Consider the following 57,671-nt stretch of genomic DNA (forward strand, 5'->3'; position numbering starts at 1 on the left):
ATGCACCGAGCCCCGGCGCCCGTGGGGTCGCCGGGGCTCTGTGTCAGCTCGAGTCAGAAGTCTCCGCCGCCGAAGTCGCCGCCGCCGAAGTCCCAGCCGCCGGAGTCTCCGCCTCCGCTGTCGCCCATGTTGAAATCGCCGCCGCCGCCGTCTCCGCCGCCGCCGCCGCCGTCTCCGCCGCCGTCGCCACCGTCACCGCCGTCGTTCTGACCGGCCTCGTAGCCCGCGGCGTAGTCGCCGTACCCACCGCCGTTGAACATGCCGCCCAGCGCCGTACCGAGGAACAGGCCGGTCGCGATCCCGCCGATGCCACCGAACATGCCCTGCGCGTACGGCGAATAGGCCGGCCCGGCCTCCCAGTACGGAACTCGCTGCGGGCCGACCATGACCTTGCGGATGTCCGGGTCGGCGCCGGCCTTGACCCGCTCGGCGTCGGCCGCGCACGCCGGCACCTCCCGCGGCGCGCCACCGGGCGGCGACCACATCACGTCCTCGACCGAAGGGCCGTGCTGCGGGTTGAAGAAGCAGGCCGGGCGACGCTGCGGCAGCGGTTCGCCGTTGACCCGGGCCTTCACGCAGGCCGCGGCATACCGACCGTCTTCGAGGATCTCGATGACGTGCTTGATCTGGTCGGCCTGGGTGACCTGGCCGACAGCCTGCTTGGCCGACTCGTAGGAGTCCAGCGCACGCTGGTAGTCCTGCCGCGCGCCGTCGCCGAGATCCTTGCCGACCATCTCCAGGTCGAGGTCCTGCAGCTCCTCGCCGAACCGGGTGATGTCCTCGTCGGCGGTGCGCTTCACCGATTCGAGCTCGGCGGCGGTGATCTCGTGCCGCTTCCGCGTCTGCAGCTGGGTCCGGCGGTACGAGCGGTACGCCAGAACCGCGATCACCACGACTGCGATGATCAGGATGTAAGTCATGTCGGCCTCTTCATTTCGGGGCTTTCTAGGCAGCCTATCCAACCCCGCAAGATGAGACGCCACGCAGGGTGACGCAATACCCCGAATGCCGTCACCGAGCGCGCATAATCGATGAGCGCCGCCCAGCGAACCGACGTACCCCCGCCGGAAGGCTGGCTCATGAGCAGGACCTCCCGTCTACTTCCCCTAGTCCTGACCGCCGTTGCGCTCGTCCCGTCCCACCCGGCTGAGGTCAGTACGGACAGCTCGGTGACCTACCAGGAGATTGCGCTCGACGGGCCCTCGGTGCAGGCCGAGACCAAACCCTTTGCGATGGTCGGTATCACGTGGCCCGAAGGCATTGGCGCCGTCACGGCCAAGGTGCGCGTCGAGCGTTCCGGCCAATGGACCGATTGGCAGCCGCTGCAGATCGAGGACGGCCACGGGCCCGATCCATCAGTCCCTGAAGGCAGTGCCCTGGAAGGAAGAGAGCGCGCCGGGACCGAGCCGTTGTGGGTCGGCGATGCGACCGGTGTGCAGGCCAGTGCCGTGACCAACGCCGGTACGACGATCAGCGGCGCGAAGGTGGTCCTGATCCAGCCCGGCGTCCTGGCGACCGATGCCGACGACCTGCCCGACGTGATCCGGCCCGCGGCCACGAGAGCGCCGTACCCGATGCCGGTGATGTACAGCCGCAAGCGGTGGGGTGCGGACGAGCGACTGCGCGGGGTCAACGGCCGCGCGTGCCTGCGGCCGAAGTACACGACCACCGTGCGGGCCGCGTTCGTCCACCACACCGCGGATCGCAACGACTACACGCCCAGGCAGGTTCCGGCGATGGTGCGGGCGATGTACACGTACCACGTGAAGAGCCGCGGCTGGTGCGACCTCGGCTACAACTTCCTGGTCGACCGTTTCGGCCGCGCCTTCGAGGGCAGGTACGGCGGAGCCCAACTGCCGGTGCTCGGCGCGCACACCGCGTCCTACAACGCGAATTCGTTCGGTGTCGCGCTGATCGGCAACTTCGAGAAGGTCGCGCCGCCGCCGGCGATGCTGGAGACAACGGCCCGGGTGATCGCCTGGAAGCTGGACGCGAACTATCGGTCGCCGTTGGCAACTATTGTGCTGGACGGCGCCAAGTTGCACGCCGTCTCCGGGCATCGCGACACCAAAGCGACCGCGTGCCCAGGGCAACAGCTCTACAACAAGCTCGGTTGGCTGAAGCAACGGGTCTACACCTTGATCGGTCGCAGCGTCTCGACGCCGATCTACCGGTACGCGCACGATCTCGGCTTCCAGGTGGTCGGACAACCCTTCTGGGGCGAGCATCCGACGAGGACCGGGTGGGCGACGTACTTCACCAACCGGGACGTCTTCTACTCCGTTGCCAGCGGCACCCATTCGACGGTCGGAGCGTTCCGGAGCCGGTTCCGGAAGCTCGGCGCGGGCAGTGCGCGCCTCGGGCTGCCGGTCAGCGAGGCGTACCGGGTCAAGGGCGGCTCGAAGCAGAAGTTCCAGCGGGGCTGGTTGATCTCCAGCCAGGGCAAGGTCTACGTCAAGTACGGGAGAGCGTCGTGAAGAAGCGTCTGATTGCTGCGATTATCCTGTCATCCGCTCTGATCAGCGCGACCGCGTCGGCTCAGGAGAGCAAGCCGTCCGCGTCGGCGGCGGCGCCCGACATCTCCATCAGTGGCAGGGGATTCGGCCACGGTCGCGGGATGTCGCAGTACGGCGCACAGGGCGCGGCCATCGCCGGGAAGTCGGCCCAGCAGATCCTCACCTTCTACTACCCGGGCACGACGGTCGGGAAGCTGACGGGCAATGTCCGGGTCCGGATCAGTTCGGACACCACCGACGGCGTTCGGGTCGGCACCGTGAACCATCTGGCGGTGCGGGATCTCGTCACCGACAAGGTCTATCCGTTACCCAAGGCATCGACCCGGAACCAGTGGTCGATCGATCCGTACGGCGACCACGGCAGCAAGGTGAGTTCGTTCGACGCGAAGACCCGCAAGTGGACGCTGTGGAAGACGTTCACCGGCATGACCCAGTTCGAGGGCGCGGCCGTGATCGGGCTGATCCTGCCGAGCGGAGCGGTCCGCCGGTATCGCGGTCTGCTCCGGGCGATCGATGTCGCCGGCAAGCATCTGGACACGGTCAATGTGGTGTCGCTGGATCTGTATCTGCGTGGTGTCGTACCCGAGGAAGCCTTGTATACCTGGCGTCCGGCGGCCCTGCAGGCGCAGGCCGTTGCCGCCCGCACCTATGCCACCTACCACCGGAGCAGGGCGGGGCGGAAGGCGTACGACCTCTGCGACACGACCTCGTGCCAGGTGTACGGCGGGTATGACTCGGAGCAGGCGTCGACCACCACGGCGATCGCGGCCACGGCTGGGCAGGTACAGCTGTACAAGGGGAAGCCGATCATTGCCGAGTTCTCCTCGTCGAACGGCGGGGCGACCGAGGCCGGCCCCGTGCCGTACCAGGTGCTGAAGGCGGATGGCTGGGACGCCTATCCGGGGAACGGGAATCCCAACGTGACCTGGACGGTCACGCGGACCGCGGCCGAGGTGGCGGCGCTCGTCGACGTCGGATCGATCCGCAGCCTGCGGGTGGTGAAGCGGACCGGTGTCGGACCGTCCGGTGGCCGGGCGTTGACGATCCAGGCGGTCGGGTCGAAGGGAACGCGGTCGGTCTCGGCCGATCAGCTCCGCGGCAAGCTGCATCTGCGCTCCGGCTGGATCCTCACCCTAGGGGTTGGTATGTCAACTGCAGCGGCCGAGACGGCTGGTCGCTGAGCCATTGACGGGGTGTCGGTACGGCGGTTAGAACCGTGACATCGATGTCATTGGCTCGTCGAGCCAGGTCATCTGAGGTCGTGCCCAACTGCCACCGTCCAGGAGGATCAGGTCGATGCCCAGCAGATTTGGTATATCAACACGGATCGCGATCGGGGTGCTCGCGGTCGCCGTCCTCGGGACGGTGCACCTGACCGCCGCCGACGCCGGTACGAACCAGGCCGCGCGTGCGCAAGCGTCGTACGACGCCATCAACAAGTACTTCGACGCCGGCAGCAACGGGCTGCTGCGCGAGGAGTACCCGAACACGCAGACCAACCCGTACTCGTACGTCTGGCCGTATTCGCAGGCGGCGATCGCGGCCGAGGACCTGGCAGGTGTACCGGGTGCGGGCCGGAAGGCGTCGGCCGAGGCCGACCGGCGGATCGCGGCGTACGAGCCGTACTGGAACGCCGGTACGACGCCGACCGGCTACGACTCGTATGTCCGGCCGCCGTTGGGCCAGGGCGGGGACAAGTTCTACGACGACAACGAGTGGATCGGGCTGAACCTGATCCAGCGCTACCAGCGGACTGGTGACCGCGCCGCGTTGGCTCGCGCGAAGGACATCTTCGCGTTGGTGGTGCATGGGTGGGACACGGACGCCACGCACCCGTGCGCCGGCGGGGTCTACTGGACTCAGGCGCCGTGGAGCCAGGACCGCAATACGGTGTCGAACGGGCCGGGCGCTGAGCTCGGTGCGCATCTCTATCTGCTGACTCGGGATCGGTCGTATCTGACGTGGGCGCAGCGGATGTACACGTGGGCGCAGGACTGCATGCTGGCCCCGAACGGGCTGTACTGGGACCACATCGACCTGGCCGGCAACGTCGAGAAGACGCAGTGGAGTTACAACCAGGGCGTCATGCTCGGCGCTGGGGTGTTGTTGTTCAAGGCAACGGGTAATCCGCGCTACCTGCGGGACGCGAAGTCGGTGGCCAATGCCTCTCTGGCGTTCTACAGCGATCCTGCGGTGCTGGCCAAGCAGGGTGCGGCGTTCAACTCGATCTGGTTCAAGAACCTGCTGATCCTGGACTCGGTGCTCCCGGATCCGCGCTATCGCAAGGCGATGCAGGCGTACGCCGATCTGAACTGGAACACCACGCGTGATCCGGCGACGAACCTCTACCACTTCCGTGAAGGCACGGTAGAGCTGCTGCAACAGTCGGGCATGACCCAGATCCAGGCGCTGCTGGCCTGGCCTCGGTCGAAGTACCGCTTGCTCGCTTGAGATTCAGTCGGCCCTCCTGCTCAGGAGGGCCGACTGATATTTCAGGCTGCTGCGGTTGCTGTCTTGATTTCGACCGGAGTGACCGGCGTACCGTCGGTGGGACCTTGGACCGGGCTGACGCCCGCCTCGGCGACCTTGTCGATGAGTTTGACGCCGGCCTCGTCGATCGTGCCGAACGCGGTGTACTGCGGGCCGAGCGCCGAGGCGTCGCCGTACACGATGAAGAACTGGCTGCCGTTGGTGTTGGCGCCGCCGTTCGCCATCGCGAGGATCCCGCGGCCGTACTTCAGCGTCGGGTAGACCTCGTCGGCGAACTGATAGCCGGGTCCGCCGCTTCCGCTGCCGCTCGGGTCGCCGCACTGCAGGACCTGCAGGACCTGCAGGCCTTCGCCGACGGTGAGCCGGTGGCACGTGGTGTTGTCGTAGTACTTCTGCCCGACCAGGCTGAGGAAGCTCTTCACCGTGCACGGGGCCAGTGCGCTGTCCAGCGTCAGCTGCAGGTCGCCGATCGACGTGTCCAGGCTGACCTTCGACGTACCCGACGCTTTGGTCTTGCCGTCGGCCGGAGCCTTGACCGGCTTGGCCGCCGGGTCGGTGGTCTTCTTGTACGAGCAGCTCACCTCGGCCGGAAGCGGGGTCGCCCGCTTCGGGGCGGCCGCCATCGCGGTCGGGATGCTGGCCGGCTTGTTCTCCGGGCCGGCCGTCGCGGTCGGAGTGCTACTGGCCGCCGGCGTGTCGTCGCCGCCGATCCCCGCCCACACGAAGACACCGACCAGCACCACGACGACAACCCCGACCGCCGTGATCGTGATCGCCAGATTCCTCCGCTGCCGCCGCCGCTCAGCCTCCCGCTCCTGCGCCCGCTTGGCCTTACGCTGCGCAAGCTGCTGCTGATGGGTCTTCTTGGACATGCAGTAACCCTCCTCACCGGAATGTCTGCACGGAACCTACAGCCCCAACCTGAGAACTGTCTGTTAATCGCCCCTATTCGTGCTCCTCGCGTCCCGCTAGTCTCGATTCGGGTCTGCGACCGTGGGGGACGCAGCGTTTGGGGAGAAGATCATGCGATACCGCGCAGTGCTCGCCGCCGGGCTGGTCGCTTCCAGCCTGCTGGTTGCCCAACCCGCACAGGCTGCCGACGGCGCCGTACAGTCGAGGCCGAAGTGCTCCTTCGACGTCCCGTACAAGCTCGTCCTGAGCTCGAGGTACTCCCCGGTGACCTTCGAACTCGGCGGCAACTGCCCGAAAACCTTCGACCACGGCACCTGGAACGGTGTGGCCGACGGTGGCTCCGGGTGGTATCTCGTGGGTTGCGCTCAACCCTGCTTCTTCTTCGCGTCCGAGTTCAATCTCGGCCTGACGGTCAAGTGGATTCCGCAGGGCCACGGCTATGACATCAAAGGGCACATAGTTGCGGACCTGCTACCCGGCGTGTCCATGACCAAGGCCGCGTCCTTCCCATCGGTGACCGGTACCCGAAAAGGCGTCACGACGAATCTGACCGTCGCGACGACCTACTTCAACGCCAGGCGCATGCGCAAGCTCCCGTGGCCGAACCGCGTTCTCCTCCAGTACCGCAACCCCGGTCGGACGACGACCTGGTCCACCCTCGCCTACGTAACCCCCAACGCCTCCGGCGTAGCCAAATACACCCTCACCACCAACCGCTCCCGCGCCTACCGCGCCTTCGTCCCCTCCACCCCCACCGTCTGGTATTCCTACTCCCCAGCAGTCACCGTCTGATCGTGCAGGGGGACGTGGGACCAGTGGAGTTCGTCGTACTCGTCGTCGTCGGCAGCCTCGATGACGTACGGCCAGCAGACCGAGGCTTTCGCATACGGCGATGCCGCCTTTCGTCGGCGTGCATAGTCCACGAGGGCAGGTCGGTCGTGGGTCAGCGCCTGAGCGACATCAGCAAGCATCTCCGCGATGCTCAGCCAGTACGGCGCATTGAACCCACCGGCCTCGGCGTCGAACTCGCCGACGCAGCCGCTCAGGTCGCCGTCGCGGAGGTCGACTACCAGGTCGAGGTCCGTGCCGGTGTCGGAGATCGGCAGGAAGCCGTCCAACCACTCGAATGACGGGGTGCCGGCCGGCTGCTGCTCACCGGGACGCTCCTGGTTCGCGTAGGTCCCCCGGCGCATCTCCCGCCGAGGCAGCATCTTCTCGAGCGGCAGGGGCGTGTGGAGAGTCGGCAGCACATTGCCGAACGGCCCTCGCTCGTCGAAGCCGTTGTTCACGCTGACCCACGCCAGCAGGTCGTTGGGCAGGCGGCGGCCTATCCCCGCCCGCAAGCTGGAGATCGCACCGAACGACGCAGGCGGCTGAAGATGTTCGACCGCCGACGGCACATGCTCTTCCAGCCACTCGGTGATTGAGCTCCAGGACTCTGTTACCGGGCTAGTCGGCATTGGGTGGGTCCAGGGGGATTGAGGTCCAGGTGAGTTGGCCTTCGTCGAGGGAGGGCTTCCAGGCGGCGGGGGTGGAGTAGGGGTCTGTTGTTCTGCGGCGGTTGGCCAGGTCGACGAGGGCGGGTTGGTCGAGGGTGAGGGCGGCGGCTACGTCGGCGAGCATTTCGGTGGTGCTCGTCCATTGGGGGAGGTCGGTGCCTGATTCGGAGTCGAATTTGCCGACTGAGCCGAAGAGGTCGCCGGCGCGGAGGTCGACGTACAGGCTGACGTCGGTGCCGGACTCGGCGATCGGCAGGAAGGAGTTCAGCCAACTCATCGAGTAGGTGCCGGCCGGCTCGGCGTCGCCCCGGCGCTCGCGCGTGCCGAAGACCGACTGCCAGACCTCTCGCTCCCGCAGCATCTCGGCGCACGGCAGCGGATTGAAGAAGAACGGCAGCAGGTTGCCGAACGACCCGTGGTGGGTGAAGCCGTCGGCGATGCTGAGCCACGCCACCAGGTCGGCGGGGAGTCCGCGATTCATGGCAGCGCGTACGGCGGAGATTGCCTCGGCGGATGCCGGCGGCTGGAGATGGTCGAAGGCGGCCGGGATGTGTTCCCGCAGCCACGCGGCGATCAACGCCCAGGATTCTTCTACTGAAGGGTGCACGGAGACATCTTCGGATGGCTCGGGGTCTGGGGTGGGGGTCTGAGGCGCGGGTAATGCGGGGGACAGGAGATGGGGCCGGGGGTAGCGTACCGGGTTGTGGAGAGGGATGCGGTTGGACGGGCTGTGGGGGCGGCGCAGGCGGTTGCTGCGGTGGCGGGGCTGGACGTTGATGAGGCGGTTGTGCTTCACAACTCGAACAAGTTGGCGTTGCGGTTGAGGCCGGCTGAGGTGTTTGCTCGGGTGGCGCCGGTGGGGGAAGAGGTTGCTGAGTTCGAGATTGAGTTGGCTCGGCGGCTGGCTGAGATCGGCTCGCCGGTGGCAGCTTTGGAGCGTCGGGTGGAGCCGGTGGTGTATCGGCGGGATGGGTTCGCGGTCACGCTGTGGACTTACTACGAGCCTGTGACGCCTGAAGTTTCACCAGCTGAGTACGCCGGGGCGCTGGCGCAGCTGCACGCGGGGATGCGGAAGGTCGACCTGGCCGGCCCGCGGTTCACGGATCGGGTGACGGAGGCGGAGGCGATCGTCGCCAACCGGGAGCTCTCACCCGAGCTTGGCGACGCGGACCGTGCGTTCCTCGGCGGCAGGTTGGGACAGCTGCGAACGGCGATCGACGATCGCGGCGCCGAGGAGCAACTGCTCCACGGTGAGCCGCATCCGGGCAATCTGCTGAGCACGAAGAACGGCCCGTTGTTCATCGACTTCGAGACTTGTTGCCGCGGACCCGTCGAGTTCGATCTCGCTCACGTTCCCGTGGCGGTCTGCGACCACTACCCGGGCGTCGACCAAGAACTGCTGGACGACTGCCGGCAGCTCGTCCTGGCGATGGTCTCAGCCTGGCGCTGGGACGTCGGCGACCAGTTCCCGAACGGACGACACTTCGGCAACGAGCTCCTGCGCGCACTCCGCGAAGGACCCCCGTGGCCGACCTTGGACGCCTTGATCTAGTCCTTGATCTCGCAGAGGACCGCGCCGGCGGAGACGGTGGCGCCGACCTCGGCGGTCAGCCCGGTGATGGTGCCGGACTTGTGGGCGTTGAGGGGCTGCTCCATCTTCATGGCCTCGAGGACCACGATCAGGTCGCCCTCGGCAACCGTCGCGCCTTCCTCGACGGCGATCTTGACGATGGTGCCCTGCATGGGCGAGGTGAGTGAGTCGCCAGACGCAGCGGCACCCTTCGAGCCGCCGGCCTTCCGCGCCGGCCGCTTCTTCGCGACCGCACCAGCGCCACCACCGGCCACAGCACCCAGCCCAGCAGGCAGAACGACCTCGAGCCGCTTGCCACCCACCTCGACCGTGACCTTCTCGCGCTCGCCGGCCTCGGGTGCCTCGGCGGTCGGACCGTCGTACGGCGTCAACTGGTTGTCGTACTCGGTCTCGATCCAGCGAGTGTGGACCTTGAACCCATCGGTCCCCACGAACGCCGGATCCGACACCACCGCAGCGTGGAACGGGATCACGGTCGGCATGCCCGCGACCACGAACTCCCGCAGCGCCCGGCGCGACCGCTCCAGCGCCTGGGTCCGATCACGCCCGGTCACGATCAGCTTGGCGATCAACGAATCAAAAGCACCCGGCACGGTCTCGCCCTGGTCGTAACCGCCATCAAGCCGTACGCCGGGACCCGACGGCGGATGCCAGCGGGTCAACGTCCCCGGCGCCGGCAGGAACCCGCGACCCCCGTCCTCGGCGTTGATCCGGAACTCGATCGAGTGCCCCGACACCTCGGGATCGTCGTACCCGAGCTCCTCGCCCTGAGCGATCCGGAACATCTCCCGGACCAGGTCCAGGCCGGTGACCTCCTCGGAGACCGGGTGCTCGACCTGCAGCCGCGTGTTCACCTCGAGGAACGAGATCAGCCCGTCCTGCCCGACCAGGAACTCACAAGTCCCGGCTCCGACGTACCCGGCCTCGCGCAGAATCGCCTTCGACGACTTGTACAGCGTCTCGAGCTGAGAGGCAGACAGGAACGGCGCGGGCGCCTCCTCGACCAGCTTCTGATACCGCCGCTGCAGCGAGCAGTCCCGGGTCGACACGACCACAACGTTGCCGTGGGCATCGGCCAGGCACTGGGTCTCGACGTGCCGCGGCTTGTCCAGGTACCGCTCGACGAAGCATTCGCCGCGCCCGAACGCCGACACGGCCTCCCGCGTCGCGGACTCGAACAGCTCCGGGATCTCCTCCATGGTCCGCGCGACCTTCATCCCGCGCCCACCACCGCCGTACGCCGCCTTGATCGCGATCGGCAGCCCGTATTCCGCCGCGAACGCGACCACCTCATCAGCGTTGGCGACCGGGTCCGGCGTACCAGGCACTTGCGGCGCGCCGACCTTGTCCGCGATGTGCCGCGCCTTGACCTTGTCGCCGAGCGAGTCGATCGCCGACGGCGGCGGCCCGATCCAGATCAGCCCGGCGTCGATCACGGCCTGGGCGAAGTCGGCGTTCTCGGCCAGGAAGCCGTAGCCAGGGTGTACGGCGTCCGCACCCGACCGGGTCGCGGCGTCGATGATCTTCGCGATGTTCAGATAGGAGTCGGCCGGCGTCGACCCGTCCAGCGCGTACGCCTCGTCGGCGAGCCGGACGAACAGCGCGTCGCGGTCCTGATCGGCGTACACGGCAACGCTGCCCAGCCCCGCGTCGGCGGCGGCCCGGACGACCCGGACGGCGATCTCGCCCCGGTTGGCGACCAGGACCTTGGTGATCTGCTTGCTGTCGGACACAGCTGACTCCCTTCGGCCAGCCCGAGTCTAGGGTCAACCGCCCCTTCCGCGAGTACGGCGTTCCTCACACCCGCCTCCGCCGCCCGCTCCGAGCAGGCGCCAGAGCCGGGTGCCGAGCGGCTCACGGGCCGACCGCATAGGCTCATCGGTGACGTGCAGGCGAGCTCGCGAGGAGTGGTGATGACGGGGATTCTCGAACCGTTGGCAGGGAGCGTTCCGGCGGAGTGGGAGAAGCTGGACGATCGCTTCGAGGGGATTCGCGGGGACTCGCGGCTCGAGCGGCTGTGGACCGGCGGGCGCTGGGTCGAAGGTCCCGTCTACTCACCGGCCGGGCGGTACCTGCTCTGGAGCGACATCCCGAACGACCGCATCTTGCGCTGGGACGAGACGTCGTACCAGGTCTCGGTCTTCCGGCAGCCGGCCGGGAACACCAACGGCCACACCCTCGACACCGAGGGACGGCTGGTCAGCTGCGAGCATGGCAACCGCCGCGTCACCCGGACCGAGCACCACGGCGCGGTCACCGTGCTGGCGTCGGAGTACGACGGGAAGCGGTTGAACAGCCCGAATGATGTCGTCGTGAAGCGCGACGGCTCGGTCTGGTTCACGGATCCGGCGTACGGCATCGACAGCGACTACGAGGGCTACAAGGGCGCGATCGAGACGGGTGGTTGCCATGTCTACCGGGTTGCGCCGGACGGCGCGCTGACCCGAGTCGCGGACGACTTCAACCGGCCGAACGGCCTGGCCTTCTCGCCGGACGAGTCGTTGCTCTACATCACCGACACGGAAGAGGCGACGATGCGCGTCTTCCGGGTCGACGGCGACACGATCTCCGGTGGTGAGCTGTTCGCCGAGGCCGGGGTCGGCGCCTTCGACGGGATCCGGATCGACACCGAGGGCAGGGTCTGGGCGTCGGCGGGCGACGGCGTACACATCTATCACCCGGACGGCACCCTGCTCGGCAAGCTGCTCGTCCCGGAGACCGTCTCCAACCTGGTGTGGGGCGGCCCGAAGCGGAACCGTCTCTTCCTGACCGCCACCACGTCCGTCTATTCCCTCTTCACCACCGCGAACGGCGCTTCACTGCCTTTCGGCCCTAGAGCTTCTTGACCTGGTCGATCAGGGTGAAGACGGCGAGGAAGCCGAAGGCCAGGAACGAAAAGGCCAGGACGGCGGATCGCCAGGTGGTGATGCGGATGGCCCGCGGGAGTGCCCGTGAGTTCAGCCACCAGAGCAGACCGGAGTACACGAACATCATCGTGCCGGCGGTGCAGGCGGAGATGACCAGCAGGACCAGGGGCTGGGTCACCCCGACCAGTAGCACGAGGATGCCGAAGGCAACCAATCCCCAGACCAGCCAGAAGTACAGCTTGGACTCGGTCACCTTCGACGTGCGGAGGTAGCGCGCCTTGATCATGTCCGAGGCCAGTCGCGAGGTGTAGTCGACGATGCCGGCCGCGGCCGCGAAGAGCGCGAACGCACCGATCGCCCAGAACAGGTAGCCGAACCAGCCGCCGACGACCGACTGCAGCGTCGTTCCCTCGATCTTCAGGAAGCCGATGCTGTTCTTGACGTTGCTGTCGCCGAACAGCGTCGCGTGCGCGAGCATCGACGTGAAGACGATCGTCAGCACGGTGATCGCCACGAACGTCGCGAGCTGCTCGATGTTCGCGAATCGCCACCAGCGCTTCCACCGCGACAGGTTCGCGTCGTCGGGCGTGAAGACGTAGCCGTTGGCGGTCGGGTCGGCCTCGGTCTCGCCGGTCACCGGTGAGGTCAGCCGCGGCACGTGCACACCCATGCCGAAACCCTTGTCGCGGATCCAGTTGCTCTGCACGAGATTCTGGCCGCCGCCGGCACCGGCGTACGCGATCGCACCCATGATCAGGGCGAATCCGAGCTGCTCGGACGGGAACTGCGGATGCGTGACCGCGTCGCCGAGAGCGCCGTACGTCTTCCCGCGGATGGCGAAGATCAGTGCGAGGACGACGAGCAGCGCGACCGCGGCGATCTTGACCGCGATCAACCGCTCGAGCATCACGTAGACCACCGGCGCGAAGGTGAGGATCACCCCGATCAGCAGCAGGATGCCGATCGCGATCCAGCGCGGATCGCCGGCCCCGAACAGGTACGTGAGCATGCTCGCCGAGCTGGTGGCCCAACCAGGCCAGAGATTCGCGAAGTAGGTCATGATCGCGAAGAACAAACCCCAGTGCTTGCCGTAGCGGTTGAAGCCGGTCAACGCTGTCTCACCAGTTGCCAGCGTGTACCGCTCGATCTCCATGTTCAGGAACCACTGGACCACGACGCCGACGACGGCGCCCCAGAGGAACACCAGGCCGACCTGGCTGGAGATGTACGGCCAGAGAATGAACTCACCCGAGGCCAGTCCGACTCCGGCGCCGACCATGCCCGGTCCGATGATCTTCCAGGTCGTCGTCGGTGGTTCGGGCAGGTCGCGGACCTGTGGTGCGGGCAGGTTCTTGGTGGGTAGAGCGAATGTTCCGTGGTCAGTCCGTGCGGTGTCTGTCATCAGGCTCCTCACTTCGTCGACCCCCTGCTCGGGAGGGTAACGGATGTGATCAGAGCTCGGACAGGTTCTGTTCGATCCGTTCGATGTCTTCCTGGCGGCGCTGGGGCTTCAGCAACTCCACGGCTTCCTGCCACTCCGCGCGGGCCGCGTCCGGATCGCCCAGGGCCAATTCGGTGTGGCCGAGGCGCTCCAACGAGTTCGCCAGGTAGTACGGGCTGCCGGTCTCACGGAAGAGCCTGATCGCATGCTTGTAGCGTTCGGCCGCCTCTTCGTATCTGCCGTCGTGGTGTGCGATGTAGGCGAGGCTGTCCGTGGCGACAGCCTCGCCGCTGGGGTCTCCGGCGGCGAGGAAGATGTCGACGGCCTCCTGGCAGTACGGTTCGCCCTCGGCGTAGCGGCCGGCCAGGGCGTAGAGCCAACCGGTGAAGTTGAGTGCGTCGGCGTACCAGACCGGGTTCAGCTCGCGGTAGTAGACGAGGTGTTCCAGCGCGTGCCGCAACGCCTTGTCGTACTCGCCATGCCGCTCGTACGCCGCGGCGAGCGCCTGATGGGAATGTCCGAGCACGAGCGGAGAGCCGTCGCGCTCGGCGTACTGGAGTGCTTCGTGGAGAACCCGCAGCGACTCTTCGTACCGACCGACCCGCCCGTAGATCCGGCCGAGGAAGCGCAACACGAGCGCTTGCACCGCCGGGTCGCTCAGATAGGGGACGGAGGCCAGAGCACGCTCCCAGCTCACCAGTTGCGCCGTCTGATGGCCACGCCGGTTCTGGTAGGTGTTGAGGACCCACGCCAGTTGCCACACGCGGTTGTGCAGTCCCTCGGTCGCGGCCAAGCGTTGCCCAGCGAGGATGCAGGCGTGTTCGGCGTCCAGCCAGAGCTGGGCGGCATCCCGGTCCGGGAACTCGAGCGGGCGGCTCCCGGGACTGGGCGGATCGAGCTGCTGCATCGGACGGTTCGGTGCGAGCAGTTGGCTCGCGTTGAGGGCGCTGAAGAGGTAATGGTCGATCAGTCGTTGGATGGCGTCTCGATGCAGCACCGGGTCGTGTTGCTCCAGCGCGTAGTGCCTGGCCAGGTCGTGGATGCTGTAGCGGTTCGGTGCGGGCTGGTTGATCAGATGTGCGCTCTCCAGCCGATGCAGGATCGAGCGGACCTGCGGCACCGGACGGTCGGTCAACCCGGCGATCACGGTGATGCCGATCTCCGGTCCGGGCGCGAGCGCCATCAGCACGAACACCTCCGCCTCATCAGGACTCAAGCCGCGGTACGACGTGGCGAAGACACTGCGCAGGCTCGCCGTCAGTTCGCCGGTGCTCAACGCGTCGAGACGGGATTCGCGCAGTTCCTCGGCCAGGGTGCTCAGCGGGAAGTCCGGACGCGAGCCCGCCCGCGCAGCGATGATCGCCAACGCCAGTGGGAGTCCACCGCAGTGCGCCAGCAACTCGGCGAAGGCCTCCGGCTCTCCGGTACGACGATCTGGGTCGATCCGGCGTGTCAGCACCTGCTCGGCCTCGGTCGGCGTCAGAACGTCGAGATCGACCAGTACGGCGGATTGCTGGACCAAGAGCCCGTCAAGTCGGCTCCTGCTGGTCACGATGACCGCACAGCTCGGACTGCCGGGCAGAAGCGGTACGACCTGCGCACTGTCGATCGCGTTGTCCAACACGATCAGCATCCGCTTGCCGGCGACCAGAGTGCGGTAGGCCCCGGCTCTGGTCTGGTTGTCGGCGGCAATCGTCGTACTGGGCGCTCCGAGTGCGTGCAGGAAGGCGGTCAGCGCGGTCTCGGCCGGGAGCGGGTCGTCGGTCGGGTCGAAGCCGCGAAGGTCGATGAAGAGCTGGCCGTCCGGGAACTCGTCGGTCTTGCTGTGTGCCCAGTGCAGCACCAACGAGGTCTTGCCGACGCCGCCGGTCCCGCTGACCGCGGCCACGCTCTCGGTGGAGAGGACCGCGGTGAGCTGGTCGAGTGCTTCGGTCCGGCCGCTGAACATGGCGGGCGCGGCCGGGAGCTGGCGGGGGATCGGTCCGGCGGCTGGTGTCTCCAGAAGTCGTTGGCGCAGTTGCCTGAGCGTGGCGGACGGAGCGATGCCGAGCTCGGTGGCGAGGATCTTGCGGACGCGGTCGTACTGGTCGAGTGCCTCCGCCGTACGGCCGGACCGGTGGAGTGCGTCGATCAACTGGCCGGCGACGCGTTCGTCCAGCGGATGTGCCTGCGCGCGACTGCGAAGATCGGGAAGGAGTTGGTCGTGTTCGCCGAGCTCGAGTCGGCGGTCGACGAGGTCGAGTTCGGCGCTGAAGCGTTCGCCGAGCAACCGTTCGCGCTGGTCGGCGAACCACGGAGTGTCCACACCCGCGAACGGTTCGCCCTGCCAGAGGTCCAGTGCCGCCCTCAGCGAGCTGACGGTGCCCTCGTCCCGGAGGGTGCGGAAGCGATGCATGTCGATGGAGTCGGGTGATACGTCGGCCTGGTAGCCACCCGACGTACGGACGAGGACGTCGCCGAGCACTCGGCGGAGGCGGGACAGGTACGCATACAAGGTCTCACGATCCCGGCGCGGTGCGTCCGCACTCCAGACCCGATCCACCAGCACCTCGGTCGGTACGGGACGCCCCGGCTCGACCAGCAACGCTGCCAGCACGGACCGCTGCCGCAGATGCCCCAGATCGGCCTCGTGATCCGCGACCCCGATCTCCCCAAGCACGACAAACCGCATGCGCACTCCTAGTCGAGTTTGCTCGGCCACCAGACCTTTCGGCCGATGTCGTAGGCGAGGGAGGGGACCAGGAGGGATCTGACGATCGTGGTGTCCAGGAGGACGCCGAAGGCGACCATGAACGCTATTTGGACCAGGAAGAGGATGGGGAGTACGGCGAGGGCCGAGAACGTGGCTGCCAGGACGACGCCGGCGGAGGTGATCACGCCTCCGGTGACGGCCAGGCCGACCAGGATGCCGGGTCTGGTGCCGTGTTCCTGGGATTCCTCCCGCACCCGCGTCATCAGGAAGATCGAGTAGTCGATGCCTAGGGCAACCAGGAAGACGAACCCGTACAGCGGGATGCTCGGGTCCGCCCCGGGGAACTTGAAGAGGTGGTTGAAGGCGAGCGCGCTCACCCCGACCGTGGCGGTGAACGACAGCACGTTCGCGATCACCAGCAGGACCGCCGCGACCAGCGAGCGCAGCAACAGCATCAGCACGATGAAGATCACCGCCAGGATGGACGGGATGATCACCCGCAGGTCGCGTTTGCTGGCGTCGAGGACGTCCAGGTTGATCGCGGTGTTGCCGCCGACGAGGATGTCCGGGCTGATCTTGTCGAGCTCGGTGCGCAGATGCTGGACCACCTTGGTCGCGTCCGGGGAGTCGGCCGGCACCTTCAGCGTGGCTTGGACCAAGACCTTGCCATCGACAACTTTCGGCGGTACGCCGGGTGCCGGCGAGGCAGACGCCGTACCGACGCCGTCGACCTTGGCGGTGGTCTGCACCACCTGGTCGGCCTGGGCGACCGGAGTCAGGATCTGCACCGGCGTACCGGCGCCCGCGTCGAAGTGTTTCGCGAGCTCCTGCTGGCCGGTGACGGACTCGACCTTGTCCAGGAACAGGTCCTCCTGCGAGATACCGCTGGCTTTGAAGGTCGGCAGGAACGACGCACACGCCAGCAGCGCGAGCGCCGTGATCACCCAGACCCGGCGCGGCCGGCGGCCGACCAGACCGGAGACGCGGCCCCAGAGTTTCCGGCCGCCGACCTGGTCGCGCGCGTGGACGTGGTCGAGGCGCGGGATCGACGGCCAGAAGATCCGGCGGCCGAACGCGAGCAGGATCGCGGGCAGGAAGGTCATCGACGCGACCAGCGCACCGGCGATCCCGATCGCGCCGACCGGCCCGAGGCCCTTCGTGCTGCCGAGCTGGGACAGCAGGAGGCAGAGCAGACCCAGGATGACCGTTGCCGCGCTGGCCGCGATCGGCTCGACCGCCGCACGCCACGCGACCCGCATCGCGTCGTACTTGCTCTCGAAGTCGTGCAGTTCTTCCTTGTACCGCGAGACCAGCAGCAGCGCGTAGTCCGTCGATGCGCCGACGACGAGGATGAACAGGATGCCCTGACTCTGGCCGTTCAGTTCGAGGGTGCCGTTCTTCGCCAGCGGGTAGACGACGAGCGCGGCGAGGGCGAGACCGAACACCGCGGTGAGCAGAACGGCGATCGGCAGGATCGGGCTGCGGTAGACGATCAGCAGGATGACGAACACGACGGCGAGCGCGACCCCGAGCAGGATTCCGTCGATCCCGCTGAACGCCACCACGAAGTCCGCGAAGACGCCGCCCGGTCCGGTCACGTAGACGGTCAGACCAGTAGGTGTGAGGTCTTGTTTGATGTCGGTGCGCATGGTGTCGGCGACCGCGAAGAGGACCGTCTCACCGGACTTGACCACCTCGTCGGCGCGGTCGCCGTCGAGTTCGACCGTGAGCAGCAGGGCCTTCTTGTCCTCCGACGGGATCACCGTCTTGGCCGGCGCGGCCAGGTAGTCGCCGATCGTCCTCCCGTTGCCGAGGTCGAGCGTCGGGACCTTGGTCAGGAAGGCGTTCGCCGCGGCCAGGTCGGCGGGGGTGATCCCGGAATCGCGCTCGATCAGGACGAAGTACGGCAGGGCCTTGGAGTCGACGAACTTCGCCGACTCGTTGGCGACGAGGGTGGACTCGGCCTGCTTCGGGAGGAAGTTGGCGTTGTCGTTCTCCTGGACCTCACTCAGTTTGCCGACGTTCGGGCCGCCGATCGCCCCGAGCACCAGCCACCCGATCAGCACCGCGGCGATCGCGGCCCGCCAGCCCCACCGCCCCCGGCTGCGCTGCTTCTCCATCGCTGTCCCCTCCACCTGTCGGTACGGGCACAGTACCGACTTCCTCTCACCACCCCGCGGTGGGTGTGCGGGAGCCGTTTCGGCGGCGTAACAACAAGATGACTACGTGGAAACACCCCGGTCATAGCGTCCTGGCCTAATCGAACAGGTCAGATGATCGGAGACACGCGATGACGCTCGAGGCAGGCCCGGAGGTCGTCACTCCCCGCGACCGGACCGGTGCGGTCGGCACCGTTGAGGCACCGCGCCGCGGGCGCTGGATCGACGTCTGGGACCCCGAAGACTCCGCTTTCTGGGCCGCGAAGGGGCGCGCGGTGGCGCGGCGCAACCTCTGGCCGTCGATCTTCGCCGAGTTCCTCGGCTTCTCGGTCTGGCAGCTGTGGAGCATCGTCGTGGTGTCGATGCCCAAGGCCGGCTTCACCTACACCACCGACCAACTGTTCTGGCTGGTCGCGCTCCCCAGCCTGGTCGGTGCGACGCTGCGGCTGCCGTACACGTTCGCCGTACCGAGGTTCGGCGGCCGGAACTGGACCGTCGTCTCCGCACTGCTCCTGCTGATCCCCACCATCGGGCTCTCCTACTTCATCACCCAGCCGGGGACGCCGTTCTGGCTGATGGCCCTGGTCGCGGCGACCGCGGGCGTCGGCGGCGGCAACTTCGCCAGCTCGATGACGAACATCTCGTTCTTCTACCCGGAGAAGGAGAAGGGTTTCGCGCTCGGCATCAACGCCGCCGGCGGGAACCTGGGCGTCGCGGTCGTCCAGCTGGTCGTCCCGATCGTGATCGTCGCCGGCGCCGGGCTGACCTTGAACCGGTCCGGCCTGATCTGGATCCCGCTGGTCCTGCTGGCCGCCGTACTCGCCTGGCGATTGATGGCCAACCTCTCCGTTGCCACGTCGTCGTTCCGTACGTCGATCGCCGCGGCGAAACGCCCGCACACCTGGGTCATCTCTTTCCTCTACATCGGCACCTTCGGCTCGTTCATCGGCTTCGGGGCGGCGTTCCCGCTGCTGATCAAGACGACCTTCCCCGAGATCGTGGTGGCACACATCGCCTTCCTGGGTGCGCTGGTCGGGTCGGTCGCGCGGCCGTTCGGCGGCAAGCTGGCCGACCGCGTCGGCGGCGCGTGGGTGACGGTCTGCTCGTTCGTGGTGATGGGCCTGGGCATCTTGGCCTCGATCGTCGCGCTGAAGGCGGGCAGCTTCGCCGGATTCCTGATCAGCTTCCTGGTCCTGTTCGTGGCCAGCGGCGCCGCGAACGGATCGACGTACCGGATGATCCCCGCGGTCTTCCGGCTGACCACGCCGGGCGATCTGGGCCGGGCGCGACGGGAAGCGGCGGCCTGTATCGGCATCGCGTCCGCAGTCGGCGCGTACGGCGGGTTCCTGGTGCCGCGAGGGTTCGCGATGTCGACAAGTCACTTCGGCTCGCTGATCCCGGCGCTGTATGTGTTCTGTGGCTTCTACGTGCTGTGCCTGGCCGTGACGTACTTCTGCTACCTCCGCAAGGGCGGACCGCTCAGCCAGGAGCGCGTGTGACGGCAGTCCCCACGCACTGTCCGTACTGCGCGCTGCAGTGCGCAACCACACTGCACCCGGTCGACCGACCGGGTGCAGTGGAGGTGCGACCGCGTGGGCAGGGCGGGCTGTGTCGCAAGGGCTGGACGGCTGCGGACGTACTCACGGTGCCCGATCGCCTCACCGTGCCATTGATCCGTGACGCGGCGGGTGAGCTGGTCGAGACGAGCTGGGACACCGCCCTGGACTTCGTTGCTGAGCGCATCAAGTCGTTGCAGGGTGCTCATGGCAACGACTCGATCGCCGTGTTTGGCGGCGGTGGTCTGACCAACGAGAAGGCTTATGCACTGGGCAAATTCGCCCGGGTGGCCCTGAAGACCGCGAACGTCGATTACAACGGTCGCTTCTGCATGTCGTCCGCGGCGGCTGCGACGAACCGGTCGTTCGGGATCGACCGTGGATTGCCGTTTCCGTTGGCGGACCTGGGTGGTGCCGGTGCGGTCTTGCTGGTCGGCAGCAACATTGCCGAGACGATGCCGCCGGCTGTCGCACATCTGCGGAGCGCACGGGATGCAGGTGGGCTTCTGGTCGTCGACCCGCGTCGCTCGGCGACTGTTGACCTGACCGCGGATGGTGGCGGGATCCACCTGCAGGCGACACCTGGGACGGATCTGGCCCTCGTGCTGGCACTGACTCACGTCGTACTGCAGGAGGGGCTGGGTGATACGGCGTACCTGCAGGAGCGGGTCGACGATGCGGATCTGTTGTACCGGTCGACGGCATCGTGGTGGCCGGAGCGGGCGGAGCGCGTGACTGGGGTGCCGGCGGCAACGATCCGGCGAGCCGCACGAGTGCTCGCGGCCGCTGCTCCGGTGCACGGTGGCGCCGGGGCGTTCATTCTGACCGGGCGGGGCGCAGAGCAGCACACCAAGGGCACGGACACCGTGACTGCGTGCATCAACCTCGCGCTCGCACTCGGGCTGCCGGGGCGGCTTGGTAGCGGCTACGGCTGCATCACTGGCCAGGGGAACGGTCAGGGCGGTCGAGAGCACGGTCAGAAGGCGGATCAGCTTCCTGGCTATCGCAGCATCGCCGATCCATCGGCACGAGCGCAGGTGGCCGGTGTCTGGGGTGTGGATCCGGCTGAGCTACCTGGACCGGGGAAGAGTGCGGTTGAGTTGATCAACGCGCTGGGTACGGCGGACGGACCACGAGCGCTGTTGGTCCACGGGAGCAACCTGTTGGTGTCCGCGCCGCGGCTGGCGTCAGTGCGGGAACGCTTGGCGGCGTTGGACCTCCTGGTCGTGGCAGACGTCGTACCGTCCGAGACCGCTCTGCTCGCGGACGTCGTCTTTCCGGTCACGCAGTGGGCCGAGGAAGAGGGCACGATGACCTCGCTCGAGGGGCGAGTGCTGCGACGGCAGGCGGCTCTTGCACCACCTGGTGAGGTGCGGAGCGACCTGGATGTCTTTGCTGGATTGGCCTCCCGGCTCGGTTGTGGTGCGGCGTTCTCGACCGATCCGGCCGAGGTTTTCGAGGAGCTGCGGCTGGCGAGTGCTGGTGGGAAGGCTGACTACTCCGGGATCACGTGGGAGCGGATCGACGCGGGGGAGGCGTTGTTCTGGCCGGTGCCGTTCGAAGGGCATCCCGGGACGCCTCGGCTGTTCGCGGAGAGGTTCGCCACACCGGATGGGCGCGCGCACGTGGTGGCGGTGGATCACCGGCCGGTCGCGGACGATCTCCACGCCGGGGCGCCGATCTACCTCATCACGGGTCGGCTGTTGCAGCACTACCAGAGTGGTGCCCAGACCCGGCGGGTGCCCGAGTTGGCCGAGGCCGAGCCGGAGGTGTACGCCGAGATCCACCCGCGGGTCGCCGCCCAGTTGAGGATCTCGGATGGGCGACCGATGCGGTTGCGTACCGCCCGCGGGTCGATGGTGCTGCCGGCTCGGGTCACAGCGAACGTTCGGCCGGACACGGTGTTCGTACCGTTCCACTTCGGTGGAGTGGGCGCGGTGAACGAGCTCACCAACGATGCGCTCGATCCGGTGTCGCGCATGCCTGAGTTCAAGGTGTGTGCGGTTGAGGTGACCGCGGCCAGTCTCCCGGCTGTGGAGGCGACCGCATGAGGGTGGTGATCATCGGCGGAGGTATGGCTGGACGGCGGCTCGCGGAGCTGCTGCCGGCTGGTGAGGTCACGGTCCTGGGAGATGAGCCGTCGTACGACCGCACGCGGTTGATGTCGTACGTCGCCGGCCGCGCCGGACCTGTGGTCGGGGACGAGCAGGTGGTGACGGCCGTCGCTGTCGATCGGGAGCGGCAGGTGGTGACGGACTCTGCCGGACGGGACTGGGCCTACGACCACCTGGTCTTCGCGACGGGCGCGGCGCCGGTTCTTTCTGCCGCTGGCTATCCAGTGCGGTCAGCTGAGGATGCGCGTGCTTTGGTCGCTGCGGTTGGTCCGGCGGAGCGCGTGACTGTGCTTGGTGGCGGTGTGCTTGGGGTTGAGATTGCCTGCGCGCTTCGTGAGCGCGGGCTGGCTGTCACGGTCGTGCACGACGGGGGAACCCTGCTGGACCAGAGTGTTTCGCCGGCTGCGGGTCGGCGGGTGACGCGGGCCGTTCGGGCTCTGGGTGTCGAGGTGCGGCTGAACGCTACTTTTGAGCCCGCCGATGGCTTGGTGGTCGTTGCTTGTGGGGTACGGCCGCGGACCGAGCTGGCGACCGGATTGACCGTGCGGACCGGGATCGTGGTCGACCGGACGATGACCAGCCCGGATGACCCGCGGGTGCACGCGATCGGGGACTGTGCGGAGGTCGAGGGGCGTCGCACCGGGACTGTGGCCTCCGCCTGGGCCCAGGCGGAGGTGCTTGCGCAGCACCTCAGGGGCTCGTCGTTGCAGCTGCCGGACTACGACGTGGTGCGGCTGACGGCCGGTGGACTCGACGTCCTGATCCTGGGCAGCAAGGACGAGGACGGGGAAGTGGTCCGGCTCGAGGACCGCGACCGGTATGTCCGGGCCGTCGTGCGCGACGGCGTCGTACGGGCTGCTGTTGCGGTGGGTGCGCCGGACGTTGCGGCGGAGCTGGTGTTGCTGGCGGACCGCGGGACGCCGGTGGTGGCGGACGGGTTGCTGGCGGACCCCGTCGTACCGAAGAAGAAGGCGGCGGCCGTGTGCAGATGCAACGGCGTCACCAGGGCCGCTATCGATGCTGCCTGGCGTGGAGGTGCCGACAGTGTGGCCGGCATCGCCGCCACGACACGGGCGACGACCGGATGCGGCAGTTGTGTCGGCGCCGTCGGTGAACTGCTCGACCGCTTCCGGCGGGGCGAGACCGAACCAGTCCCGAGCAGGAGGGCGACGATGGCAGAGCTGAACAAGGCCCGGCAGGTTGTGGTGGTAGGCGGTGGCATGGTCGCTCATCGGCTGGTCGAGGCACTACGCCAGCGCGACACGGACATCCAGTACCGCATCACCGTGCTGGCAGAGGAACCAAGGCTCCCGTACGACCGGGTCGCGCTGACCAGCTACTTCTCCGGCCGTGACCCGCAGGACCTCGCACTCGGCGACCCCGAGCTCTGGGGCGACCCGGCCGTGACCCTGCGCAAGGGCGTGCAGGTCACGTCGATCGACACCGCTACGCGGACGGTGACGACGTCGCGCGGCGAAGAGCTCGGGTACGACGAACTGGTCCTGGCGACAGGCTCGTCCGCCTTCGTCCCACCGGTCAAGAACAGCGACGCCCAAGGGTGTTTCGTCTACCGCACTGTCGACGACGTGGCCGCGCTGCGGGTGTACGTCGAACGCCTGAAGCGCGAAGGCAAGGACGTCCACGGCGTTGTCGTCGGTGGCGGTCTGCTCGGCCTCGAGGCGGCCGGTGCGCTGAGGGCCTTGGGTGCGTCGACCAAGGTCGTCGAGTTCGCACCGCGGTTGATGCCGTTGCAGGTCGACGAGGGCGGCGGCAGTGCGCTCGCTCGACTGATCCGTGGGCTCGACGTCGACGTGATGACCTCGACCGCGACGACACGGGTCAAGCTCAGCCCGCAGGGCGCGGCGCGGGCGATGGCCGTTGCCGAAGGCCCCGATCTGCCGGCGGACGTGGTCGTCTTCGCGACCGGCGTACGGCCTCGGGACGAGCTTGGCCGGGCCGCCGGTCTGGCGATCGGTGAACGCGGCGGTGTCGTCGTCGACGAGGCCTGTCGTACGGCGGTGCCCGGTGTGTGGGCCATCGGCGAAGTCGCTTGTATCGAAGGGCGGGTGTGGGGATTGGTTGCCCCCGGCTACACGATGGCCGAGATCGTCGCCGACCGGCTGCTCGGCGGCGCGGCGACGTTCCCGGGCGCCGACACCTCGACCAAGCTGAAGCTGCTCGGCGTCGATGTTGCGAGCTTCGGTGACGCGTTCGGTGCGACCGAGGGCGCGCTGGACATCGTGTACGCCGACCCGGTGGCGGGGGTCTACAAGAAGCTCGTGCTGTCGGACGACGCTCGGACCTTGCTCGGTGGCATCCTGGTCGGCGACGCTTCGGCGTACTCCGGGCTTCGTCCGATGGTCGGTCGCGAGCTCGGCGCGGATCCGGCGGCGTTCCTGCTGCCGGAGGGGTCCGCGCCGGTCCAGCTGGAGCTGCCCGACGATGCGCCGGTGTGTTCGTGCAACAGTGTGTCCGCGGGGACGATCCGTTGCGCCGTACGCGATGAGGGGTGCTCGGATCTCAAGTCGGTCTGCGCCAACACTCGCGCGGGCAGCAGCTGTGGGTCCTGCTTGCCGATCGTGAAGAAGCTGCTCAACACCGAGCTCGCCAAGGCCGGTGTCGAGGTCAGCAAGGCGCTGTGCGAACACTTCGCGTTGTCGCGGGCAGAGCTCTTCGACGTGGTCCGGATCACCGGGTTGCGGACGTTCAGCGAGATCGTCGAGCGGCACGGGACGGGTCGCGGCTGCGACATCTGCAAGCCCGTCGTGGCGTCGATCCTGGCCAGCCTGGATCCGGCCGGGCACGTCCTCGACGGCGAGCGGGCGACGCTGCAGGACACCAACGACCACGTGATGGCGAACATGCAGAAGGACGGCACGTACTCCGTCGTTCCGCGGATCCCCGGTGGCGAGATCACGCCGGAGGGGCTGATCACGATCGGCGAGGTGGCGCGCGACTTCGGCCTCTACACGAAGATCACCGGTGGGCAGCGGGTCGACCTGTTCGGAGCCCGGATCGAGCAGTTGCCGGCGATCTGGAAGCGGTTGGTGGACGCGGGCTTCGAGTCCGGGCACGCGTACGGGAAGGCGCTGCGGACCGTGAAGTCGTGTGTCGGGTCGACGTGGTGCCGGTACGGCGTACAGGACTCCGTCGGGATGGCGATCGCGTTGGAGCTGCGCTACCGCGGGCTGCGATCACCGCACAAGCTCAAGCTCGGCGTCTCCGGCTGCGCGCGCGAGTGCGCCGAAGCTCGGGGCAAGGACGTCGGTGTGATCGCGACCGAGAAGGGGTGGAACCTCTACGTCGGCGGCAACGGTGGGATGACACCGCGGCATGCCGAGTTGCTCGCGTCGGACCTCTCGGACGAGGAACTGCTGCGGGCGATCGACCGGTTCCTCATGTACTACATCCGCACCGGCGACCGGCTCCAGCGGACCGCGGTGTGGATGCGAGAGCTCGACGGTGGGCTGGATCATGTCCGCGACGTCGTACTGAACGACAGTCTCGGCATCGCCGCCGATCTGGACGCCGCGATGGCCAAGCACGTCGATTCGTACGTGGACGAGTGGCAGGCGACCCTGAACGATCCCGGCAAGCTGGCCCGCTTCGTCTCGTTCGTGAACGCGCCGGACCAGCCGGACGCCGACCTGCGATACGTGGTCGAGCGCAACCAGCCGCGGCCGGCCACCCCGGCCGAACGCGGACAGCTCGAGCCGGTCCTGCTGGCCGGTCCCCGATTGGAGGTACGTAGGTGAACGTTGTGACCGGTGTGGTGGTGTGTTCGTACGACGTTCTGCTGCCCGAGCGTGGGGTCGCGGCGTTGGTCGGGGAGGTGCAGGTCGCGTTGTTCCGCACCCACGACGGGACGGTGTTTGCCATCGGCAACCAGGATCCGTTCAGCGGTGCGAACGTGATGTCGCGGGGGATCGTCGGGAGTCGCGGTGAGGTGCCGACGGTCGCCTCGCCGATGTTCAAGCAGGTCTTCGATCTGCGCACCGGAGCGTGTCTGGACGAGCCGTCGGTGTCGTTGCCGGTCTACGGCGTCGAAGTGGTCGACGGACAGGTTGTGGTGAGCACCGGTGACTAGGACCGGGCCGTTGAGCGGGTGCACGATCGCGATCACCGCGCACCGGCGGGCGGAGGACCTGATCGCGTCGTTCGAACGGCGTGGCGCGAAGGTGCTGCACGCACCGACCCTGCAGATCACGCCGGTCGCGGACGATCACGCTTTGATCGAAGCGACCCGGCGGGTGATCGCCAACCCGCCGGACGACGTGGTCGTCACCACTGCGGTCGGGTTCCGGGGTTGGATCGAGGCGGCGGACACAGCCGGGCTGGCGGCCGATCTGCTCGGCACGCTGGAGCAGTCGCGCATCCTTGCCCGCGGTCCGAAGGCGCGGGGCGCGATCCGGGCCGCTGGGCTGGTTGAGCACTGGTCCGCTCGGTCGGAGACCACTGCGGAGGTGGTGGAGTGGCTGCGGGACCAGGGGGTTCAGGGCCGGAAGATCGTCGTACAACTTCATGGTCTGTCCGATCCGGCATTGCAGGACGCGCTGCGGGCTGTCGGGGCGTCGGTGCGGGGTTTGGAGGTGTATCGCTGGGGTCCGGCGCCTGATCCAGTCGTAGTGGAACGGATGATCGGTCAGGTCTGCACTGGGATCGTGGACGCGGTGGTGCACACGTCCGCGCCGGGTGCGCAGGCGATGCTGGACGCCGCGGCCCTGACCGGGCAGTACGACGTTCTGGTCGCCGCACTGCGGACAGGGCGGGTGTTGAACGCCTGCGTCGGTCCGATCACCGCTGGACCCTTTGTGGCCTTGGGTTTGGAGCCTCTGGTGCCGGACCGCTATCGGTTGGGCGCGCTGATCCGGATTGTGACGGACCGGCTCACTGACGACAACGCTCGTACGATCGAGACCGAGTTCGGCCTCTTGGTGATCCGCGGTGGCGCTGCAGTGCTGGACGGCGTCGTACTGCCGCTCGGCCCGGGGCCTCGCGCCGTACTGGCAGCCCTGGTCGCGGCTGGTGGTGATGTGGTCTCGCGGCCCGAGCTGCTCGCCGTACTCCCCGGCGCCGAAGACGTCCACGCCGTGGAGGTGACCGTAAACCGCCTCCGCACTGCCGTCGGTCGCCCAGAGTTGGTCCGCACGGTCGTCCGCCGCGGCTACCGCCTGGCCGTCGAGCCCGCCGGAGTCGCGCTATGACCCCTGATCTGGTCGCAGTCGCACACGGCACGGCGGATCCCCGCGGTATCCGCACGATCCACCAGCTGGTCCGACTGATGGCGCGACAACGCCCCGAGATGAAGGTGTCGCTCGGCTTCGTCGACGTCAACGAGCCCGCCCTACCAGGCTTGGTCCGCCGAGTAGTTGCCGACAGCAACAAAGCCGTCCTCGTGCCATTACTGCTGTCCGCCGGCTATCACGTACATGTCGACGTAGGCGCCGAGCTACACCGCCATCCTTCCCAGCTCACCGCCGCCGGCGCCCTAGGCCCCGACCCAGTCCTCGCAAACATCCTCACCGACCGCCTCAACAACCTAGCCACGCCCACCCACCCCGCCGGCCCCGCGAACCCAGCCGCCCTCGCCCGCCCTGCCCGATCCGACCGCGTCGGCGGCCTTGACCGGGTCGATCACGTGATCCTCGCCGCGGCCGGCTCCTCCGATCCACGCGCCCTCGCCGACTGCACGACGATGGCTGGACTGCTTTCCGCTCGGATAGAACGGTCGGTCTCGGTCGGCTATGTCTCCGGCGCCGGCGAGCGTCTGTCGGCTGTGCTGGCACGAACCCGGGGTCGGGTGGCGGTTGCGACGTACCTGCTGGCGCCCGGCGCCTTCGCCGACCACATCCGCCGTCTCGCCGGTCCACACCCGGTCACCCCGCCCATCGGTGCCGACTCCCGCCTGGCCTCGCTCGCCCTCCGCAGGTACGACCAAGCGTGCAGCTCGACAGAAGGTCTCGGGCAGTTCAGCCCAGAAACAAGAGGTTTCCCGGCGAGTCGCCCACCCCAACCCGCACACTTCCTGTCGAGCTGTACGGCTTGACCACCTAGGCCGCGTCGAGGGCGGGTCCGAGGTGGACTTCTTCGTAGGCGTAGTGGGTCTCTAGGTCTTGCGCCAGCTGGGTGAGAGCGGCGCGGAGGTATTGGGCTTGGGCCGGATCCGCGACGAGTTGTTCGAGGGTGGCGGTCAGTTCCTGGTTGAGCGCAGCCACCGCCGTGTGCTCGCGGGCAAGGCGGTCGAGCGCGGGTTTGAGCTCGGGGAAGTCTGCGGCGAGGCGAGGGAAGACACCGTCCTCGCGTGCGTGGTGGGCCTGCAGGGAGCTGCAGAACGACAGACAGTGTTGGTGCAGCGTCGTGAGTTGGGCCGGCGCCGGCGCGGATCCGTCGAGGTAAGCGTCGACCGCGGCGAGTGTGACGGTTAGTTGGTCGCGGAGGCCGGCGTGAACCTCCTTCAGTTGGGCGGTCGCCGCGCCGACCCGGGCCGGCGTGAGGGCGACGACCTGGATCAGCCGAGAGGTGTTCTGCTGATAGATCGCGAAGGCGGGATCGCGCTCGGCTTGCTCGGCGTACAGGCGATCCCGTTCCGCGCCGGTGAGCTCCTCGGCAACGGCGTCGTACCGGGTTGTCCCGATCTCGACGGTGACAGCCGGGTTGGCCCGGAGATTGTGCAACCAGGCTGGGGTCGTCGGGCTGCCGGCGTTGCTGGCGAACACGATCAGCCGGCCGGAGTCCCGGGCGTACACCGTGGGGTTGGTGTGCGCGCGGCCGGAGCGTGCCCCGACGGTCGTGAGCAGGATCAGATCGGCGTCCTTGAACGCGCCCCCGAACGCTTCGGTGACCCGACCGGCGTTGGTACGGAACTCCTCGACGACCTCGCGATTGGCGTCCACGCGGCTACTCTCATCCTGACGAAGTAATTTAGCTTTGCAAGCAAAATAGTTTTAAGGACAAAGGTATGTCAAGCGTCGACGACTCGATCCGCGAGCTGCTGCTGCTGATGCCGCGGATGGTGGGCCGGACCAAGCGGATGAAGGTGCCGGACGAGCTGGCCGGCCAGAACCTCGCGCCGCGTCACCTGTCGCTGTTCGCGTACCTGCTCTTCGACGGTCCGCTGGGCGTGAACGACCTGGCCGAACGCCTGGAGGTCACCCCGGCGACCGTGAGTCTGATGGTCGGCGAGCTGAGCCGCAAAGGCATCCTCGAACGCCGTGAAGATCCGTCCGATCGCCGCCGCGCGATCGTCACGCTGTCCGACGGTCACCGTCCGGCGATCGACACCTGGCTGGCCCGCAGCGCGCTGGCCTGGCGGGTCGCCCTCGAGCCGCTGACCGACTCCGAGCGGGCCGTGTTCGTCAAGACCCTCAAGGCCTACGAAGACGCTCTCTGAGCGCTCAGCTGGATCGGAGCGCGGCCAGGTCGGCGTGGCAGCGGGCTTCCACGTCAGCAAGCTCCTGCAGTGTTTCGTCGATGTCCTGGCGACGTTGTTCGAGGTCGGCGCGGCGGTGGGTGATCTGGTCGAGCAGGTAGACGAGCTGACCTTCTTCGCCGGGCTCGGCGTCGTACATGTCGACGATGGTGGCGATGTCGTCGAGGGAGAAGCCGAGCCGCTTGCCGCGGAGGATGAGATTCAGGCGGACCTTGTCGCGGGGGTGGTAGATCCGGACGGTGCCGCGGCGCTCGGGCGTGAGCAGACCGCGGTCCTCGTAGAACCGGATCGTGCGCAGGGTGACGTCGTACTCCGCCGCGAGTTCAGCGATCGTCCACGTTTCGGGCACCCGGATATTGTGCACCTGCCCTACAGTGCTTTACGTTTACGTAAGCGTCAAGCACAAGGAGTCTTTATGTTCGAGCTCTCCGAAGAGCACCGCGAGTTCCGGCACAGTGTGCGTGACTTCGCCGAGGCGGAGATCGCGCCGTACGCGGCCGAGTGGGATCGCAAGCACTACTTCCCGGTCGAGGTCGTGCAGAAGATGGGCGCTCTCGGGCTGTTCGGCTTGACCGCCCCGGAGGAGTACGGCGGCGCCGGCGCGGACTTCACCAGCTTGTGCGTGGCGATCGAGGAGATCTCCCGGGTCGACCAGTCGATGGGCATCACGCTGGAGGCGGCCGTCGGCCTCGGGATCAACCCGATCCTCACGTTCGGCACCGACGCGCAGAAGAAGCAGTGGCTGCCGGACCTGGTCGCGGGCCGGGCGCTGGCCGGGTTCGGGCTGACCGAGCCGGAGTCGGGATCGGACGCGGGCGCGACGAAGACCCGCGCGGTGCTCGACGGCGACGAGTGGGTGATCGACGGCTCGAAGCAGTTCATCACGAACTCCGGCTCCGCGATCACCTCCTGCGTGACCGTGACCGCGAAGACCGGGCAGCGGGACAACGGCAAGCCCGAGATCTCCACGATCATCGTCCCGAGCGGTACGCCGGGGTTTGTCGCGGAGGCGTCGTACGACAAGCTCGGCTGGCACGCGAGCGACACGCATCCGCTGTCGCTGAGCGGCGTACGCGTCCCGGCCTCGAACCTGCTGGGTGAGCGTGGCAAGGGGTTCGGCCAGTTCCTCGCGACGCTCGACGACGGGCGGGTCGCGATCGCGGCGGTCGCGCTCGGGTGCATCAAGGCATGCCTGGAGATGTCGGTGCAGTACGCCGGCGAGCGGAAGACGTTCGGTGTCCCGATCGGCCAGAAGCAGGGCGTCGCGTTCCAGATCTCCGACCTCAAGGTGATGGCCGACGCGGCCGAGCTGCTCGTCTACCGGGCCGCGGCGTTGAAGGACGCCGGCGCCTCGATGGCCGACTTCAAGCAGGCCGCGTCCGTGGCGAAGCTGTACGCGACCGAGTCCGCGGTCACCGCGACGCGGATCGCCACGCAGGTGTTCGGCGGCTACGGCTTCATGGAGGAGTACCCGGTCACGCGCTTCTACCGCGACGCGAAGATCCTCGAGATCGGCGAGGGTACGTCGGAAGTGCAGCGCATGCTGATTGCCCGTGGTCTTGGGCTCCCGGTGGAATGATGCCTGGAATGATGCCTGGAATGACTGCCGCATGACGCGCGATCACTGGACCGAGGTCAAGGTCGCCCGCGAGGCGACGCTGAGCCCGCCGGAGAAGGCGGCGACCAAGCTCGCCTCGCAGAACAAGCTCTACGTGCGCGACCGGATTGCACTGCTCGTCGACGAGGGCAGCTTCGTCGAGGAGGCCCAGTTGGCCAACGCGCTGAACGCCGGTCTCCCGGCCGACGGCGTGGTCACCGGGCGCGCGCTCGTCGACGGCCGCCCGGCGCTGATCGTGGCCAACGATCCGACCGTGAAGGCCGGGTCGTGGGGTGCCCGGACGGTGGAGAAGATCGTCCGGATCACCGAGGTCGCGCTCCGCGACGAGCTGCCGATCTTCTGGTTGATCGACTCCGCCGGCGCGCGGATCACCGACCAGGTGCAGCTGTTCCCGGGCCGCCGTGGCGCCGGCCGGATCTTCCACAACCAGGTCGCGCTGTCGGGCAAGGTTCCGCAGATCTGCTGCCTGTTCGGTCCGTCCGCAGCCGGTGGCGCGTACATCCCGGCGTTCTGCGACATCGTGATCATGGTCGACGGCAACGCTTCGATGTACCTGGGCTCACCCCGGATGGCCGAGATGGTGGTCGGCGAGAAGGTGACGCTGGAGGAGATGGGCGGCGCCCGGATGCACACCAGCGTCTCGGGCTGTGGCGACCTGCTCGCGTCCGACGACACCGAGGCGATCGAGCTCGCCAAGCAGTACTTCTCGTACCTGCCGGGTTCGTGGCAGGCGCGGCCCCCGTCGTACGACGCTCTGCCGCCCGCGCGCGACTTCACCCGGGACCTGGTGCCGGCCGAAGAGAGCGTCGGGTTCGATATCCACGACGTGATCGATGCGGTCGTCGACGCGGACTCGTTCTTCGAGGTCAAGCCGTCGTACGCGCCGGAGCTCGTGGTCGGATTCGGGTTGCTGGCCGGGCAGGTGGTCGGAATCGTGGCGAACCAGCCGGCCGTCAAGGGCGGAGTGCTGTTCGTCGACTCCGCTGACAAGGCCGCGCGGTTCATCTGGTTGTGCGACGCGTTCAACGTGCCGCTGGTGTATCTGTGCGACGTACCGGGGTTCATGATCGGCAGCGAGGTCGAGCGGGCCGGGATCATCCGGCACGGCGCGAAGATGATCACGGCCGTGTCGGAGGCGACCGTGCCGACGGTGTCGGTCATTGTGCGCAAGGCGTACGGCGCCGGCCTGTACGCGATGTGTGGACCCGGGTTCTCGCCGGATGCATGTATCGCGCTGCCGACCGCGAAGATCGCGGTGATGGGTCCGGAGGCGGCGATCAACGCCGTGTACTACAACAAGATCCAGGAGATCGCGGACGAGGGCGAACGGGTCGAGTACGTGTCCCGGCTGCGGGAGGAGTACGAGAGCGACATCGACATCCTTCGCCTCGCCGCCGACCTCGTGATCGACGCGATCGTCGAGCCGGAGGACCTGCGCGACCAGTTGATCGCCCGGCTCGCCGCCGCACAGTCCAAAGACCGGACCTTCTCCCACCGCCGCCACGGAGTGCCACCGGTGTAGCTAGTGTGCTGCCTGTGACTGCTCAGGAGTTCGCTGCCAAGGTTCGTGCGCGGGAGAAGCTGGTCGGTTACTGGATCACGTTGGATGTGCCGCCGGCGACCGAGCGCATCGCGCGGTTGGGCTACGACTACGTCGTACTGGATGGGCAGCACGGGCTGATCGGGCCCGACGGTCTGTTGAGCGGACTGATGGCGATCGATGCCGGTGCGGCGATCGGCGGGCGTCAGTCGGTCGGGCTGGTGCGGGTCGAGGCGAACCACGAGACTCCGATCGCGCGGGCGCTGGATGCCGGCGCGGCCGGGGTGATCGTGCCGTTGATCGATACCGCCGACGACGTGGCGCATGCGCTGCGGGCGGCGAAGTATCCGCCGCTCGGTGCACGGTCGTTCGGACCGATCCGGTCGTCGTTGCGGATCGATCCGGTCCCGGCGGAGGCGAACGCGGCGACCGTCGTACTCGCGATGATCGAGACGCCGCTCGCGCTCCAGAACGTTGCCGAGATCTGTGCGACGCCCGGGCTCGACGGGGTCTACGTCGGTCCTTCGGATCTGGGATTGTCGCTGGGCGCGCGGTTCCCCGGTGATCCTGAGATCGCCGGGCCGTTCGAGGAGGCGGTTGCGCTGATCGCTCGGACGGCTGCGGAGGCGGGGATTGCCGCGGGGATCCATACGTTCGACGGGGACAGTGCGCAGTTGCGGTTGTCTCAGGGGTACACGTACGCCACTGTGTCTTCGGACCTCAACCACCTCGAGGCGGCCGCGGCCGCGCATCTGGATGCCGCCCGCGCCTAGTTCGCGGAACATCGGGACACGTTCTCGGGTTAGGTTCGGATACGAGCACACCGAGGAGGCCGGGGATGAAGGCACCCGAGCGCGGGGCACTGCCGTTGGGGCTGGCGGCGACGCTGGGGCGGACCTACGGGCGATTGACCGAGACTGTGCAGGGCTTGAGTGACGCCGACTTCGAGCGCGAGACCAGATGCCCGGGGATGCCGGTCGGCCCGCTGCTCGTCCATCTCCTGTACGACGCCGAACGCGCGCTGATCGCGTTCGCGAGCCCGGCGACGGCCGAGCCGGATCGCGATTTCGTCTCGTACTGGCGGGACTTTCCGGCGGGAGGCGAGAGCGATACGAGCTTCGTCCGCGGCGTGGCTTCGTCGTACCGCAAGCCTGGGGTGCTCGTGCAGCACTGGCGCGAGGTCTCCGAGGCGGCGGTCCGCGCGGCCGCAGTCGGCCTGGCCCCCAAGGGTCACCGAGTCGAGACCCAGGGCCACATCCTTCGCGCCACGGACTTCGTCGCCACCTTGGTGCTGGAAGCAACCGTCCATCACCTCGACTTGACGCTCAACCTTCCCGACGCCCCCGAACCAGACCCCGAAGCCCTCCAGGTCACCGCCCGAACCCTCGACGGCCTCTTCGGCCCCGAAGCCTGGGACGCCATCCCCTGGGACACCACCACCTACATCCTCAAATCCACCGGCCGCCTCCCCCTGACCCCCCAAGACCAAGAAACCCTCGGCCCTTTCGCAGACCGCCTACCCCTCCTGGGCTGACCCCCAGAGAAAAAGAGCAAGGAAAAGAAAAGAGGGTTATTCATAACCCAGCGAAGAAGAGCAAGGGAAAGAAAAAAGCAAGTGGCTGGGTGCCTGGTGGGCTTGGTGCGTAGGCGCGGCTAGTCGGTGGCCGGCGGGTGAGGAGTGCATCGACTCACCGCATGCGAGGGACCGGGGCTGCCGAGAACCAGCCACTGAGTGAGCGGATCTCCAGGCCATCACAATCCACGGTCCCCGCGGATGGCAGGCGTGTTTCGCCTGCTGGACGACGATTGTGATGGCCTGGCGGTCCGGAGCGCAGCCGCTTTGAATGCTCGCCTGACGAGCCGGGGGCGTCGATCAGCCAGCTGAACACAGTCCGGCGCGCGACCTCGGCCGATCGTCGGTTCAACCACCACTGCTCGCCACCATGACGCCAACCCCGGCCACTCTGTCTCTTCTTTACCTGGTCCTTATAGTCGGTGTGAACAAGAAATGACCTGCGCACACCCGCCACGAGCTGTCCAAGCCCTCCGCGAATCGTCCGTTCCACGCCCAGAAACCCGCCACCCGGACACACCGTCCACCTGCTGCTCCGTCGGCCCGGAACAGTCAGCTTCGGGAGGATCTCTCCCCTGATCAGGCGCGATATCCTCCCAAACCTCCTTCCCGCCGCCGACCTCAGCCAGGGACCCAGTTCCCTCTTATTTTTTCTGTCCCTGTCTTTCCCTTCTTTGCTCTTCTTTAAGGGTTCTGAATAACCCTCAAAAGAACAGGGAAAGAAAAGATAGAGCGGCTGGGTGCCTGGCCGGGCTGGGCGCCGGTGGTGGTCGGCGGGTCAGAGTATGTGCAGGCATCGAGTCGTGGATCGTGGTCGGCCAGACACACCCCACCACGCCACAATCCACGACTCGAACCACCCAGCGGGCACGCAAGGCATCCGCACCCGGGGCTGCAGGCCATCACAATCGCCGTCCAGCGGCAGAGTCACGCCTGAGCTGCACCGGAACCATCGATTGTGATGGCCTGGGGACCGCTCACTCAGCGACTGGTCCTCGACAGCCCCGATCCGTCACGCACCGCGGTCATCGCATTCCCGACACACCAACCACAGGCCGCCCGCACCTACGCACCGAGCCCGCCACGTGCCCAGCTACTCTATCTTTTCTTTACCTGTTCTTCCTTTTCTCTTTGTTCCTGTTTCTTTGGTTTTCTTTTGTGCTTCAAGGGGTTCTGGTCAGAAGACGCCTGCGAAGGGGTCTTCCAGGTCTTTCCAGTTGAGGGTGGCCAGTTCGGATTCGGTGAGTAGGCAGGCGTCCAGGATGCTTTGGAGGCGGGCTGGGTCGAGGCCCATGCCGGTGGCCACTACTGTGCATTCGGCTAGGTGGTTGGTTTCGGACCACTCGCCTAGCGTGCCTAGGGATGCGCTGTACCCGGCTGATTCCCAGCGGACTCGTTGGGTGGGGCGGTTCGCCAGCCAGACCACGCCGCGGCTGCGGACCACGCCGTTCACGATGTCTTCGAGCGCGTCGTTCAGGCGAGCAGGGTGCAGTGGGCGGGTTGACCGCCACAGCACTGTGGTCACGCCGTCTCCGCTGGGCTGGACGCGGTCGGACGACGCAAGCTCACCGGCCCACGCCTCGGCCTGTGCGTAGTCGAACAGACCGGTGCGCGACACAGCTGCGGTCGGCGCGCCAGCCGGGTCAGCTGCAACCACTGTGGTCCGTGGGTTCAGGTGCGAGAGCAGGTGGTGCAGTCGCTCCGGACTGGGGTTGCGGTGCGCATTCGCGAGCACGCACACGTCGGCGTACTCGATCTGTCGTGCGGTGAGCTCAGCGACGTTCCGCCGATCCGGCAGCCCCAGCGCGAGTCCCCGCTCAGCCAGGAGCTCATCACCGGACAGCTGCTCAACCAGCAGTACGGCGTCAACCACACAGGTGACCGTGTCGACCGCCAGCTCAGGCAGTGCCGCCACCAGCGTCGTCACGAGGGGACGTGCCTCCATCGCAGGCGGAGCAGCCAGTACGACGTGATCCCAGTGCGCACGCGCGACGAGGGTCTCGAGCAACGGCAGCAGTGACTCGATCAGCTGGCACGCACCGCAGTCGTCGCCGACAGTGAACTCGCCGGCGTCGATCGGTCCGGACGCATCCTGCACGCGCCACGAGAGCACGCCTCGCTCGGACAGCTCGTCCTGATCCACGACGACCGCGACCGTGGTCGCGTCTGTCATTGCCTCCAGCACCGGCTCGCGCAGCGTGCTGGACAGGCCGGTCAGCAGGGACAACGGCGTCTTCGGTTGGGCGGTCATGCCGACGAGTATATGAAAACGGTTTTCATCAGTCTAGAGCCGGGGCACCTCGGCTTTCCCGTCCTGCCGGGAAATTTCCCGTCCTGCCGCGGATGCGCGGCTTACGCGTCCGGATAGTTGCCCAGGCTGTAGACCAGGACGAACCCGAGCAGGTCGACGCCCACCAGCACCCACAGGAACACGTCCTTGCCCGCGGTCAGCTTCGCCATCGCGGCGACCTCCTTGACCACGAAGAGACCGGCCGCGATCAGGCCCGCGGCGACCAGGAGGTCGAGGATGTACGGCCCGAACGAGCTCCGGTTCCACAGTAGGACGAGGCAGAGCAGGACGGCGCCGACTCCGACGCCGACCGCGACGAGCCAGGCCGGCTGGTGGTGCAGGTGTGCGCGGGAGATCCACAACGAAGTGGTGAGCGAGCTGAAGGTGAGGGCCGTACCGATCACGAAGCGGACCACGCCGTCCGTGGTGATGACCGGCATCCCGTCGTCACGAAGGCTTGCCATGCTCTCCATGGTGCCCCGATCAGGCCGGCCCATGAGCAGACGGCAGGTTGTTGCCTCGATCCGCGGAACCAGTCAGGTACTGAGTACGCATTCCTTAGGCATTCTCCCGGAACTCTCCGGACTCGAGGCTGGATCGTCTGATAGGTAAGGGGTATGGCGATCGAGATCGAGCGGTTCACCGGTGGGTGGGAGGAGCTGATGGAGCTCCTCGACATGGCGTTCTCGTCGCCCTGGACCGAGGCGCAACTGGAGTCGGAGCGGCGGGTGTGGGAGCCGGAGCGGAGCACGGTCGCGGTCGATGCGGGACAGTTGGTCGGCCACACCGGCGCGTTCTCCTTGCGGATGACCGTGCCAGGTGGGCAGGTGCCGATGGCCGGCGTGACGCTGGTCGGGGTCCGGCCGACGCATCGCCGGCGCGGGATCCTGCGTGACCTGATGCGCGCGCAACTGACCGAGATCTACGAGGCCGGCGCAGAGCCACTGGCCGGGCTGACCGCAAGCGAGGCCGTGATCTACGGTCGCTTCGGCTACGGACTCGCGAGCGATCACCAGAAAATCACGGTCCGGAAGGCTCTGCGCGAGTTGTGGCCAGTTGCAGGCGTTGACGACGTACGGATCAGGTCCGTCGATGTGCGGGAGACGCTCGGGGTGTGTGCGGCGTTCCGGAATCGGATTGCCGCTGGGCGGCCGGGGATGTTCGAGCACAACGAGCGTTGGCAGGAGTATTCGATCCGAGAGACCGTGACGACCGACGTGCGCAGCGTCTCGAAGCTGCGCTGCGTGCTGGCCGAGCGCGACGGCGAAATGACCGGATATGCGTACTACCGGACCAAGCGGGCCGACCGCGGGTCGGTGCAGGTCAGCTACGTGCATGCGGTCGACACTGCAGCACACGCCGCGCTCTGGCGCTATCTGCTCGAGCCCGACCTGCTCGGCGAAACGCAGTGCCGGCGTCTCGCCTCGGACGACCCACTCCTGGACCTCCTCCTCGATCCCTGGGAGGCATCACCGACCACCGACGACGGCCTCTGGCTCCGCCCGGTCGATGTCGGACGGGTGTTGGCTGCCCGGACGTACGCGCGGGAGCTCGACGTCGTGCTCGCAATCTCCGACGACTTCCTCCCCTGGAACGCGCGGAGTTGGCATCTGACTGGCGGCCCCGACGGCGCGACCTGCGAGCCGACGACGCGCGCGCCCGACCTGACCCTGCACGTCCGCGACCTCGGCGCCATCTACCTCGGCAAGCCGTCCCTGATCCGGCTCGCCCGGGCCGGACTTGCCGAAGAACACACCCCCGGATCCCTCGCCGCAACCTCGCAAGCGTTTTCCACCGACCGCCTTCCGTACCTCGATACGGGCTTCTGATCGGTTAGCCTTCCGAGATGCAGAGGCGGCGGCGGGGTGCGCTTGCGCTGGCTACGCTCCTGATGGCTGGGGTCGCGGCGGCGGGGTTCGTGGTGCTTGCGTCGGCTGGGGGTTCGGTGAAGCCGCTGAGCGAGAGCACGCTGCGGGCGAGTCCAGAGCCGGAGCGGATCGGCACGTTGACTCCGACAGCCCATCCGCCGACACCGATCGGTGGGCCGCCGCAGCGTCGGCGGGAGGCGCAGCCGGTGCCCGAGTGGTTCAAGGCCCTGGTGCAGGCGCTGATCTGGGTGGTGATCGCCGCGGGTGTGGTGGCGCTGGGTTGGTTGATCTACCGCATCGTTCGTGCGGTCAAGCTTCCGGAGGCCGAGCCCGCCGACCCCGATTGGGAGCGGGTGAAGGCCGACAAGCTCGCCGAAGCCGTGGATACGGGCCTGGCCGGAATCAACTCCGGTACGGCGACCGACGCGGTGATCGCGTGTTGGGTCGCGCTGGAGGAGGCGGCTGCGTCGGCGGGCGTGGCTCGCGAACGGTCGGAGACGCCGGCCGAGTTCACTGTTCGCGTGTTGAGCATCGGCGACATCTCCGAGCCGGAGTTGGTGCGGCTCGGAGAGCTGTATCGCGAGGCCCGCTACTCGACGCACGGCTCGACCGAAGCCGCCCGCTCCGAGGCGCGAGCTGCCCTGCTGCGCCTGAGGGACGAGTTGGCCGTCGCCCGATCGCTGCACGATGAGGCACCGGACCCGGTGGTGAGCCCATGATCGGCGACAGTAGTGCGATGGGCCGGGGGACGGGCGGGGTGGCGCGATGACGTCGTACCGGTGGACTCCGCTGGAGGAGAAGGGGCCGCCGCCGGATCCGAAGGAACGCCGGATCCGGTCGATGCGGCTGAACACGGTGCTCCTGCAGCATGTCGGGATCACAGTGCTGGTCAGCCTGCTGCTCGTGGCGGTGTTCGGGGCCGCGGGGATGGCGCCACGACCGTTGTGGTTCGTGGCCGCCGCACTGGCGATCGGCTTCGGGTCGCTGGCGATTCGGTTGCTCTCGCCGCAGCTGCTCGAGACCAGCTGGCCGACGCGGCACGACGAGCAGCTCGCGGCGATGCGGACCCGCAGTGAGGACAACCGGACCCAGTTCATCTCGACCTGGCTCACGGAGTCGAGTCGTGAGCGCCGGGCGGGTGAGGGATCGCAGACGTTCATTCGCCGGATCCGTCCGCTGCTGCTGGAGCTCAGCACCGATCGGCTCGTCCATCGCCACGGCGTCGACCCCGAGCTCGAGCCGGAGCGAGCCCGCGCGATCACCGGCGATCGGCTCTGGAACCTGATCGCCGGCGACGAGAAACGTACTGCGTCCCTCGACGAGATCGAGTACGCGATCCACACCATCGAGAACCTGTGAGGAACTGTGACTGATCCCGAGCTGACGCTCGCCGAGGTGTCCGGGTTGTGCCGGCAGGTGCTCGAGCGGGTGAGCCAGGCAGTGGTCGGGAAGGCCGACGCGCTGGAGTTGGTGCTGGCCGGGATCCTCGCCGGTGGACACGTCCTGCTCGAGGATTACCCGGGGCTGGCGAAGACGCTGGCGGCGCGGTCGTTCGCGCAGGCGCTCGGGCTGGAGTTCCGGCGGGTGCAGTTCACGCCCGACCTGTTGCCGTCGGACGTCACCGGCGCGTTCGTTTACGACCAGAAGAACGCGGAGTTCGTGTTCCGGCCGGGACCGATCTTCACCGGTCTGCTGCTGGCCGACGAGATCAACCGGACCCCGCCGAAGACTCAGGCCGCGCTGCTCGAGTCGATGCAGGAGCATCAGGTCACGGTCGAAGGCCAGACCTTCCCGCTGCCGGTGCCGTTCCACGTGCTTGCCACCGCGAACCCGGTCGAGTACGAGGGCACGTACCCACTCCCCGAGGCGCAGCTCGACCGCTTCATGCTGCGCATCGGCTTCGGCTACCCGAGTCCCGAGGAGGAGTGGGAGGTGCTTCGGCGCCGGATGAGCCGCCGGAGCGAGGACCAGACGGTCGAGGCTGTCACGGACGCCGCCGGACTCCTGGCCGCGCAACGCCGGGTCGAGACCGTCACGGTCGACGACACCGTCGGCCAGTACTGCGTCGAGCTCGCGGCGGCGACTCGTCGTGACTCGCAGGTCCTGGTCGGGGCGTCACCGCGTGGTTCGCTCGCGCTGCTCCTCACCGCCCGGGCGTACGCCGTGATCCAGGGGCGGGACTACGTCGTACCGGAGGATGTGAAGGCGGTCGCCGTGCCTGCGCTCGCGCACCGGATCACTGTGCGGCCGGAGCTTTGGCTGCATGAGGTCACCGGTGCGACGGTCGTTCGCACTGTCCTCGGGACGGTCGCGACACCGCCGACCGTGGTCGGCGCATCCCGCTGATGAGATGGCGACCGACCCATGCGCAGATCCGGGCGATCTGCGCGGCCGCGGTGCTACTCGGCATCGCGGTGCTCGCGCGACGGCCGGACGCGGCGGTGTTCGGGTTGCCGTTGGCGTTCCTCGCGGTGTGGGGGAGATACTTCCGGCCGCGGGAGCAGCCCGAGGTGCACACCGAGCTGGACACGGACGTGTTGTTCGAGGGGCAGGCGACGACGTACCGGCTGCGGGTGTCCGGGACGGTCGACCCTGATATCGATCTGATCGTGGCGGCGCTGCCGCGCGCGCAGTGGTTCGAGTACGACCCGCCGCAGGCGGCGATCGCCGAGCCGGTGACCGATGGCGTGGTCACGCTCGAGGTCGGGCTGCGGTCGAAGCGGTGGGGCCGGCGAGCGTTGGAGCGGCCAACGGTTGCGGCCACGTCGGTGCTGGGCGCCTATCGGCTCCAGGTGACGTCGGCGGAGACGTTGACCGTGGCCACGTTGCCGTTGCGGGACGGGTTCGAGGCGGTCGACGCCGTACCGCGGCCGGCTGGTCTGGTGGGGTTGCATCGGTCGCGGCGACCGGGTGAGGGGACGGAGCTGGCTGGGGTTCGGCCGTTCCGGACCGGGGATCGGTTACGGCGGATCAACTGGTCGGTCTCCGCGCGGACCCAGGAGCTGCACGTCACGTCGACCTGGTCGGATCGGGACACCGAGGTGGTGATCCTGCTCGACACCGGCGGCGAGATCGGGATCAGCGAAGGGATCGACGGGCGGTCGAGCAGCCTGGATACGGGCGTGCGGGCGGCGGCGTCGATTGCCGAGCATTACTTGCGGCATGGGGACCGCGTCCGGTTGATCGACACCGGGAACCTGGTTCGTGGCGTTCGCTCCGGCAGCGGTCGCGGGCACCTGCGCCGGATCCTCGACGCGCTCGTGCACGCCGATCGCAAAGGTCGTCAGCAGGACGAACAACAACTGGCCCGGCGGAACCGGATCAGGTCCGACAGTCTGGTGCTGGTGCTCAGCCCGCTGCTCCGACAGGCGATGCTCGGGTACGTCGTGACCCTCGTGCACTCTGGTTGCACCGTCATTGCCGTGGACACGCTGCCGCCGGATGTCGCGTCGGCCGTTGACCTGGACGAGCACGACATCCGCACCTGGCCGTTGGCTTGGCGGCTTCGTTTGCTTGAACGCCGCCGCGATCTCGACCGCCTCAGCGACCTGGGTGTTCCCACGGTTCCGTGGCGAGGCGCCGGCACCCTCGACGAAGTCCTCAGAGACGCCTCCCGCCTAGCCTCAGCCCCTCGGATGCGCTCATGAGCACCGCTGACCCCCGCTCCACCACCCCAGGGCGGCCGGCAGCCGTGGATGGAGTGCGCTCATGAGTACCGCTGAGCGGATTACGTTGTGGTTGGCTCAGGTTCGGGCTTCGGGGCGGGCTGTGTTGCTGGCTCGGTTGGTGATTGCGGTGGCGGGCGGTGTGGCGTTGCTGGTGCCGGCGGTTCAGTCGTGGGACGAGCTCGACCTGATTCCGTTGGTCGGGGTGCCGATGCTGATCGCGGCCGTCGTGTTGCCGGATTCGCTGGCGGGGTTGGTGTTCCTGCTGATCGTCGCGGCCGGCTGGTTGATGCGCGCGCCGAACGAGCTGACCTGGGGCCTGGCGGTGACCGCGATCGCCTTGGTGGTGGTGCATCTGGCGAGTGCGTTCGCGGCACAGGTCCCGTCGTACGCGCGGGTGCACCGGGACGCGATCCGCCGCTGGTGGTTGCCGACGGCAATCGCCGTGGTGATCATCCCGGTGATCGCGATCGCCGCAGCCGTGGTGCAGGGCGCGGACGTGGCCGGCTCATTGCTGATCACGGTTGGTGCGCTGCTCTTCGTCACGGTGACGATCTGGTTCGCCGCCGGTCAGAAACTCGGCCGCGACTAAGGCATGGCTAGTCGTCCTTGGGGCCGAACGTCTCGGTGATCTCTTCGGCCCAGGCGGTGGGGACGGCCTTGGGGCCGAGGACCTGCATGGCCGACATGACGGTCAGGAGCATGCCGGTGCCGAGGAAGTCGCGGGCCTCCTGCGGGGTTGCTCCGGTGAGTTCGCGGATCAGGGCGTAGATCCGGCCGAACCGCTGGCGGACGCAGTCGCCGATGGCCGGATCGCCGCTGGCCGAGAAGCCGTGCAGGAGGACCAGGAGGACCTCGGGCTCGGACAGCAGGCGCTCGTAGTTCGCCCCGAGGTTGCTCAGCTCCGGTGACTCGGCCGCCGCCTCGCGGAAGATCTGCTCGATCCGGTCGCAGACGCTCTGCACGGCGGCCAGGAAGAGTTGCTGCTTGGTGCCGAACAGCCGGATCACGTACGGCTGGGAGACACCCGCCATCCGGGCGATCTCATCGGTCTTGGTCCCCTCGTACCCGGACGCGCCGAAGGCCTGCACTGCCGCCTTCAGCACCTCTTCGCCGCGCTCGGCCGCGGTCAGTCGCACCCTCGTCGCCATGTCTCTCCTCCGTCTCCCTTGACATGTTATCAGTGGATGCATACTTTAGTCCTGCGCACTTGTTATCAGTGAATTACAACTAGCCGGCCGAGAGGCCGGGATGGGTGAGGTAGAGATGACGTCGACCGCTCTCGATCAGCCGGGGCTGGGGTCCGGACCCACGTCGGCGCGAGCCCGCAGGTACGGGCTCGGCGCTGTCCTGACCGCGGTGGGGATCCCCACCTTCATGGTCACCCTGGACAACCTGGTCGTGACGAACGCGCTGCCGGTGATCAAGACCGAGCTCGGCGCGTCGCTGTCCGACCTGCAGTGGTTCGTGAACGCGTACACGCTGTCCTTCGCGGCGTTGCTGCTGACCGCGGCCGCGATCGGCGACCGGCTCGGCCGGCGCCGGATCTTCCTGGCCGGGATCGCGCTGTTCACGCTGGCGTCCGCGGTGTGTGCGCTGGCGACCGAGCCGTGGATGCTGATCGGCGCCCGGGCGATTCAGGGCGTCGGTGCCGCGGCAGTGATGCCGTTGTCGCTGACGTTGCTGGCGGGCGCCGTACCCGAGAAGCAGCGCAGTGCCGCAATCGGCATCTGGGGTGGCATCTCCGGATTGGGCGTTGCTGTTGGCCCGGTCGTGGGTGGAGCCGTTGTGGACGGACTGAACTGGCAGTGGATCTTCTGGCTGAACGTGCCGATCGGTGTGCTGGCCATAGTGCTCGCCGCGCGGGTTCTGACCGAGTCGAAGGGTGCTCCGAAGCGCCTGGACATTCTCGGGTTGGTCCTGGCCACAGGTGGCGTGCTGTCGATCGTTTGGGGTGTTGTGCACGGCGCCGACGACGGTTGGACCTCAGCCGGCGTCTTGGGCACGCTGATCGCCGGTGTGGTGTTGCTGGCCGCGTTCGTGAGTTGGGAGCGCCGGACTGCCGCCCCGATGTTGCCGCTGCGGTTGTTCTCGGACCGTGCGTTCAGCGCTGTGAACATCACCTCGTTCACCTTCGCGGTCGGCGTGTTCGGTTCGGTGTTCTTGCTGGCCCAGTTCTTCCAGGTGGTGCAGGGCTACACCCCACTGCAGTCAGGCATCCGGACGCTGCCGTGGACGATGGCGCCGATGGTGGTCGCGCCGATCGCCGGTCTGATTGTCGACCGGGTCGGTCCGCGAGTGCTGATCGCCGGCGGGCAGGTGTTCCTGGCGGTGGCGCTTGGCTGGATCGCAATGATCACGACTGCGACGACCCAGTACGGCGAACTCGTCGTACCGTTCGTCCTGGCCGGGATCGGGATGGGTCTGACGTTCGCACCGGCGGCCAGCGTCGTGATGGGTAGCGCACCCGACGCGGACCGTGGTGTCGCGTCCGGTACGAACAACACCATCCGTGAGGTGGGGGTCGCGATGGGCGTCGCCGTACTGGCCTCGGTCTTCGCCTCGGCCGGATCGTACGACTCGCCGGCTCAGTACGCCGCCGGTCTGGTTCCCGCGGTCTGGACCGGCGCGGGCATCGTCGCGGTCGGTGCGGTCGTCGCACTCCTCCTGCCAGGGCGGAAGCGGGCCGCTTAAGGTATGCGGGTGCTCGACGCAGACGACGTACGACGGATCGCGCTGTCCCTCCCGGAGACCGTGGAGAAGCAGCGGTGGGGACACCCGACCTTCGATGTCGGCGGACGGATGTTCCTCACGGTGCCGGACGACGGGACCTCGTTCGCGGTGCGGTGTCCGCGGCTGGAGCGCGAAGAGCTGATCGCGGCGGAACCCGGGAAGTTCTGGGTTCCGCCGCACGAGGCGGGTTCGAACTGGGTTCGGGCCCGCCTCGACGCGCTCGAGGACGCCGACGAACTGCACGACATCCTGATCGACTCCTGGCGCCAGGTCGCGCCCGCCAACCTGCTCTAACTGACGTTGGCCGCCGAGGCCGCGAACGTGTTGCAGGACGCCGGATTGGCGGTGGTGAAGGACTTCCCCATGAAGCGGGCCTGACTGGCCACGCTGCCGTGGTCGCCCTCCTCGGGTTTGTCGCCGGCGGTCACGACGTACTTGGTCCAGACGCTCAGCATCAGACCGTTGATCGGATAGCTGCGCTTGTTCGCGGCCAGGAAGACACCGGCGAAGCAGTTCGCCTGCAACTCCATCCGGCGGGTCATCCGCATCTGGCCGGCCTCGTCGGGCTGCTCGTAGCGCATCGCGCTCGCCGCCTGCAGGATCCCGGTCATGTACTGCACGCTGTGGCCGTACTCGTGCGCGATCGACCGTGAGTACCACATCCGGGCGTAGGCCTTCGCCTCCGCGTCCGGGTACTCGTTGTAGGACTTCACGAAGACGTCGACCTTCATGTACATCACGTGGTTCGCCGAGCAGTAGAACGGCACGCTGACCGGTCCGCTGCCGCACGGGTTGTTGATGCTGGTGCCCTGCCAATACATCATCGTCGGCGCCTTGAAGGTGTAGCCGGCCTTCGCCACCAGCGGGGCCCACGACTTGTCCAGGCAGGGCTTGATCGCGGCCCAGTACGAGGCCGCGTTACGGGCCGTGGTCGGCCGGACGCTCGGCTCCTTGCAGTTGACCGTCGGCATCTGACCGACGGCGTAGAGCGCGTTCTTCGCCGCGATCTCCGCATCGGACTTGCCCTGCGAGGGCGACGCGGTGTTCGTCGGCTGTTCGGTCGGGGCCGAGGTGGGCGATTCGACCGGCTCCGGCGTGTAGCGACCCGAGCTGACCGGCGGGGTGGCGTCGTTCTCGGCGTTCTTCTTGATCACGCCGACCATCCATGCGCCGACTACGACCACCCCGACGATGCTCAGGATCGCGATCAGCGGGCCCTTCGACTTCTTCCGCGGCCGCTGCGGCTGCCAGCCCGGCTGGAACCCGGGCCCGCCCGGACCGGGCGGCCCGAAGGTGGGTCCCCAACCGAACCCCGGTCCCTGCTGCGGCGCCATCGAACCCGGCCCGTACTGCGGGGGACCGCCGTACGGGTTCGGTGGTGGTCCGGCGTAAGGACCGGGCGGACCGTAAGCAGGCTGCGGATAAGGAGCAGGCTGCTGGTAAGGCCCAGGCTGATTCGGGTACGGCGGATTCTGGTTCGGCGGACCGCCGTACGGTGGCTGGCTCAACGCCGGCCCCTCTCTCCACGACTGACATGCGAACGGCCCCCAGTGCCCGCAACAGTATCGGCAACAAATGGGGTCAGCTGAGCCGGTCCCGCGCTGTAGGGTCGGCCAGGTGACTCCAGCCAACACCCCGAACGCCCCGATCGACCAGGTCGCCGAGGGCTACCTCGAGCAGTACGTCGTCCTGCAGCCGGCCGGCGCCACCTTCATGGGCATCGCCGGCCACGATCACGAGTTGCCGGACTACTCTCCGTCCGGGTTCGACGGGCTGATCGAGCTGACCCGGCGCTCCGTCGCCGCGGCGCAGGCGACCGAGACCGGCAGCCCGCGCGAGGAGGTCGCCAAGGACGGATTCCTGGAGCGTCTCGGCCTCGCGCTGGAGTCGCTCGAGGCCGGCCTCCCGCAGCGTCAGCTGAACGCGATCTCCTCGATCCCGGCCGAGATCCGGCAGGTCTTCGACTTGATGCCGACGGCAACGGATCAGGACTGGGAGACGATCGCGATCCGGCTGAACCAGGTCGGTACGGCGCTGGACGGGTATCGCGACACCCTGCTCGAGCAGGCCGGGCAGGGCCAGGTGTCGGCGGTCCGCCAGGTGAACGACCTGGCCGCGCGGATCGCCAGCTGGACCGGCGCCGACGGCGACGACTTCTTCGCCGGCCTCGCCGCGCAGGCGCCGGACGGTGCGATCAAGCCGTCGGTCGAGGCCGCGGCGGCGTCGGCGCGGAAGGCGTACGAGGAGTTCGGTGCGTGGTTGACCGCCGAGATCGCGCCGCAGGCCCCGCAGCGGGACGCCTGCGGCCGGGAGACGTACGAGCTGGCGTCGCGCTACTTCCTCGGCGCGGCCGTCGACCTCGAGGAGACCTACGCCTGGGGCTGGGCCGAGCTGGCCCGGATCGAGGGCGCGATGCAGACGATCGCGGCCGACCTGAACGGCGGCGACCGCTCGATCGAGGCGACCGCCGCGCTGCTCGATGACGACCCGAGCCGCAAGATCCACGGCAAGGACGCGTTCCGCGACTGGATGCAGCAGATGTCCGACGCGGCCGTGACCGAGCTGGCCGGCACGCACTTCGACATTCCCGACGAGATCCGCACGCTGGAGTGCCGGATCGCGCCGACCTCCGACGGCTCGATCTACTACACGCCGCCCAGCGAGGACCTGACCACCCGGCCCGGCCGGATGTGGTGGGCCGTGCCGAACGGCGTACAGGATTTCGCCACCTGGCGTGAGGTCACCACCGTCTACCACGAGGGTGTGCCCGGGCATCACCTCCAGTGCGCGCAGACGATGCTGCGCACCGACCTGCTGAACCGCTGGCAGCGGATCGACTCCTGGGTCTCCGGCCACGGCGAAGGCTGGGCCTTGTACGCCGAGCGCCTGATGGAGGAGCTCGGATACCTCGAGGACCCCGGCGCGCGGTTCGGCATGCTGGACGCGCAGGGGTTCCGGGCGGCTCGGGTGATCGTCGACATCGGCATGCACCTGGAGCTGGAGGTTCCGCGGGACAACCCGTTCGGCTGGCGGCCGGGCGAGCGGTGGAACGCCGAGCTCGGGCTCGAGTTCCTCCGGGCGCACTGCCGAATGGAGATCGAGTTCCTGCGGGCGGAGCTGAATCGCTATCTCGGGTGGCCCGGGCAGGCGCCGTCGTACAAGGTCGGTGAACGGATCTGGCTGCAGGCACGCGAGGACGCCAAGCAGCGGAAGGGATCCGCGTTCGACCTGCGGCAGTTCCACTCCGACGCGCTGAACCTCGGGTCGATCGGCCTGGACCCGCTGCGCCGAGCCCTCGCGAAGCTGTGAGTCCGGTGCGGTTCGTGCTGGCGTCGGCCTCGCCGGCGCGCTTGAAGACGCTGCGCGGCGCGGGTGTCGAGCCGGAGGTGATCGTCTCCGGTGTCGACGAGGACAACATCACCGCGGAGAGCCCGGGTGAGCTGGCTCGGTTGCTCGCGACGCTCAAGGCGCGGGCGGTCGTCGCCTCGCTGACCGATCACGCGACCGTCCTCGGCTGTGATTCGGTGCTGGAGATCGACGGCGTCGCGTACGGCAAACCCGGGACTCCGGAGGTCGCGCGGGAGCGACTGCGCTCGATGCGCGGACGCAGCGGCGTCCTGCACACCGGCCACTGCCTCATCGACACCAACGCCAAGCAGGAGCTGCGCGAGCTCGCATCCACGACCGTGCATTTCGCCGACCTGACCGACGAGGAGATCGACGCGTACGTCGCCACCGGCGAGCCGCTCGTGGTGGCTGGTGCGTTCACGGTCGACGGCCTCGGCGGCCCGTTCGTCAGCGTCATCGAGGGCGACTACCACAACGTCGTCGGCCTCTCGCTCCCGCTACTGCGCCGCATGCTCATCGAGGTCGGAATCCCCTGGCCGTCCCTGTGGGAGACCTCGAAGACCTACACGTACGACGAAGACGTCGCCGCCGAGTACGACGAAACCCGCGGCGGCCCGACCCGAGCCCAAGCCGCAGCCCAAGCCGTCCATTCCTTGCTTCCCCAGGATGGAAGGGTGCTGGAGCTGGCGGTGGGGACCGGGATTGTCGGGGCAGAGCTTGTTGCTCTTGGCAACTTGGTGCATGGGGTCGACGTGTCGGAGGCGATGCTTCGGCATGCGCGGATCCGGCTGCCCGGGCACGTCGCGGCGGCGGACGCAGGCGTTCTCCCGATCGCCGACCGGCGGTGTGACGCCGTCGTGGCGATCTGGTTGCTGCACCTGCTGGACGACAGCGAACCGATCATCGCCGAGGTCTCCCGCGTACTACGCCCGGGCGGTGTCTTCATCACCACCACCGAGAAGAGCGACGCCGGTCGCTACGCCGACGGCCGCACCCCGGACGAGACGCGCTCTCAGGACGCCCTCACCCACCTGGTAGCTCAAGCCGCCCGCCACAACCTCGTCCTCGACGGCGCCACGACCTTCCCCGGCCCACCCCGAACCACCGGCCAGTCGCCGATGTATCCGCTCATTCGTCTCCGTCGTATCTGAAGGCGGATCCCCGCCACTCACCAACCGCGCACCGGACGAGCTGCTTGCGCTCGGCCAGTGGTGCCGAGCGGCCGAGGGGCAGGCTTGGTCAGTGCCTCAGGTCCGGGGTCAGGGATGAGCCGAGGCGCGCCACTGCCCCGGACCAGGGTGGAACGGTGTGCGGGCGTTGCGCCAGTACGTCGCCCAGTTGCTAGCGCGATCTGATCCCTCGGTGGCCGGGGTTGTGGTTGAGCGAGCGGCCAGGACCGTGATCAGCGCGGCCAGCTCTTCGGGGGTCGGGTCGCCTTTGACGACCTGCAAGTCGCTCACAGCGGGATGTTCCCATGCTTCTTCGGAGGGAGCGTGTCGCGCTTGGTCCGGAGCAGACGCAGGCCGCGGACGATCTCGGCGCGGGTCTCGCTCGGTTTGACGACGGCGTCGATGTAGCCGCGCTCTGCCGCGATGTACGGATTCGCGAGATGGTCCTCGTACTCCGTGATCAGCTGCTGGCGGGTGGTCTCCATATCGTCACCGGCCGCGGCGGCTGCTGCCAACTCACGCCGGTGCAGGATGTTGACGGCGCCCTGCGCGCCCATCACCGCGATCTGCGCGGTCGGCCAGGCGAGGTTGATGTCGGCACCGAGGTGCTTGGAGCCCATCACGTCGTACGCGCCGCCGTAGGCCTTGCGGGTGATCACGGTGATCATCGGGACCGTGGCTTCGGCGTACGCGTAGATCAGCTTGGCGCCACGGCGGATGATGCCGTTCCACTCCTGGTCGGTGCCGGGGAGGAAGCCGGGGACGTCGACGAAGGTCAGGATCGGGACGTTGAACGCGTCGCAGGTCCGGACGAACCGGGCGGCCTTCTCGGACGCGTTGATGTCGAGCGTGCCGGCGAACTGCATCGGCTGGTTCGCGACCACGCCGACCGGGCGGCCCTCGACCCGTCCGAAGCCGACGACGATGTTCGGCGCGAACAGCGTCTGCACCTCGAGGAACTCGCCGTCGTCGACGACCGCCTCGATCACGGTGTGCATGTCGTACGGCTGGTTCGGCGAGTCGGGGACCAGTGTGTCCAGCGCGGTGTCGGTCTCGGTGAGTTCGAGATCCGCGGGGGCGTCGTACACGGGCGGGTCTTCGAGGTTGTTCTGCGGGAGGTGACCGACCAGGGTCTTGACCCACTCGATCGCGTCCTCCTCGTCGCTGCCGAGGTAGTGCGCGTTGCCGGACTTGGTGTTGTGCGTCCGCGCGCCGCCGAGCTCCTCCTGGCTGACGTCCTCACCGGTGACCGTCTTGATCACGTCCGGGCCGGTGATGAACATGTACGACGACTCGTCCACCATCACGGTGAAGTCGGTCACCGCGGGGGAGTAGACCGCGCCACCCGCGCACGGGCCCATGATGAGCGAGATCTGCGGGATCACGCCGGAGGCACGGACGTTGCGGCGGAAGATCTCGCCGTACAGGCCGAGACTCACCACGCCCTCCTGGATCCGGGCGCCGCCGGAGTCGTTGATGCCGATCAGCGGGCAGCCGATCTTGGTGGCCAGGTCCATCACCTTGACGATCTTCTCGCCGAAGACCTCGCCGAGGCTGCCGCCGAAGACGGTGAAGTCCTGGGCGAAGACACACACCTGACGGCCGTCGATCGTGCCGAATCCGGTCACCACGCCGTCGCCGTACGGCCGATTGGAGTCCAGCCCGAAGCTGGTCGAGCGGTGTCGGGCGAACTCGTCCAGCTCGGAGAACGAGCCCTCGTCCAGCAACAGCGCGATCCGCTCGCGGGCCGTCTTCTTGCCGCGGGCGTGCTGCTTCTCCACCGCACGCTCCGACCCGGCGTGCACGGCCTCGTCGAGCCGCTGCTCGAGGTCCGCGATCTTCCCGGCGGTGGTGTGGATGTTCGCCGTCTCTCCCATAGTCGGGCAGCCTACGCGTCAGTACGCTTCCCTGCCCCGTGACCGGCCCTGTGACCTCGGCCGCAACGCCGTCGGTACCCCTTTCAGCCGCTAAGTTGCTGGCCGTGGCCGACCTGCTTGCCGTCAATGTCCTCCGCCGGATCCACCAATTGGTCGTCGCTGACACCGAAGGCTGGAGCGACGAGCCGCCTGAGGTGCCCGATCAGCTCGAGCAGCCACTGAAGGACCTGGGCGAAACCCTCGACATCCCGGCCAGGCTCGTGTCCGGCCCGGACGGGCAGGATCGCCGGCCGGAGATCCGTACGGCGGTGACCGCGGCGTTCGCGTTGTCCGCGCGCGAGCTCGAACCATCCGAGGACCTGCTCGATTCAGGCGGTCGGCTTCCCGCCGCAGCCGGTCCGGCCGACCGTGAGCGGCTCGGCCGGGCGGTCAGCGAGGCCTACGCGCATTTCGCGGCACCGCGGCTGGTCGCGGGCCTGTTCCCGAACGGACGGGCCGACGACCTCGGCCGGTTCCCGCTGGCGGTGCCGGAGGGGGATGTCGCGGCCGGGCAGGCTCTCGCCCTGGCGATCGCTGCACGGACCGGAACCGGTCAAGAGCAGGTGCTGACCCGCCTGGTCGCCGCTGGTCGCGGTGGTACGGGACCGGCGGCCGCCCAGATGTTGCTGAGGCTGCATCCGGGCTATGCCCAACTGCCGAGGCCCGAGCGGGAGGCGTTGCTGCGATCGGTGTCCGACACCGTCGAGTCCGGGTTCGCCACCCGCGACCTGCAGGCGGCGGCACAACGGGAGCTGACCGAGTTCCGCGAGAACCGACGCCCGGATATCGCGGGCGGTGTGGCCGCAATCAACACCGCGAGCGCCGCCGCCACCAAGGAGCTCGGAGACCTGCACCGCTTCCTGGACACCCTGCCGGAGTGGCATCCGGCCAACCAGGAGCGGGCGGCCATTCGAGCCGCGTCACGTGGTGCAGAGATCGGTCGGCCGGCGTCGGTACCCGAGGTGATGGAGCGGATTCAGGGCGCGGTGGCTGCGCTGACCGATACCCGAGAGACGTTGTGGAGCGGCAACACGGAGACTCTCCGCGGCGATCCATCCGGCCGGGCGATCCGCCTCACCGAAGCGCAGGGGCTCGCCCTGATGCAGCTGATGGAGAACGGCCCGCTGTCTTCGGAGCAGGTTGCGGCCGTCCAGTCGGCGTACCTGACTGCGACCGCCTCGCTGGCAGGCTGGGCCGTCCCGGACGGAAACACGTCGCGGAACGAGGAGGCGGCCGCGTCCGTCGCGCCGCGCTTCACCAGGATCGAGCAGGCGGTCCTGAACGCGTTCTCCGAGGACAATGTCAACCAGATCATCGATCGGACCCTCCCGGCCGATACTGCGGCACGGATCCGGCCGCAGGCGCCTCGGGTGGACGGCGAGCTTGCGCCGATCGCTCGCGGCCTGGCGAGCGCGATCGACACCGCGGCAGGACTGCCTGCGGGCGAGACGCTGCGTCGGATGGCGGGTCAGGACAGATCCGGGATGGCGTGGGCGGCGGCCGAACGGTTGGTGCCCAACTCGCCGGAGAAGCCGTTCGTCGTGCAGCGGATCGCCGCCGTGATCGACAAGAGATTCGACGCATTGCCGCCGCACATCGACGATCCCGAGCAGTACGGGCAACGAGTCGGGGAGCTCGCCGCCAAGATCGCCAAGCTCTCCGACGCGTCCCCCGAGTGGGATGCCGCCGGTGGGCGGGTGGTCGCCGAAGGAGTCCAGCTTGACCAGCCGACCGAGGCGCCGGCGTCGACGTACGAGCTGGTGCAGCGCATTCAGGGTGCGGTCGGCCGGTTGACGGGTGCGCCGGACTCCTTGTGGAACGGGGAGTACGACGCATCGCCGGGTGACGTACCCGCTCCGTCGGCGAAGGGCGATCTCCGGCTCAGTTTCGGTGCCGACCTGGCGTTGGCGCAGTTGACCGCGACCGCGGACCGCTACCCGATCCTGACGGCCTTGCGGGACCCGTCCGGAAATATCCGGTCCGAGGATCTCGCGGCCACTCGCGACGGGATTGCCGAGGCTGCCAGGGCGTGCGCGCAATGGGCTGTGCCGGCCGGACACTCGCGCGAAGCGGAGGCACGGGCGGAACAGGACCCCGAACTCGACGGGCCCGCGGGGCCGGTGTGGGACGCCTTTGTCGACGACAACTACTACGAGATCCTCGAGGGAGTTCTCCCGCCCGACCTCGCCGACCAGGTCAAGGCCGCAGGGCCGCCTACCCGCGCGGAGCTCGCGCCGGCCGCGCTCGGTCTCGCGCTGGCCGTCGACGAAGCCAACGGGCGCTCGATGGACGACCCGAGCGCGACACTCCGGCACCTGGCCGGGCAGCCGCGTGCCGACATCGCTCGGAGCGCGGCGGCAGGGCTGGTGCCGCCGGCCGCCGTCGAGGAGGCCGCGGAGCGGATCCGCCTGGCGTTCAAGGTCCTGCCGACCCAGGCCGACACCTGGCGCGAAGCCGGCGTGGGGAACGACGAACTCGCCGAAAAGGTGCACCTCTACGGCTACAAGCTGGCCGAGGAGGTCCAGGCGCTGGGCCATCGCCCAGAGGACCACCTGAGGTTCGCCAAGGACGAGGCGCTGACCACGCATCGCCCGCAGGCACCGGTCAACGCGCCGAATCCCACCACCGTCGGTTCGGACCAATCCAAGCAGCGTGGGATGGACGCGCGCTGATCAGGTGGGGCCGACGGCGAAGAGCTTGGTGAGGCGGGCGGCCAGGGCCAGGTCACCGCGGACCGAGAGGCGTTGTTTGAGGACGGCGAGAACCGGGTCCTCGTTGCCGGTGACGACGCGGAGCAAGGTGGCGGGATCGGTGCGGATCGAGATGTCGGGCGCGCCGGGCTGATCCGCCAGGACCGTGCAGCGGCCGTCGCGGATGCGGATCCAGTGCTCGTCCGCGTCGTCGGGCCGGCCGTCCCCGCCCGCCCCCGTGATGTGCCAGGCGACCACTGCGTCGAACCCGGCGGCGCGGGCGGGTCGGAGATACTCCGGCATCCGTCGAAAGATCTCGCGCAACGCGACCTCTCGCACACCCCCGATGAGCCGATGCCGAAGCTCCCGCTCCGACGTCCGGTCGACCAGCCGGGCCAGCTCGGTCGCGTCCAGGGTGGTGAGCCCTTTGGCATCGAGCCATCCGGCACTGCCTCGTTCGGTCACAGACCACCCCCGCGGCAGTTCCTACCAGACCGTAGGAATTTCCTACGATCTGGTAGGTTTGTCAAGTGGTCGAGGGCACCGAAGGCGATGGCGAGAAGCGCCGCCGAGCCGCTCATCTCGGCCCTGAACGCCGCCGCCCGATGATCCTGGACGCGGCCCTGGAAGTCTTCTCCACCAAGGGTTTTCCCGGTACGACGATGCAATCGGTCGCCGACGCGGCCGGGGTGACGAAACCCGTTGTCTACGACTGCTTCGCGAATCGCGACGAGTTGTTGCTGGCTCTGCTCGCCCGCGAAGAACAGCACCTGGTCGTCTCGATCGTCTCCGCACTGCCCGCCGACCCGAGCGTCGGGACTCCCGAGGAGCACGTCCTCGACGGCCTGACCGCGTTCCTCAGCACGGCCGAGAAGAATCCACAGTCCTGGCGGATCGTCTTCGGAGCCCAGTACGGCGCCGCGCCCGCCGTGGCCGAGCGGGTCCGGGCCGCCCGCGCGTTCCTGGTCGAGGGCCTGCGGCTGACGCTGCTCCAGTCGCTGCCAGGCGTCACCGAACCGGATGCGAATCTGCCGGTCCTCGCCGAGCTGCTCGCCTCGATGACCGAGGCCTGCGCCCGCATGCTCGTCGTCGACGGCACCGACCGCTGCCCGGCCGAGCTGGCCAAGGTCGTCTCGCAGGTGGTCGGTGGCGGATTCGGGAACGTCTGAGTTCCGTACTGTGAAGTAGCTGACTACACGGTCACGATCGGGCTTCCAGCTGGCGGACTCTGCGGCGATTGCGGGCCCGCCCCGATAGGGTGGGCGAACGTGAGCGAGACCGGTAGTGAGACCCGTACCCGCGCGCGGTTCGAGGTGCCCGAAGAACTTCGGGCCGACGTCCGCCTGCTCGGCGAGATCCTCGGCAAGGTTTTGGTCGAGTACGCCGGTCAGCCGCTGCTCGACGACGTGGAGAAGCTCAGGGAGCTGACCATCGCCGGCGACGGCGCCGCGGCCGAGCAACTCGTCGCCTCCTGGCCGCATGAGCGGGCCGAGGACGTGGCCCGCGCCTTCACCTGCTACTTCCACCTGACCAACCTCAGCGAGGAGCTGCACCGCTCCCGCGTCCTGCGCGAGCGGGACCGGTCCGGCCGCGACGGGTCTACCGCGCCGTCGGTGTCCGAGCTGGCGCAGGCGGTCGAGCAGATCACCAGGGACAGTGGTGAGCAGCAGGCTCGCGCACTGCTGAACGGGCTGGAGTTCCGCCCGGTGCTGACCGCGCACCCGACCGAGGCGCGGCGGCGCGCGGTGCTGGCGACGATTCGCCGCATCTCGTCGCTGCTCGAGGAGCGCGGCGACCCGCGGGCCGGCGACAGCGAGCTCGCCGAGAACCGGCGTCGCCTGATGGAACAGGTCGACATCCTGTGGCGGACCGGGCAACTCCGAACCAGCCGCCCGTCGCCGCTGGACGAGGTCCGATCCGCGATGGCCGTGTTCGAGGAGACCCTGTTCGACGTCATCGGCAACGTCTACCGGCGGCTGGACGACGCGCTGGCCGGCGAGGCGGCCGGGATGCGGCTGCCGATCGTGGCGCCGTTCGTCCGGCTGGGGTCGTGGATCGGCGGTGACCGCGACGGCAATCCGAACGTCACCGCGGCCATCACCCGCGAAGCCATGCAGATCCAGGCCGACCACGTCCTGCGCGCACTCGAACGAGCCACCGATGAGCTCGGCCGCGCGCTGACCCTGGACGCAGCGACCACTCCGCCGTCCGCGCAGGTCCGTCGGCTCCTCGAGGACGCCAGAGCGGTGAATCCGGACCTGATTGTGGACATCGAGACTCGGTCACCCGCCGAGCCGCACCGGCAGCTTCTCCTGCTTGCCGCCAGGCGCCTGGCCGCCACGCGGGCCCGTGACGCGGACTTCGGCTACCCGCGGGCGTCTGACTTCCTGCACGAGCTCAAGGTGCTGCAGGACTCCCTGGTGAACGCGGGCGCGCTACGCCAGGCGTACGGCGATCTTCAGCAGCTGATTTGGCAGGTCAACTCGTTCGGCTTCCACCTGGCCGAGCTGGAGGTCCGTCAGCACTCGTCGGTGCACGCCAAGGCGCTGGAAGAGGTGCTGGGCGGCGGTGAGCTGTCCGACCAGACCGAAGAGGTGCTGGCGACGCTGCGGGTGATCGGTCAGATCCAGCAACGCTTCGGGCCCGAGGCGTGCCGTCGGTACGTCGTTTCCTTCACTCGGAACGCCGGTGACCTCGCCGCGGTTTACGAGCTCGCGGATGCGGCCATGGACGGGCGTCCGATCGAGCTCGACGTCGTACCGCTGTTCGAAACCGGTGAAGACCTGCAGAACTCGGTGGAGGTGCTGGACAACGCCATCCAGCTCACCCGGGTCCGGCATCGGCTCACCGCCAACGATCGGCGCTTCGAGGTCATGCTCGGGTACTCCGACTCTGCGAAGGACGTCGGTCCGGTGTCGGCGACACTGGCTCTGTACGACGCTCAGGCGCGAATCACCGCGTGGGCGCAGCGCAATGCGATCCGGCTGACGCTCTTCCACGGTCGTGGTGGCGCTCTGGGCCGTGGTGGCGGTCCTGCGAACCGCGCCGTACTGGCTCAGGCTCCTGGGTCGGTGGCCGGGCGGTTCAAGCTCACCGAGCAGGGTGAGGCGATCCCGGCTCGGTACGGGAACGCGGCGATCGCGCAGCGGCACATCGAGCAGGTGACCGCAGCGACGTTGCTGGCATCCACTCCGGCGGTTGAGGAGCGGGCTGCCGTTGCCGCCGAGCGGTTCGCTGTGGTGGAGAAGACGCTCGACGAGGCCGCGCGTACGACGTACCACCGGCTGGTGAAGGCGGATGGGTTCGCGGAGTGGTTCGGCCGGGTCACTCCGCTGGAGGAGCTGGGTCAGTTGCCGCTCGGGTCGCGGCCGGCTCGGCGTGGGGTCGCAGTGTCGTCGCTGGAGGACCTGCGGGCGATCCCATGGGTGTTCGCCTGGTCGCAGGCTCGGGTGAACGCACCGGGCTGGTACGGCCTCGGTTCGGCGCTCTCCGCGGTCGGGGACGTCGCCGTACTGCGTGACGCGAACCAGAACTGGCCGCTGTTCCAGGTGATGCTGGAGAACGCGGAGATGTCGCTGGCCAAGACCGACCGGCGCATCCTAAGCCGCTACCTGGAGCTGGGCGACCGGCCGGACCTGACACAGCTGATGCTCGACGAGCACGCGCTCACCACCGAGTGGGTGCTCAAGGTGCTCGACCAGGACCGGTTGCTGGCCGGCCGGCGGGTGCTGGGCCGAGCGGTTGAGCTGCGGAACCCGTACGTCGATGCGCTCAGCTACCTGCAGTTGCGGGCACTCCGGACGCTGCGTACCGATGACTCGCTGGACGAGGAGCAGATCGTCCGCACGCGCCGCCTGCTGTTGCTGACCGTCTCAGGCGTCGCCGCCGGACTGCAGAACACGGGATGACCTACAGCGACCTGGAACGGCCGCCCCTGGACGCACGATTCCTGCAGGGGCGGCTGGTACGTCCTGGCTCGTTCTGGACGAAGATCG

At 68.1% G+C, this 57,671-nt stretch carries 48 protein-coding genes (1 of these 48 running past the window's edge); 31 read left to right on the plus strand and 17 right to left on the minus strand.

All coding sequences use genetic code 11. The features are described from left to right. Positions 1–53 precede the first annotated feature (53 nt). Positions 54–920 (minus strand): hypothetical protein, encoded by an 867-nt coding sequence (locus tag ACWF4Z_RS30365; protein WP_452246589.1) that lies wholly within the window; start codon positions 918–920, stop codon positions 54–56. 159 nt (positions 921–1,079) lie between these two features. Here ACWF4Z_RS30365 and ACWF4Z_RS30370 point away from each other — a divergent pair, with 159 nt between their 5' ends. From ACWF4Z_RS30370 to ACWF4Z_RS30380, 3 genes are all read left to right on the plus strand, one after another. Further along, positions 1,080–2,477, plus strand: a complete 1,398-nt coding sequence (locus ACWF4Z_RS30370) for an N-acetylmuramoyl-L-alanine amidase (protein ID WP_452246590.1) — start codon at positions 1,080–1,082, stop codon at positions 2,475–2,477. Beyond that, on the plus strand, positions 2,474–3,697 hold the full coding sequence (locus ACWF4Z_RS30375; protein WP_452246591.1) for a SpoIID/LytB domain-containing protein: 1,224 nt from the start codon (positions 2,474–2,476) through the stop codon (positions 3,695–3,697). The genes ACWF4Z_RS30370 and ACWF4Z_RS30375 overlap by 4 nt, the downstream gene beginning before the upstream one ends. A 115-nt stretch (positions 3,698–3,812) precedes the next feature. Next, the gene (locus tag ACWF4Z_RS30380) at positions 3,813–4,967 is read left to right on the plus strand and encodes a glycoside hydrolase family 76 protein (protein WP_452246592.1); all 1,155 of its coding nucleotides are present in this window, start codon (positions 3,813–3,815) and stop codon (positions 4,965–4,967) included. A gap of 41 nt (positions 4,968–5,008) precedes the next feature. On the opposite strand, the gene ACWF4Z_RS30385 is transcribed toward ACWF4Z_RS30380, so the two are convergent. After that, positions 5,009–5,878, minus strand: a complete 870-nt coding sequence (locus ACWF4Z_RS30385; protein ID WP_452246593.1) for a peptidylprolyl isomerase — start codon at positions 5,876–5,878, stop codon at positions 5,009–5,011. A gap of 151 nt (positions 5,879–6,029) precedes the next feature. Between ACWF4Z_RS30385 and ACWF4Z_RS30390 the strand changes: the two genes are divergently transcribed. Further along, on the plus strand, positions 6,030–6,710 hold the full coding sequence (locus ACWF4Z_RS30390; protein ID WP_452246594.1) for a hypothetical protein: 681 nt from the start codon (positions 6,030–6,032) through the stop codon (positions 6,708–6,710). On the opposite strand, the gene ACWF4Z_RS30395 is transcribed toward ACWF4Z_RS30390, so the two are convergent. Together ACWF4Z_RS30395 and ACWF4Z_RS30400 are read right to left on the minus strand one after the other, a co-directional pair. Next, positions 6,686–7,378, minus strand: coding sequence for a hypothetical protein (locus ACWF4Z_RS30395; protein WP_452246595.1), 693 nt, complete (start codon positions 7,376–7,378; stop codon positions 6,686–6,688). The genes ACWF4Z_RS30390 and ACWF4Z_RS30395 overlap by 25 nt on opposite strands. Beyond that, entirely contained in the window at positions 7,368–8,024 is a 657-nt protein-coding gene (locus ACWF4Z_RS30400; protein WP_452246596.1) for an SMI1/KNR4 family protein, read from the minus strand. The genes ACWF4Z_RS30395 and ACWF4Z_RS30400 overlap by 11 nt, the downstream gene beginning before the upstream one ends. Positions 8,025–8,120: 96 nt before the next feature. Between ACWF4Z_RS30400 and ACWF4Z_RS30405 the strand changes: the two genes are divergently transcribed. Beyond that, a complete protein-coding gene (locus ACWF4Z_RS30405; protein ID WP_452246597.1) occupies positions 8,121–8,969 on the plus strand; it encodes a phosphotransferase in 849 nt (282 codons plus the stop codon). Here ACWF4Z_RS30405 and ACWF4Z_RS30410 read toward each other — a convergent pair. Beyond that, complete coding sequence (locus ACWF4Z_RS30410; RefSeq protein WP_452246598.1) at positions 8,966–10,741, minus strand: acetyl/propionyl/methylcrotonyl-CoA carboxylase subunit alpha; 1,776 nt, start codon at positions 10,739–10,741, stop codon at positions 8,966–8,968. The two genes, ACWF4Z_RS30405 and ACWF4Z_RS30410, sit on opposite strands and share 4 nt — an antisense overlap. A gap of 180 nt (positions 10,742–10,921) precedes the next feature. Here ACWF4Z_RS30410 and ACWF4Z_RS30415 point away from each other — a divergent pair, with 180 nt between their 5' ends. Further along, complete coding sequence (locus ACWF4Z_RS30415) at positions 10,922–11,854, plus strand: SMP-30/gluconolactonase/LRE family protein (protein WP_452246599.1); 933 nt, start codon at positions 10,922–10,924, stop codon at positions 11,852–11,854. Here ACWF4Z_RS30415 and ACWF4Z_RS30420 read toward each other — a convergent pair. Genes ACWF4Z_RS30420 through ACWF4Z_RS30430 form a run of 3 tightly spaced genes read right to left on the minus strand, consistent with a single transcriptional unit; the run spans position 11,841 to position 18,128 of the window. After that, on the minus strand, positions 11,841–13,277 hold the full coding sequence (locus ACWF4Z_RS30420; RefSeq protein ID WP_452246600.1) for an Nramp family divalent metal transporter: 1,437 nt from the start codon (positions 13,275–13,277) through the stop codon (positions 11,841–11,843). The two genes, ACWF4Z_RS30415 and ACWF4Z_RS30420, sit on opposite strands and share 14 nt — an antisense overlap. Before the next feature lie 49 nt (positions 13,278–13,326). Continuing rightward, positions 13,327–15,987: a BTAD domain-containing putative transcriptional regulator gene (locus ACWF4Z_RS30425; RefSeq protein ID WP_452246601.1), complete on the minus strand. Its 2,661-nt coding sequence runs from the start codon at positions 15,985–15,987 to the stop codon at positions 13,327–13,329. Positions 15,988–15,995: 8 nt separating this feature from the next. Next, entirely contained in the window at positions 15,996–18,128 is a 2,133-nt protein-coding gene (locus ACWF4Z_RS30430; protein ID WP_452246602.1) for an MMPL family transporter, read from the minus strand. A 170-nt stretch (positions 18,129–18,298) separates the two neighbouring features. Between ACWF4Z_RS30430 and ACWF4Z_RS30435 the strand changes: the two genes are divergently transcribed. Genes ACWF4Z_RS30435 through ACWF4Z_RS30460 form a run of 6 tightly spaced genes read left to right on the plus strand, consistent with a single transcriptional unit; the run spans position 18,299 to position 27,883 of the window. Next, positions 18,299–19,666: an MFS transporter gene (locus ACWF4Z_RS30435; protein WP_452246603.1), complete on the plus strand. Its 1,368-nt coding sequence runs from the start codon at positions 18,299–18,301 to the stop codon at positions 19,664–19,666. After that, a complete protein-coding gene (locus ACWF4Z_RS30440; protein WP_452246604.1) occupies positions 19,663–21,774 on the plus strand; it encodes a molybdopterin oxidoreductase family protein in 2,112 nt (703 codons plus the stop codon). Before ACWF4Z_RS30435 ends, ACWF4Z_RS30440 begins: the two co-directional genes overlap by 4 nt. Further along, positions 21,771–25,592 (plus strand): nitrite reductase large subunit NirB, encoded by a 3,822-nt coding sequence (gene nirB, locus ACWF4Z_RS30445; protein WP_452246605.1) that lies wholly within the window; start codon positions 21,771–21,773, stop codon positions 25,590–25,592. Before ACWF4Z_RS30440 ends, nirB begins: the two co-directional genes overlap by 4 nt. Beyond that, the gene (nirD, locus tag ACWF4Z_RS30450) at positions 25,589–25,924 is read left to right on the plus strand and encodes a nitrite reductase small subunit NirD (protein WP_452246606.1); all 336 of its coding nucleotides are present in this window, start codon (positions 25,589–25,591) and stop codon (positions 25,922–25,924) included. Before nirB ends, nirD begins: the two co-directional genes overlap by 4 nt. Continuing rightward, positions 25,917–27,041, plus strand: coding sequence for a uroporphyrinogen-III synthase (locus tag ACWF4Z_RS30455; protein WP_452246607.1), 1,125 nt, complete (start codon positions 25,917–25,919; stop codon positions 27,039–27,041). The genes nirD and ACWF4Z_RS30455 overlap by 8 nt, the downstream gene beginning before the upstream one ends. Continuing rightward, entirely contained in the window at positions 27,038–27,883 is an 846-nt protein-coding gene (locus ACWF4Z_RS30460; RefSeq protein WP_452246608.1) for a sirohydrochlorin chelatase, read from the plus strand. Before ACWF4Z_RS30455 ends, ACWF4Z_RS30460 begins: the two co-directional genes overlap by 4 nt. Positions 27,884–27,887: 4 nt before the next feature. Here the strand turns inward: ACWF4Z_RS30460 and ACWF4Z_RS30465 are convergent, their stop codons facing one another. After that, complete coding sequence (locus ACWF4Z_RS30465) at positions 27,888–28,730, minus strand: nitroreductase/quinone reductase family protein (protein ID WP_452246609.1); 843 nt, start codon at positions 28,728–28,730, stop codon at positions 27,888–27,890. Positions 28,731–28,795: 65 nt separating this feature from the next. Here ACWF4Z_RS30465 and ACWF4Z_RS30470 point away from each other — a divergent pair, with 65 nt between their 5' ends. Then, entirely contained in the window at positions 28,796–29,227 is a 432-nt protein-coding gene (locus tag ACWF4Z_RS30470; protein ID WP_452246610.1) for a MarR family winged helix-turn-helix transcriptional regulator, read from the plus strand. Positions 29,228–29,231: 4 nt separating this feature from the next. Here ACWF4Z_RS30470 and ACWF4Z_RS30475 read toward each other — a convergent pair whose 3' ends face one another. Next, positions 29,232–29,615: a MerR family transcriptional regulator gene (locus ACWF4Z_RS30475; protein WP_452246611.1), complete on the minus strand. Its 384-nt coding sequence runs from the start codon at positions 29,613–29,615 to the stop codon at positions 29,232–29,234. A 66-nt stretch (positions 29,616–29,681) separates the two neighbouring features. Here ACWF4Z_RS30475 and ACWF4Z_RS30480 point away from each other — a divergent pair, with 66 nt between their 5' ends. From ACWF4Z_RS30480 to ACWF4Z_RS30495, 4 genes are all read left to right on the plus strand, one after another. Continuing rightward, the gene (locus ACWF4Z_RS30480; protein ID WP_452246612.1) at positions 29,682–30,845 is read left to right on the plus strand and encodes an acyl-CoA dehydrogenase family protein; all 1,164 of its coding nucleotides are present in this window, start codon (positions 29,682–29,684) and stop codon (positions 30,843–30,845) included. A 31-nt stretch (positions 30,846–30,876) separates the two neighbouring features. Next, the gene (locus ACWF4Z_RS30485; RefSeq protein ID WP_452246613.1) at positions 30,877–32,406 is read left to right on the plus strand and encodes an acyl-CoA carboxylase subunit beta; all 1,530 of its coding nucleotides are present in this window, start codon (positions 30,877–30,879) and stop codon (positions 32,404–32,406) included. 14 nt (positions 32,407–32,420) lie between these two features. Further along, positions 32,421–33,197 carry an HpcH/HpaI aldolase family protein gene (locus tag ACWF4Z_RS30490; protein WP_452246614.1) on the plus strand — a complete coding sequence of 259 codons (777 nt, stop codon included), beginning with the start codon at positions 32,421–32,423 and terminating at the stop codon, positions 33,195–33,197. A 65-nt stretch (positions 33,198–33,262) separates the two neighbouring features. Further along, positions 33,263–33,958, plus strand: coding sequence for a maleylpyruvate isomerase N-terminal domain-containing protein (locus ACWF4Z_RS30495; protein WP_452246615.1), 696 nt, complete (start codon positions 33,263–33,265; stop codon positions 33,956–33,958). Positions 33,959–35,174: 1,216 nt separating this feature from the next. On the opposite strand, the gene ACWF4Z_RS30500 is transcribed toward ACWF4Z_RS30495, so the two are convergent. Both ACWF4Z_RS30500 and ACWF4Z_RS30505 read right to left on the minus strand, forming a co-directional pair. Continuing rightward, a complete protein-coding gene (locus ACWF4Z_RS30500; RefSeq protein WP_452246616.1) occupies positions 35,175–36,248 on the minus strand; it encodes a CobW family GTP-binding protein in 1,074 nt (357 codons plus the stop codon). 101 nt (positions 36,249–36,349) lie between these two features. Next, positions 36,350–36,751 (minus strand): hypothetical protein, encoded by a 402-nt coding sequence (locus ACWF4Z_RS30505; protein WP_452246617.1) that lies wholly within the window; start codon positions 36,749–36,751, stop codon positions 36,350–36,352. Between the two features lie 153 nt (positions 36,752–36,904). On the opposite strand from ACWF4Z_RS30505, the gene ACWF4Z_RS30510 reads away from it, so the two are divergent. The 6 genes from ACWF4Z_RS30510 to ACWF4Z_RS30535 all read left to right on the plus strand — a co-directional run bounded on the left by ACWF4Z_RS30510 (position 36,905) and on the right by ACWF4Z_RS30535 (position 42,412). Next, complete coding sequence (locus ACWF4Z_RS30510) at positions 36,905–38,116, plus strand: GNAT family N-acetyltransferase (protein ID WP_452246618.1); 1,212 nt, start codon at positions 36,905–36,907, stop codon at positions 38,114–38,116. Positions 38,117–38,133: 17 nt separating this feature from the next. Then, positions 38,134–38,874 (plus strand): DUF4129 domain-containing protein, encoded by a 741-nt coding sequence (locus ACWF4Z_RS30515; protein WP_452246619.1) that lies wholly within the window; start codon positions 38,134–38,136, stop codon positions 38,872–38,874. Positions 38,875–38,920: 46 nt separating this feature from the next. Then, positions 38,921–39,514, plus strand: a complete 594-nt coding sequence (locus ACWF4Z_RS30520) for a hypothetical protein (RefSeq protein ID WP_452246620.1) — start codon at positions 38,921–38,923, stop codon at positions 39,512–39,514. 6 nt (positions 39,515–39,520) lie between these two features. Further along, entirely contained in the window at positions 39,521–40,501 is a 981-nt protein-coding gene (locus tag ACWF4Z_RS30525; protein ID WP_452246621.1) for an AAA family ATPase, read from the plus strand. Beyond that, on the plus strand, positions 40,501–41,802 hold the full coding sequence (locus tag ACWF4Z_RS30530; RefSeq protein WP_452246622.1) for a DUF58 domain-containing protein: 1,302 nt from the start codon (positions 40,501–40,503) through the stop codon (positions 41,800–41,802). Before ACWF4Z_RS30525 ends, ACWF4Z_RS30530 begins: the two co-directional genes overlap by 1 nt. A 61-nt stretch (positions 41,803–41,863) precedes the next feature. Beyond that, positions 41,864–42,412: a hypothetical protein gene (locus ACWF4Z_RS30535; protein ID WP_452246623.1), complete on the plus strand. Its 549-nt coding sequence runs from the start codon at positions 41,864–41,866 to the stop codon at positions 42,410–42,412. A 7-nt stretch (positions 42,413–42,419) separates the two neighbouring features. Here the strand turns inward: ACWF4Z_RS30535 and ACWF4Z_RS30540 are convergent, their stop codons facing one another. Further along, positions 42,420–42,971 carry a TetR/AcrR family transcriptional regulator gene (locus ACWF4Z_RS30540; protein WP_452246624.1) on the minus strand — a complete coding sequence of 184 codons (552 nt, stop codon included), beginning with the start codon at positions 42,969–42,971 and terminating at the stop codon, positions 42,420–42,422. Between the two features lie 100 nt (positions 42,972–43,071). Here ACWF4Z_RS30540 and ACWF4Z_RS30545 point away from each other — a divergent pair, with 100 nt between their 5' ends. Then, positions 43,072–44,514 (plus strand): MFS transporter, encoded by a 1,443-nt coding sequence (locus ACWF4Z_RS30545; protein WP_452246625.1) that lies wholly within the window; start codon positions 43,072–43,074, stop codon positions 44,512–44,514. Positions 44,515–44,523: 9 nt separating this feature from the next. Next, positions 44,524–44,847 (plus strand): MmcQ/YjbR family DNA-binding protein, encoded by a 324-nt coding sequence (locus ACWF4Z_RS30550; protein ID WP_452246626.1) that lies wholly within the window; start codon positions 44,524–44,526, stop codon positions 44,845–44,847. On the opposite strand, the gene ACWF4Z_RS30555 is transcribed toward ACWF4Z_RS30550, so the two are convergent. Then, positions 44,844–46,061, minus strand: a complete 1,218-nt coding sequence (locus ACWF4Z_RS30555) for a neutral zinc metallopeptidase (RefSeq protein ID WP_452246627.1) — start codon at positions 46,059–46,061, stop codon at positions 44,844–44,846. The genes ACWF4Z_RS30550 and ACWF4Z_RS30555 overlap by 4 nt on opposite strands. A 109-nt stretch (positions 46,062–46,170) precedes the next feature. Here ACWF4Z_RS30555 and ACWF4Z_RS30560 point away from each other — a divergent pair, with 109 nt between their 5' ends. Next, positions 46,171–47,862, plus strand: coding sequence for a DUF885 domain-containing protein (locus tag ACWF4Z_RS30560; RefSeq protein WP_452246628.1), 1,692 nt, complete (start codon positions 46,171–46,173; stop codon positions 47,860–47,862). Between the two features lie 5 nt (positions 47,863–47,867). Then, on the plus strand, positions 47,868–49,052 hold the full coding sequence (locus ACWF4Z_RS30565; protein WP_452246629.1) for a Maf family nucleotide pyrophosphatase: 1,185 nt from the start codon (positions 47,868–47,870) through the stop codon (positions 49,050–49,052). Between the two features lie 108 nt (positions 49,053–49,160). On the opposite strand, the gene ACWF4Z_RS30570 is transcribed toward ACWF4Z_RS30565, so the two are convergent. Both ACWF4Z_RS30570 and ACWF4Z_RS30575 read right to left on the minus strand, forming a co-directional pair. Further along, a complete protein-coding gene (locus ACWF4Z_RS30570; protein WP_452246630.1) occupies positions 49,161–49,361 on the minus strand; it encodes an acyl-CoA carboxylase subunit epsilon in 201 nt (66 codons plus the stop codon). Further along, positions 49,358–50,947, minus strand: coding sequence for an acyl-CoA carboxylase subunit beta (locus ACWF4Z_RS30575; RefSeq protein WP_452246631.1), 1,590 nt, complete (start codon positions 50,945–50,947; stop codon positions 49,358–49,360). Before ACWF4Z_RS30575 ends, ACWF4Z_RS30570 begins: the two co-directional genes overlap by 4 nt. A 104-nt stretch (positions 50,948–51,051) precedes the next feature. Here ACWF4Z_RS30575 and ACWF4Z_RS30580 point away from each other — a divergent pair, with 104 nt between their 5' ends. Next, entirely contained in the window at positions 51,052–53,658 is a 2,607-nt protein-coding gene (locus ACWF4Z_RS30580) for a hypothetical protein (RefSeq protein WP_452246632.1), read from the plus strand. Here the strand turns inward: ACWF4Z_RS30580 and ACWF4Z_RS30585 are convergent, their stop codons facing one another. Further along, positions 53,659–54,141 (minus strand): SCP2 sterol-binding domain-containing protein, encoded by a 483-nt coding sequence (locus ACWF4Z_RS30585; protein WP_452246633.1) that lies wholly within the window; start codon positions 54,139–54,141, stop codon positions 53,659–53,661. Positions 54,142–54,206: 65 nt separating this feature from the next. Here ACWF4Z_RS30585 and ACWF4Z_RS30590 point away from each other — a divergent pair, with 65 nt between their 5' ends. From ACWF4Z_RS30590 to ACWF4Z_RS30600, 3 genes are all read left to right on the plus strand, one after another. Continuing rightward, the gene (locus tag ACWF4Z_RS30590; protein ID WP_452246634.1) at positions 54,207–54,845 is read left to right on the plus strand and encodes a TetR/AcrR family transcriptional regulator; all 639 of its coding nucleotides are present in this window, start codon (positions 54,207–54,209) and stop codon (positions 54,843–54,845) included. A gap of 99 nt (positions 54,846–54,944) precedes the next feature. Then, positions 54,945–57,584: a phosphoenolpyruvate carboxylase gene (locus tag ACWF4Z_RS30595; protein WP_452246635.1), complete on the plus strand. Its 2,640-nt coding sequence runs from the start codon at positions 54,945–54,947 to the stop codon at positions 57,582–57,584. Further along, positions 57,581–57,671 carry the 5' end (the start) of a biotin--[acetyl-CoA-carboxylase] ligase gene (locus tag ACWF4Z_RS30600; protein ID WP_452246636.1) on the plus strand. Its footprint extends 719 nt past the window's final position, so 91 of the gene's 810 nt are visible here — the first part of the coding sequence; the start codon lies at positions 57,581–57,583; its stop codon lies beyond the right edge, outside the window. Before ACWF4Z_RS30595 ends, ACWF4Z_RS30600 begins: the two co-directional genes overlap by 4 nt.

Source organism: Kribbella sp. NPDC055071 (genome assembly GCF_053608045.1).

Bases quoted from the DNA above. Each gene is read 5' to 3' on its own strand.
- ACWF4Z_RS30365 (WP_452246589.1), bottom strand. From the start codon at position 920: ATGACTTACATCCTGATCATCGCAGTCGTGGTGATCGCGGTTCTGGCG.
- ACWF4Z_RS30370 (WP_452246590.1), top strand. From the start codon at position 1,080: ATGAGCAGGACCTCCCGTCTACTTCCCCTAGTCCTGACCGCCGTTGCG.
- ACWF4Z_RS30380 (WP_452246592.1), top strand. From the start codon at position 3,813: ATGCCCAGCAGATTTGGTATATCAACACGGATCGCGATCGGGGTGCTC.
- ACWF4Z_RS30385 (WP_452246593.1), bottom strand. From the start codon at position 5,878: ATGTCCAAGAAGACCCATCAGCAGCAGCTTGCGCAGCGTAAGGCCAAG.
- ACWF4Z_RS30390 (WP_452246594.1), top strand. From the start codon at position 6,030: ATGCGATACCGCGCAGTGCTCGCCGCCGGGCTGGTCGCTTCCAGCCTG.
- ACWF4Z_RS30395 (WP_452246595.1), bottom strand. From the start codon at position 7,378: ATGCCGACTAGCCCGGTAACAGAGTCCTGGAGCTCAATCACCGAGTGG.
- ACWF4Z_RS30415 (WP_452246599.1), top strand. From the start codon at position 10,922: ATGACGGGGATTCTCGAACCGTTGGCAGGGAGCGTTCCGGCGGAGTGG.
- ACWF4Z_RS30420 (WP_452246600.1), bottom strand. From the start codon at position 13,277: ATGACAGACACCGCACGGACTGACCACGGAACATTCGCTCTACCCACC.
- ACWF4Z_RS30425 (WP_452246601.1), bottom strand. From the start codon at position 15,987: ATGCGGTTTGTCGTGCTTGGGGAGATCGGGGTCGCGGATCACGAGGCC.
- ACWF4Z_RS30430 (WP_452246602.1), bottom strand. From the start codon at position 18,128: ATGGAGAAGCAGCGCAGCCGGGGGCGGTGGGGCTGGCGGGCCGCGATC.
- ACWF4Z_RS30435 (WP_452246603.1), top strand. From the start codon at position 18,299: ATGACGCTCGAGGCAGGCCCGGAGGTCGTCACTCCCCGCGACCGGACC.
- nirB (WP_452246605.1), top strand. From the start codon at position 21,771: ATGAGGGTGGTGATCATCGGCGGAGGTATGGCTGGACGGCGGCTCGCG.
- ACWF4Z_RS30460 (WP_452246608.1), top strand. From the start codon at position 27,038: ATGACCCCTGATCTGGTCGCAGTCGCACACGGCACGGCGGATCCCCGC.
- ACWF4Z_RS30470 (WP_452246610.1), top strand. From the start codon at position 28,796: ATGTCAAGCGTCGACGACTCGATCCGCGAGCTGCTGCTGCTGATGCCG.
- ACWF4Z_RS30480 (WP_452246612.1), top strand. From the start codon at position 29,682: ATGTTCGAGCTCTCCGAAGAGCACCGCGAGTTCCGGCACAGTGTGCGT.
- ACWF4Z_RS30485 (WP_452246613.1), top strand. From the start codon at position 30,877: ATGACGCGCGATCACTGGACCGAGGTCAAGGTCGCCCGCGAGGCGACG.
- ACWF4Z_RS30495 (WP_452246615.1), top strand. From the start codon at position 33,263: ATGAAGGCACCCGAGCGCGGGGCACTGCCGTTGGGGCTGGCGGCGACG.
- ACWF4Z_RS30500 (WP_452246616.1), bottom strand. From the start codon at position 36,248: ATGACCGCCCAACCGAAGACGCCGTTGTCCCTGCTGACCGGCCTGTCC.
- ACWF4Z_RS30505 (WP_452246617.1), bottom strand. From the start codon at position 36,751: ATGGCAAGCCTTCGTGACGACGGGATGCCGGTCATCACCACGGACGGC.
- ACWF4Z_RS30510 (WP_452246618.1), top strand. From the start codon at position 36,905: ATGGCGATCGAGATCGAGCGGTTCACCGGTGGGTGGGAGGAGCTGATG.
- ACWF4Z_RS30515 (WP_452246619.1), top strand. From the start codon at position 38,134: ATGCAGAGGCGGCGGCGGGGTGCGCTTGCGCTGGCTACGCTCCTGATG.
- ACWF4Z_RS30520 (WP_452246620.1), top strand. From the start codon at position 38,921: ATGACGTCGTACCGGTGGACTCCGCTGGAGGAGAAGGGGCCGCCGCCG.
- ACWF4Z_RS30530 (WP_452246622.1), top strand. From the start codon at position 40,501: ATGAGATGGCGACCGACCCATGCGCAGATCCGGGCGATCTGCGCGGCC.
- ACWF4Z_RS30535 (WP_452246623.1), top strand. From the start codon at position 41,864: ATGAGTACCGCTGAGCGGATTACGTTGTGGTTGGCTCAGGTTCGGGCT.
- ACWF4Z_RS30540 (WP_452246624.1), bottom strand. From the start codon at position 42,971: ATGGCGACGAGGGTGCGACTGACCGCGGCCGAGCGCGGCGAAGAGGTG.
- ACWF4Z_RS30545 (WP_452246625.1), top strand. From the start codon at position 43,072: ATGGGTGAGGTAGAGATGACGTCGACCGCTCTCGATCAGCCGGGGCTG.
- ACWF4Z_RS30575 (WP_452246631.1), bottom strand. From the start codon at position 50,947: ATGGGAGAGACGGCGAACATCCACACCACCGCCGGGAAGATCGCGGAC.